Raw genomic sequence first — 57,671 nt, forward strand, 5'->3', positions numbered from 1 at the left:
GCGGCCGCCGCGGGGAGCGCCTCGCCCGGCCGGCGGGACCCGGACGAGGCCGACACCGAGCCCGTGGTGACCGCCGACCCCTACGGCCCGCACCCCTCCGGCGGTCAGGCCGGTTCGGCCGACTCCGCCGGCGAACGGGCCAGGTCGCTCCTCATCCCCGTGAACGACCCCGAGCCCCGCGCTCCCGCGTCGCCCGCCGTCGCACCCGTCCTTCCGGGCCGTCCCGTCGCGGGCCGGCCCCAAGTCCGCGCCCCGGGCCCCGAGTCCGGCCCCGAGGGCGGCCCGCCGTGCCCCTGGTGCGCCACTCCCAACCGCCCCGACCGGCACTTCTGCGGCCGCTGCGCCATGCCGATGGAGGGCGGCCCCGGGACACCGGGCCGGCAGCCGTGGTGGCGCCGGGTGCTGAACCGCGACACGGAGACGCACTGGGCGGGCGACCGGCCCCGCCTGCGCCGCGGCTTCGGACGCGTCATGAACTGGGTCGTGGGCGCCGTCGTACTCGCCCTGATCGTCACCCTCGTCCTCAACATCGGTGCCGGGGTCGACGCGACCCGCGACCACTTCGCCAAGCGCGCCCCGATCGGCCCGACCAGCGTCAAGGCGTCCCGCTCGTACCCCGGCCACAGCCCGCAGCTCGTCTTCGACAAGCTCAGCAACACCTGGTGGGGACCTGGGGTCTCGCAGACCGGGGAGGGCCAGTGGGTGGAGGCCCGGTTCGACCGTCCGACGCGGCTGCTCGACCTGGTCATCACCTCCGGCATGTCGACGAAGGTGGACCAGCTCCAGAAGTCGGCTCTCCCGCAGCGCATCGAGGCGAGGATCACCACCGCCGACGGCAAGAAGACGACCAGGACCATCACCCTCGACCAGAGTGCGGGCGGCCAGCGGCGCAAGTTCCGGGTCGCCGACGTCGTCGCGGTGCGTTTCATCCTGCGCTCGGCCTACGCCGCCGACGCCAAGAAGCAGGTGGCCATCGCCGAGATCGAGTTCTTCGGCCGTTCCAAGAGCAACACCACCTGACGGAACGCCGGGGCGGGCGCCGGTACGACGGCACCGTGCGACCCGGCTCCGGGGCGGGCGCCGATACGGGCGCTTCGCCCCGGCTCGCCCCGCCCGACCTCGCATTCAGGACCTTCGACCCTGGTGACTTATGACCTCCCGCCCCGCATCATGTGCAGGTTGTTGTCTCACGATGCGGTCGGGGTTGACGTGACCATGGGGAAGAGCGGGATACGTGTGGCGGGTGCCGTGGCGAGCGGCGCGCTGCTGCTCGCCGGCTGCGGCGGGCCGGGCGGCGGAGGTGGCGAGGACCACTCCGACGCCGCGCGGCGCGAGCCCGTCACGGTCGCCAAGGCACCCGCCCGGATCCCCGTACCGCTCGGCCGGGGCAGTCGCGTGGACAGCGACTTCAACGGCGACGGACACCGCGACCTCGTGCTCAACGATCTCGTGAAGCGTGACAGCCACGGGGACGACGCCGGGATCGGCATCGTGTACGGGTCCGCCCGTGGACCGGCCCCCGGCGCACGGCAGTTGCTGAGTCCCGACCAGCACGCGGCCGCCACGAAGGGGCAGTTGCCCGCCGTCTTCGACGCCGAGGCGAACTGCGATCTGGACAAGGACGGCTTCACCGACCTCGTCGTCTCGACCGACCCGCCCTACGACGGGCAGGGGCAGCCGCCCGTGCCGCTGCAGATCCTCTTCGGTTCGTCCCGGGGGCTGTCCGGGAAAGCGGTGAAGCTGGCGATCCCCGCGCAGGCACGTTTCGGCAACGACTGGCCGGACCAGCCGGTGTGCGGCGACTTCAACGGCGACAAGGCCGAGGATCTCGTGGTGCACGCCTCCGACGGCCGCCTCAGCTATCTGCGGGGGCCCTTCACCCGCAAGGGCGCCCCGAAGGCGGCCGGGGCCCCGCTCGCCTCACCGGGGAACGTCCCGACTCCCCCGGCCGTGGACGTCGACGGCGACGGCCGCGACGACCTGCTCGTGCGTACCGCGGAGGGTTCCGGCACCTCCGACTCCTCGCTCGTGCCGGGCGGACCGGCCGGTCCCACCGGCACCGCGGTCGCCCTCCCGAACGGTGTCGACGTCACCTTCGGGCGGTTCGGCGGGGGCAAGGGGCTCGACGCGGCGATCGGCACGATGCGCGGCACCGCTCTGCGGTACGACGTGCCCGGCACCCGGCGCGGTGAGCTCCCGGTCGCCGGCACGGTCCTGGACTCCGGGGACTTCGACGGCGACGGACTGAGCGAACTCGTGTCCAGCGGTTCGCAGTTGAGGATCCTGAAGGGCCGCGCGGGCGGACTGTCCGCGACCGGGATGGTGACCGTGCAGCCACCGGCCCCGGGAACCACCCGGGTCCTGGCGGTGGCCGACTTCGACGGCGACAAGCGGGCGGACCTGGTGGTGCGGACCTACCGCGGGGACACCAAGGACACGATCGCCGTGTACCCGGGCGAGAAGAAGGGCCTGATCGCGCGGAAGCCCGCCCTGACCTTCTCCACCTCCGGGGTCCTGGGGGCGGAGCGCTGATGCGGCGCCCTCCGGGCGACCGGGTGCCCCGGTCCGCGACGAGACCCCTGCTGCCGGTAGCCGTGACGCTCCTCGCGGGCGTCTGCCTGCTCGCGGGATGCGGTGACGGTGGCGGTGGCGGCTCACCCGACCGGGCCGCCGCCCAGAAGAAGCCCACCGCCGGAAAGCCGTCCGAGAACCCCGACCCGGGCGACTTCAACGGCGACGGCCACGACGACTTCGCGACCGTCGTCACCTCGACCACCAAGGACGGGAGGCGGACCGTCGAGACCCTGGTCGTGGCCTACGGCTCCCCCGACGGCCTCGCCCCGGCCTCCGCCGGGCGGACCTCACCGGGCGGGGCGGACACGTACTTCACGTCCCTGCTGCGCACCGACCTCGACGGCGACGGCTTCACCGACCTGGTCGCCGGCCGCGGAGAGGGAGACACCCGGCTGGAGACCTACGCCCTCTTCGGCGGCGCCCGGGGCCTCGGCCGCGCCGTCGCACTCGACCTGCCCGACGGCTTCCGGCCGCTCGCCGCCGCCGACTTCGACGGCGACGGCTCCGTCGACCTCATCGACGGCGGACACGGCGGCAGGGGCACCAACTCCGAGACCGGTCCGGGCTCCGCGGGACTGCTCCTCCACGGCCCCTTCGACCGCGCGGGCACCCCGAAGCGCCAAGCCGCGATCGACATCAGCCAGGGCGGCTACGCGACCCCCTCCTCGGCCACCACCGGCGACTTCGACGCCGACGGGAAGGCCGAGGTCGTGTTCACGTACGACTTCGACGCCGAGGAGGACGAGAGCGCGCCCGAGAGCCTGCACACGGTCGGCTACTACGAGGGCGACGAGGACGGACTCGTCCGTGACACCGCGCGCGAGCCCGCCATCGGCGCGGCCGTGGACACCTTCGACGGCCCGCGCACGCCGGCCGTCGGCGACGCGGACGGCGACGGCATCGACGACCTGCTGCTGCCCACCCGGCTCGCGGTGGCCCCCGCCGACATGCCGGCCGAGGGCGGCGCGCTCACCATCCTGTACGGCGCCAAGTCGGGACTGGGCAGCGGGCGTACGAAGTCCGTGATCGAGGGGAAGGACGGCGCGAAGCGGCGGATCGACTTCGGGACCTCGCCCGCCGTGGGCGACGTCAACGGCGACGGGAAACCGGACGTCGTGGTGAACACCCCGAACTTCCGGCGCCACGACGGCAAGGTCACGCTGCTGCCCGGCGGCCCGCGGGGCGTACCGTCCGCGGACGGCGAGCGGACCGTCGACGCCGACACCGACGGACTGCCGGGCACCCCCAACCCGCACCGGTGGAACGAATTCCACTACCAGCCGCCGCTGCTCGACGTGGACGGCGACGACCACGCCGACGCCGTCGTGTTCGGGCCGCTCTACGAGAAACGCAAGGGCGCCTTCCTGGTCCTGCGGGGCGCGGACGACGGTTTCGACGCGAAACGGACGCAGCTCCTCACCCCCGAGGAGCTCGGTGTGCCGCTGCGGCTGAGGTGATCCGGGGGCGGCCGGCGGCGTTCACCTGACGGCCACCGGCACACAACCCTCCGTACGTTCGACGGATCGGCTACCGGACCCGGTGGGGCCGGTCTACAGTTCGGCACGGTCTCCCGCCGGTCGTGAGGCCACGGGCCGGCCGTGGCGGGCCGCGCCCACGCGGCGGAGCCGCACCTGTCACAGCCCCGCACCCCTCAGGGCGCCCTTCACGGGGCAGCCCCAGGCACGTCCCCGTAAGTCGATCTCCTTGTACGAGAGTTGGAGTGGCCCCGTGCGAAGAAAGACCCTCTCCGTCGTTGTGCTGGGCGCGGCCGCCGCGCTCGGCGGCGCCGTCCTGGTGATCCCCTCGGCCACGGCCGCGCCCGTCCACCGGTCCGACTTCAACGGCGACGGGTACGCGGACCTCGCGGTCGGCGTGCCGGGCGGGACGGCCGACGGGCGGGCCAAGGCCGGTTACGTGAGCGTGATCTGGGGCTCGGCGGACGGCCTCGGCGGCCCGGCGGCCAAGGTCAGCCAGGCGAGCTCCGGGATACCCGGCACGGCCGAGGCGGGCGACCAGTTCGGCTTCGCCGTGCAGCCCGCGGACCTGAACGGCGACGGGTACGGGGACCTCGCCGTCACCGCGCCCGGCGAACAGACCGGCTCGGGCACCGCGCACGAGGGCGCCGCCTACGTGCTGTGGGGTTCGGCGGACGGCCTCGGCTCCGGATTCACCGCGGCCAAGGGCACCGGCGACGTGCAGCTCGGCCGCCTGCTGTCGGCCGGCGACTACGACGGCGACGGGAACGCCGACCTCGCCCTGGCGCAGAACGGCGAGGAGGGCGGCGCGACCGTCCTGCGCCCCGGCCCGCTCTCACCGGGCACCTCCACCGGGACCTCCCTCGTCTCCGGGTACGGCTTCGGCAGCGTCCGCGCCCTGACGAGCGGCGACTTCGACGACGACGGCACCGACGACCTCGCGACGGCGTACACCGGCATGGAGATCGGCGGCACGCATGTGATGAGCCTGGCCTCCGGCGCCTGGAAGCGCACCTGGGCCACGTCCGACTCCGGTACGGCGCTCGCCGCCGGGGACTTCGACGGCGACGGCCGCGCCGACCTCGCCATCGGCCGGGTCGAGCCCGGCCCGGAGGCCGACAGCACGTCCTGCGAGGACCGCCTCGGCGGGGCCGTCGCCACGGTGTACGGCGCCGCCGGGAGCACGCTCGGCGGGAAGGTCACCTGCACCACGCAGTCCTCCCCGGCCGTGGCCGGCACCGCCGAGCCCGAGGACAACTTCGGTGCGGCACTGGCGGTCGCCGACCTCGACGGCAGCGGCGCCGACCTGCTGATCGCGGGTGCGAGCCACGAGTCGGTGGGCTCCGCGGCGAACGCGGGCGCGTACTGGGAACTGCGGGCCGGCGACGACGGCGTCCTCACCGGGCCGTTCTTCAGCCAGAACTCCGAGGGGGTCGCGGGTACGGCCGAGGCCGGGGACCTGTTCGGGTCGGCGGTCTCGGCCGGCCGGTACGACGGCACCGCCCACGCGGGCCACGTGATCGGGGCGCCCGGGGAGAACGCGTCTGCCGGGGGCGTCTGGTACCGGGCGTCCACGGGTGACAGTCCGCGCGGACCGGCCGTCTCACTGACGCCCGGGAAGCTCGGGATCGGCGGCGCGGTGGCGTACGGCGGAGTACTGGGCAAGTAGCCCCGCACACCGCACCCTTCCCGTCCTCCCCTCCGGCCCCGGGAACCACCGGACAAAAAAATCCATCTCACGTACAACCCTCGTCACTCCTTGCGGGTCTCCTGATCGCCAACCGCCCGTGAAGCCCGGGGAAACTCCGGGCAAATGCGGGCGGTACGCACCCCATTGACTGCGGGCGCCCGCCGGCGCCCCCGCATGCTGCAGGAGAATCCCGCATGCACAAGCACCTTCGGCTCACCCTCGCGACGGCCACCGCCGCCGCTCTGACGGGCGGCCTCCTCACCTTCGCGGCGTCCGCCGCGACGGCCGCCGACTCCGCCGCCGTGGCCGCCGCGGACGCCGACTTCAACGGCGACGGGCTCGCCGACGTCGCCGTCTCCGCCACCGGCGCGTACGTGGACGGCAAGGCCGCCGCCGGAGCGCTCACGGTCCTGTACGGGGGCGGCGCGCACGCCACCATCACCCAGGACACCGCGGGCGTCCCCGGCACGGCCGAGAAGGACGACTTCTTCGGCACCGACACGGCGTACGGCGACTTCGACGGCGACGGCTACGACGACGTGGCGGTCGGCGCCCAGGGCGAGGACGTCGGCAGCGACGTCGACGGCGGCACCGTCGCCGTCCTGTGGGGCTCCGCCGCGGGCCTCCAGGGCGGCACGACGGTCGCGGACCCCCGCCCCACCAAGCACGACTGGTTCGGCAGTGTGCTGGAGGCCGCCGACTTCGACGGCGACGGCAAGGACGACCTGGCCCTCGGCACGTACACCTCCGCGACCGTCGACATCCACCGGGGCGGCTTCACCCGCGCCGGCGCGACCGGCGGCCACTACACGGTGTCCGTGGCCGTACAGAGCGGCGACGGCTGGGGCATCCGCTTCCTGCAGTCCGGGGACGCCAACGGCGACGGCGTCGAGGACCTGATCGTCAACGGCTACGAGACCGACACCGAGGACGGCTACAACGCCAACTTCTGGTACCCCGGCTCGGCGAACGGCATCCAGTCGCCCGACTACCAGAAGCTGCCCGCGGGCATCATCACGGACGTCGGCGACACCGACAGCGACGGCTACGACGACATCGTGTTCGGGCTCGCCTGGGACGACGAGATAGCCGGCGCGCGACTGGGCGGCGCGGCACTCATCGGCCACGGTTCCGCCTCCGGCCCGGCCCAGGGCGACGTGCAGACCATCGACCAGGAAACCTCGGGCGTCCCGGGCAGCGGTGAGGCGGGCGACCAGTTCGGCTCCGAGCTGGACCTCGGCGACGTCAACGGCGACGGCCGGCTCGACCTCGTCGTCAGCTCGACCGGCGAGGACCTCGCCGGTGTCGTGGACGCCGGCGCGGCGACCGTCCTGTACGGCGCCGCGGACGGCTCCGGCATCACGGGCGCGGGCGCGAAGTTCCTCGACCAGGACACCGCGGGTGTCCCGAACTCCAACGAGGCCGAGGACCGCTTCGGGTCCGACGTGCACGTCGACGACCTGGACGGCGACGGCCGGGGCGACGTGGTCATCGGCGCCTCCGGCGAGAACGGCAACAACGGCGCCGTGTACGCCCTGCGCTCCGGCGCCGACGGCACCCTGTCCGCCGCCGCCGGCATCTACACCTCCACGGTCGGCATCTCCGCCTCGGGCACCCCGGTGCTCGGCGCCAACTTCGCCGACTGACCGGCCCGTTCCGCTCTTCCTTCGACACCGGGCCGGGCCCGCACGCCACAGCGGCGGGCCCGGCTTCCCCCTCTCCCGGAGACCTTCCTTGCGCAAGCGCACCCTCCTCATCGCCACCGCCCTGACCACCGGCCTGCTCGTCGCCCTGCCGGCCTCCGCCTCCGCGGCCCCCTCCGGGCTGCGCGGCGACTTCAACGGCGACGGCTACGGCGACGTCGCCTTCGCCGCGCCCTACGCCAAGGTCGGCGACCAGGGCATGGCCGGCTACGTGGCCGTCGTCTACGGCAGCGCCACCGGGCTGGACCCGGCCAACCGCACGGTGATCGACCAGAGTTCGGCCGGCGTGCCCGGTACCCCGGAGGCCGAGGACACGTTCGGCTCGGCGCTCGCGGTCGCCGACTTCGACGGCGACGGGTACGCGGACCTCGCGGTCGGCGCGTCCGGCGAGGACGTCGACAGCGACGTCGACGGCGGCACGGTGGCCATCCTGTGGGGCGGGTCGGGCGGCGTCGCGGGCGGCACGACCGTGAAGGACCCGGCCGTCTCCGCGCACGACGAGTTCGGGCGCGTCCTGACAGCGGGCGACTTCGACGGCGACGGCCGCGCCGACCTGGCCTCGGGCACCACCGCCTCGCACGCGTACGTCGTCAGGGGCGGCTTCACCCGGTCCGGCACGACGGGCACCGCCCAGCGGATCAACCTGCCCGAGACCTCCCCGTACGGCGTCGACGCGATCAAGGCCGGGGACACCAACGGCGACAAGAAGGACGACCTCGTCCTGACGTTCCGTACCGAGCTCACCGGGGACGGCCCCAACAGCTGGTCCAAGGGAGTCGCCTACCTCGGCACGTCCGGGGGCCTGGAGACCTCCGTGCCCCGCATCCTGAACGGCGGCACGTCCATAGCCATCGGCGACATCGACGGCGACGGCTACGGCGAGATCGCCCTCGGCAACGTGTTCACCGAGGAGGACGACCACAGCGGCAGCCTCGGCGGCAAGGTGACCGTCATCCGCGGCTCGGCGGGCGGCCCGGTCAACGGCGACGCGCCCATGGCCGAACTGACCCAGGACTCCCCCGGCGTACCCGGCGCGGACGAGGCGCACGACGGATTCGGCAGCGCCCTGTCCATCGGCGACGTGAACGGCGACGGCTACGGCGAACTGGCCGTCGGCGTCATCTTCGAGGACATCGAGTCCATCGAGGACACCGGCTCCACGGTCCTCCTCCAGGGCTCGGCGGACGGCGTCTCCGAGACCGGCGGCCGCACCCTCTCCCAGGCCTCCTCCGGCGTCCCCGGCAGCGCCGAGGCGATGGACTACTTCGGCTCCGACGTCCTCCTCGCGGACGTCACGGCCGACGGCAAGGCCGACTACACGGTCTCCGCGGTCTTCGAGGGCGAAGGCGTCGGAGCGGTCACGGCGATGCTCTCCGACGGCACCGGCATCTCCCCGAACGGCGACCGCGGCTTCGGCCCGGGCGCCTTCGAACTGCCCTACACGTACGGGGCGTTCGGCGCCTCCCTGACCAACTGACGGAGCGTCACATGCGTATCCGCACCATGATGACCCTCACCGCCGTCCTGGCGGCGGGGGTCACCCCGCTGACTCTCACCTCTCCGGCCTCCGCGGCCGCCGCCAAGCACTACGACGACTTCAACGGAGACGGATACCGGGACCTGGCCATCGGTGACCGCGGCGCCACCGTGGACGGCAAGAAGAAGGCGGGCGCGGTCATCGTCATCTGGGGTTCGCCGACCGGCCTCGCCCCCGAGAGCCGCACGGTCGTCTCCCAGAACAGCGCGGGCATCCCCGGCGCGGCGGAGGCGAACGACCACTTCGGCACGGACATCACCACCGTGGACCTGAACTCCGACGGCTACGCGGACGTGATCGCCACCGCGCCCGGTGAGAACGACGGTTCCTACAACGGCACGTTCATGGTCCTGTGGGGCTCGAATTCCGGTCTGAACAAGGGAAGTTCGTACCACAACCCCCAGTACAAGGACCGCGGCTTCGCGAACGACATCGCCGTCGGCGACTTCAACGCCGACGGCAAGCAGGACGTCGTCGCGGTCGACGACACCAACATCTGGTACCTGCGCGGCCCGTTCACCAAGTCCGGCTCCCGCGGCACCGCCACCAATTTCGACCCGACCGACGGCGAGAACATCGACCCGGTCGTCGTCGCCTCCGGGAAGGTCACCAAGGACGGTACGGCCGACTTCGCGGTCCTGGGCCGCGACTGGGACACCGACAGCGACCGCGTCTGGTTCTACAAGGGCGGCTCCGGCGGCCCGAAGAAGACCAAGAAGGTGAGTCTGCCCGCGTCGGCCTCCCTCTACGCGGCCGGCGTCACGATCGCCGACTTCGACAAGAACGGGTACGGCGACCTGGCACTCGGCAGCCGCCGCTCGGGCACGGGCGGGGCGGTCTTCGTCCTGCCAGGTACCTCCACCGGCCCCAGCGGCTCGGCGAAGAAGATCACCCAGTCCACGTCCGGTGTCCCCGGCACGCCCGAGTCCGCCGACGACTTCGGCAGTGACGTCTCGGCCGCCGACACCAACGGTGACGGCTACCCCGACCTCGCCGTGGGCGTCCCGGGTGAGGTGATCGGCGACAACTGGTTCCGCATGGGCGGTGTCACCGTCCTGCGCGGCGGTTCGTCCGGCCTCACCGGCGGGAACTCCCGCATGTACGACTACGCCACCGCGGGCGTCGAGGGCGAGCCCGACGAGGACAACGACGCCTGGTTCGGCGACTCGGTACAGCTGCGCGACTTCACCCGCGACGGCCGCCCCGAACTCGTCGCCTCCGCCCCGGAACAGGGCCGCCTCCATATCCTGCCCGGCACCGCGTCGGGCCTGACGGGCCAGGGCTCGTCGATGCTCACGCCCGAGACCCTCGGCCTCCAGTCACTCGCCAAGTTCTGGGCCGAACTGGCCGACTGACCGCGGACCGGTCCCGGACCGGCTCCCCTCCCCCTCACGCACGCCTCTGGAGACCTCCACCCGATGAAGCGCCAGTTGCGCACCACCACCGCCCTCGCCGCCGTCCTGGCCGCGGGCGTGGCCCCACTGACCCTCACCACCCCAGCCTCCGCCGCCGCGGCCAAGTACGCCGACGACTTCAACGGCGACGGGTATCGCGACTACGCCGTCTACTGGAGCGGCGACAGCAAGGGCGGTGGTGTGGAGGTCACCTTCGGCACGGCGAACGGCCCCGGTACGCAGACGCAGCTCGTCGACCAGGCGAGCCCCGGTGTGCCCGGCGCCGACGAGGCGGACGACTGGTTCGGCGAGGTCCGCACGGCCGCCGACTTCGACAAGGACGGATACGGCGACCTCGCCGTGGCCGCCACCGGCGAGGACGTCGACGGCCGCGAGGACCAGGGCGCGGTCACGATCCTGTGGGGAGGCCCGAACGGCCTCTCCGGAGGCACGTCCGTCCCCGACAAGGCGCCCAAGGACTCCCTCAACCGGATGGGTTCCGACCTCGCCACCGGCGACTTCAACGGCGACGGCAAGACCGACCTCGCCCTCGTCAACGACGCGAAGACGTACGTCTACCGCGGCTCCATCAACCGCTCCGGCGTCCACGGCTCCGTCACGACCCTCGACAAGACGACGTCCTTCTACTCCACCGCCCTCATCGCCGGAAAGGTGAACGGCGACGGCAAGACCGACCTCGTCGTCATCGGTGACGTCGTCACCGACTCGTACATCGCCTCCGACGCCTGGTTCGTCAAGGGCGGCTCCACCCTGACGTCCGGCAAGACCCTGCGCCTGGAGTCCCTGTCGGGCAACGGCGGAAGCTCGGACCGCGGCGGCGACGGTGTCATCGCCGACTTCGACAAGGACGGCTACGGCGACATCGCGGTCGGCACATCCGTGTACTCCAAGGCCAAGGGCCGGGTCTCCGTCTGGTACGGCTCGTCGTCCGGCCCCTCCACGAGCACTCGTATCACCCAGGCGACGAGTGGGGTGGCGGGCTCCCCGGAGACGTACGACGAGTTCGGCTGGTCCGTCTCCGCCGGTGACGCCAACGGGGACGGCTACAAGGACCTGGCGGTCGGCGTGCCCGGCGAGGCCGTCAACGGCAAGGAGTACGCGGGTGGCGTCCACGTGCTGTACGGCCGCGCGTCGGGCCTGTCGGGCACGCGCTCGCAGTGGTTCGCCCGCAACTCGGCAGGCGTACCGGGTGCGTTGGAGGAGGGCGAGTCCTTCGGCTACGGGGTCCGCCTCCGCGACACGAACGCCGACGGCCACGCCGACCTGTACGTACGCGGCAGTGTGAACACGCTGCGCCTGCCCGGGTCCCCGACGGGTGTCGCCACGACGGGCGCGGCGTCCGCGGAGGGAAAGCTCATCGAGGGCACGCTCCAGTAGCACGCGCGGACACCCTCGGGGAGTCATCAAGTTTGATTACCCGAGGGAATCCGCATGGCCAACGAGGTAGCCATCCCACGGCTGCCCTGCCGGTCGATCGACGAGATCACCGAGTCCTACGGCGCGTTGGGCTTCACCACGACCTACCGGCAGACCCGCCCGAACCCCTGCGTCTACATCCAACGCAAGGGCCTCCAACCGCACTTGACCAAGGCCATGGAGAACGCAGTCGTCCTCGGCGACTCCAAGAACGACACCCGCCAGGCCGCCCGCATCCTGGACACGCCCCGGGCCCGCAGCCTGCGGATCGTGACCGCGTACGCCGACGACTGGGGCTGGTTCCAGGTCAACGGCACGGCGGGCAAGTACGTATGGTGCGAACTCGGCACGAAAACCGAATAGAGCGAGGAACACGCACGCCGCCACAACCCCGCGCATCCTTCAGGTGTCACACAGGTGAACCGCAAGGATCCGGCCAACTCCTGGAGTCCCCGTGCAGATACGGACGTACGTCCTCGCCACCACCGTCGCCGCCACCGCGGCCGCCACGGCCCTGGCCCTCGCCCCCACCGCGGCCGCCGCTCCACTCTCCCCCTCCACCAGCGACTTCAACGGCGACGGCTACCCGGACCTGGCCGTCGGAGTGCCCGACGGCACGGTCGGCGGCAAGGCGAAGGCCGGGTACGTCAACATCGTGTGGGGCGGCCCGAAGGGCGTCGGCACCCGCGGCAGCATCCGGATCTCCCAGTCCACCGCGGAGCTCCCCGGCACCCCGGAGACGGGCGACCGGTTCGGCGCCTCCGTGGTCCTGGAGGACCTCAACGGCGACGGCATCGCGGAGCTGCTCGTCGGCGTCCCCGGGGAGGACGTCACCGGCCGCGGCACGGACGCCGGCCTGGTCTCCGTCGTGGGCGGCGCGAGAGGCGGCCCCGGCCCCGGCTCGAACGTCGTCACCGGCCCCGCGCCCTCGGCGGCGTACGGGCTGTCGGTCGCCGCGGCCGACCTGACCGGCGACGGCAGCCGGGACACCGTGACCGGCGGCAGGGACAAGGTCGTCCTGCGCACCGCCGACGGCCTCGCCGCCACCGTCGTCACCGCCCCCATGGGCGGCCGCGCCCCGATCCTGACCACCGGTGACTTCTCCGGCGACGGCACGGCGGACCTGGCGGTGGGCTACTGGACGAACGACCCGTTCACCCAGTCGCACGTACGGATCTGGGCCTGGGAGAAGACGGAGAACGCCCTGGCCAACGTGTGGAACACCGACAACGCCGGTGTCTCCGCCCTCGCCTCCGGCGACTTCGACGGCGACGGCCACGACGACCTGGTCCTCGGCGAGTGCCGGGAGATCGCCGACGAGAACATCGACGACCCGTGCGGCCCCGAGGCACTGGCGAAGGGCGGCGGCCTGCACATCCACTACGGCGCCGGCCCGAACGGCTCCTTCGGGTTCCGCAAGCAGACCCTCAACCAGGACACGGTCGGCGTACCGGGCGTCGCCGAGAGCGGCGACCGCTTCGGTGCCGCCCTCGCCGTCGCCGACGTCAACGGGGACGGCCGCGACGACGTGATCGCGGGCGCCCCCGGCGAGGCGATCGGCACCCGGGCCGGCGCGGGTGCCGCGACCCTGCTCTTCGGCACGAAGGACGGCCTGGTCGACGCGTTCGGCGAGGGCCACGGAGTCGGGTACCAGCAGGACACCCCGCGCGTCCCGGGCGTCGCGGAGGCGGGCGACGCCTTCGGTGCCGCCGTCGCGACCGGCGACTACGACCACGACGGCACACCGGACACGGCGGTCGGCTCCCCCGGCGAGAACGCCAGGTCCGGCGGTGTGTGGGTCCTCCCGCACACGAGCGTCAACGGCTCCTACACCGTCACCCCCGCCAAGCTGGGTCTGCCCTCCCCGTCGAGCGCGCTCACCTACGGCAAAACCCTGAGCAGCCGCTGAGAAACGCGTGACAGGCCCCTTAGGGGATGTCACAGGTCGGCAGCAAAGCCGGGTCCGATGCCCGGGCCCGGCACGTCACTCAGCGGGACCAGGTACGTTCGATTACGTGGCTGGATTCAGGATCGGACGCGGCCGGGACAACCGCACGCAGCAGGCGCCTCCGCAACAACACCCGCGGCAGCAGCCGTACGGACAGCAGGCCCCCCAGGGCGGCCCGTCGTACGGCTATCCGCCCGCGCCGGGGCCCTACCCGCAGCAGCCCCAGTACGGCGGGGGCAACGGACCGCAGCAGTGGCCCCAGGGGAACGGACACGGTGAGCCGGAGTACTTCGGCGACCCCGGTCAGCACCCCCAGGGCCCTGACCCGTACGCGGCGAACCAACCGGGGCACACGGCGGCGTTCTCCGTCGGCGAGGATCCGTACAACCAGGGCGGGACCTACCGCGCAGGCCAGACACCCCCGCCGCCGGTGGGTCCGCGGCTGCACTGGAAGGAACTGCTGAGCGGCGTCGTCATGCGCCCGAACCAGACCTTCCTGCAGATGCGCGACTACACGATGTGGGGCCCGGCCCTCGTCGTGACGTTCCTCTACGGCCTGCTGGCCGTCTTCGGCTTCGACGGCGCCCGCTCGGACGCCATAAACGCGACGCTGTCCAACGCGGTCCCCATCGTCCTGACGACGGCGGCCGCGATCGTGATCAGCGCCTTCATCCTGGGCGTGGTCACCCACACCCTCGCCCGCCAGCTCGGCGGCGACGGTGCCTGGCAGCCCACGGTCGGCCTCTCCATGCTGATCATGTCGCTCACGGACGCGCCCCGGCTCGTCGTGGCGATGTTCGCGGGCGGCGACGCGCCGTTCGTGCAGATCCTCGGCTGGGCGACCTGGGTGGCGGCCGGCGTGCTGTTCACCCTGATGGTCCACAAGTCGCACGACCTGCCGTGGCCGAAGGCCCTGGGAGCGTCTGCGATCCAGCTCGCCGCACTGCTGTCGATCATCAAGCTCGGCACGTTCTAGTCGGCACGAAGCCCTGGTCCGCACGCCGACCAGGGCTTCGGGCCGACCGGCCAGGGCTCCGGGCCCGGCCGGTCAGGGCTTCGGCTCGATGTTCTGGTTGGCGTGGAAGAGGTTGCGCGGGTCGTAGGTCCGCTTGACCGCCGCGAGCCGGTCGTAGTGATCGCGGTAGGTGGCCCTGACCCGCTCCTGCCCCTCGCCCTCCCCGATGAAGTTCACGTACGAACCGCCCATCGAGTGCGGCTGCAGCTCCTCCCAGTAGTCGACGCACCACTGCTTGATGAGCCCCGCGTTGTCGGGATCCGGGTCGACGCCGCCGACGACACCCGACCAGACGGCGTCGCGGTGGCTCCACGCCGTGTCGTCGTGGCCGACCCGGGCGGCGGCGCCGTCGACCGGGTAGAGGTGCATGGTCGACAGGTCGGTGGGCAGGTTCTCGCCGTACTTGAGGTGGACGTCGGCGGCCCCGTCGGTGATCCGGTCGAAGAAGGCACCCCGCCAGTACCACTGCATGCCCTTGGGGATCAGCCCGTCGAACATGCCCTGCAGCGCGGGATACGGCATCGGGGTCGTGAAGTGGAAGGCGGGCCGCCCGGCGTCGTTCACCACCGCCAGCGTCTCGTCCAGCAGGGCCAGATCGCCGGTCCAGCACCAGACGACGGCGCACATCCGGTGCCCGTGCAGGTCCTCAGGGAACGGCGGGCCGGGCGGCACGGCGAGCACGGCGAAGAAGCCGTTCAGGTCCTCGGGCGCCTGCGGCAGGAAGTCCCGGTACCAGCGCAGCACCTCACGGGTGTGGTCGACCGGCCACACCGTGATGCCGACGCCCACCGAGTGCACCGGGTGCAGCCGGTAGGTGAGGGACGTGACGACGCCGAAGTTCCCGCCCCCGCCGCGCAGCGCCCAGAACAGGTCCGGGAACTCGGTCTCGCTCGCGGTGACGAACCCGCCGTCGGCGAGGACGACGTCCGCGGAGAGCAGGCTGTCGATCGTGAGCCCGTACTTGCGGGTGAGGTGGCCGTGTCCGCCGCCGAGCGTCAGACCGCCGAGGCCCGTCGTCGACATGATCCCGGTGGGAGTGGCGAGACCGAAGGCGTGCCCCGCGTGATCGAGGTCGCCGAGCGTGCAACCGCCGCCGACCTGCGCGGTCCTCGCCACGGGATCGACCCGTACGCCCCGCATCGGCGACAGGTCGAGGGTGACTCCGTCGTCGACCAGACACAGTCCGGGACCGCTGTGCCCGCCGCCACGCACGGCGAGTTCGAGCCCGTGGTCGCGGACGAAGTCGACCGCGTCCATGACGTCCCCGGCATCGGCACACCGGACGATCGCGGCGGGCCGCCGGTCGATCATCGCGTTGTAGACCGAGCGGGCCCCGTCGTACTCCGCACTCTCGGGCGTGATGACCGGACCGCGCAGTGCGCTCCGCATCGCCTCCCGGGTCGTGGCGTCCATGTTGCCGCTGCCGTTGCCGCTGCCGCTGCCGTCCATGGTGATCGCTCTCCTAGCGAGACGTACACGCCCAGGATCCCGCCACTCGCGAGGACCGGCAATCGCGGACAGAACGGGCAGGTGCCCGGACCGCCCGGCGGGAGCACCATGGGAGCCATGGACAGACGCGACTCCGCGGACGAACGCGACTCCGCGGACGGACCCGGCGCCACGGCCGGATCCAGTGCCACGGACGGACCGGGCGCCACGGACAGACGCGACAGTGCCTCGGCGGGCCCGCTTCCGGGGCGGCCGTCCGCCGCCGTCAGCGCACCCGCACGCGTGGCCGCCCCCGCCGAGGGGATCAGCCACGAGGAACTCGCCCTCGCGGCCCGCAACCCTGGCCTCCCCCTGGAAGCCCTGCGCTACGACGTGACCCCGCCCGGCCTGCACTACGTCCTCGTCCACTACGACATCCCGGCCACCGACGCCGGCACCTGGACCCTCGCGGTGCACGGCCGCGTCCGTACGCCCCTGACCCTCGACCTGGCCGCCCTGCACGCCCTCCCGCAGGTCACCCACCGCGTGACGATGGAGTGCGCGGGCAACGGCCGGGCCCGGCTCACCCCCCGCCCCGTCAGCCAGCCCTGGCTGGTCGAGGCGGTCGGCACGGCGGACTGGACCGGCGTACCCCTGCGGCTGCTGCTCGCCGAGGCCGGAGTGGAGCCGGACGCCGTCGAGGCGGTCTTCACGGGAGCCGACCACGGCGTGGAACGCGGCGTCGAGCAGGACTACCGGCGCAGCCTGCCCCTCGCGGACGCGACCGCCGCCGACCCGGAGGTCCTGGTGGCGTACGAGATGAACGGCGCCCCGCTGCCACCGCAGCACGGCCACCCGCTGCGTCTGGTGGTCCCCGGCTGGTACGGCATGGCCCATGTGAAGTGGCTGCACGACATCACGCTCACCGACACCCCCTTCACCGGCTTCCAGCAGGCGGTGGCGTACCGCTTTCGCCAGTCCCCCGACGAACCCGGCGACCCGGTCACCCGTATCGCCCCGCGCGCGCTGATGATCCCGCCCGGCTTCCCGGACTTCATGTCCCGCACCCGAGTCGTACGCCCCGGTCCCGTGCGTCTGGAGGGCCGTGCCTGGTCGGGCCGCGCCCCGGTCACAAAGGTCGAGGTCAGCACGGACGACGGCGCCTCGTGGGAGGCCGCCGAACTCGCCCCGCCGGACGGGGGTCCGTGGGCCTGGCGCCACTGGCACGCGCCCTGGACGGCGGCCCCCGGCCAGCACGTCCTGACGGCCCGCGCCACGGACGCCGAGGGCTCGGCCCAGCCCCTCACCCAGCCCTGGAACCGCGGCGGCTTCGGCAACAACGAGGTCCAGCGCATTCCGGTGGTCTGCCTGGTCGGCTCCCCGTAGGACGCCCGACCGCCCACCCACCGGACTGGGTCACCGGACTGGGTCACCGGGCCGGGTTACCGGGCCGGGTTACCGGAGCAGGCCACCGGTCTGGGCCGCCCGTCCTCCGGGTCAGCCGGCCATTCGGCCGGAGGCGTGACGGGTCGTCAGCCATACGCTCGCCCCCGGCGCGACGCGGACCTCGCGCGGCCGCCGGAACCCGAGGGGCCGCAACTGGTCCCCGTGGCGGGCGGACAGCATGATCGCGACGGCCGCGGCGCCCTGGTCGTCGACGGTCCGCAGCCCCGGGGCCAGCAGGTCGGCGACCACCGTGCGGTCCCAGGCCTCCGTGTCGTCCGGCGCGCACACGGTGAGCAACGTCCAGTGCGGCTCGTCGGGCCCGGCCCCCCTCAGCACCGACGGCAGGACGGCGTGGTCCGGCAGGCAGGTGTCGAGCTCACGGGAGAGCAGACTCCTGAGGTGCGGGCCGGGCAGCTCGGTACCGGATCCGGGCGGCAGCCAGATGCCGGCCGCCAGAAGCATGCCGTCGTCCCGCTCGGCCACCCACACCTGCCCCTCCTCCAGGGCGTGGTGGGCCAGCATCAGCCGCATGGCGCGCTGCGCCTGTTCCCAGTCCATCGAGGGACCGTCCGCGCCCGGGGCGGGGGCGGGGAACGGGCTCTGAGCCTGGTCCTGGGGCTGGGTGATCAGCCGCACCACGGCGGGCACGTCCACCAGCCCCGCCGCGCGCACGGTCGCCCGGACGGGAATCCGAAGAGTGGTCATGGTCATGGTCGTGTACTCCGTCTCACAGGGCCCGGCTCATGCCGGGAAGGTCGGTCGGGACCGCTCCGCCCCGCCCGGAGGCGGGCGGCGCGGAGCTGAAAAGGGCGGCGGGCCGCAGCCCCGGCACGACGCCCGCCTTCGTCGGCGCCGGCACGCCGTGCGGTACGCGGGACCGGGCGACGGACCCGCCGAGGCCCGGGCCGGAACCGAAGCCGGAGCCACGGCCGGGACCGACGCCGGGACCGGCGAGGGCGCGGCCTTGGTGCAGCGGAGCGGGACCGCGGTCGTCGTGGGGCAGGGGCCGGGGCCGGCTGAGCAGGATCACTCCGTGGACGGCCGCCACGGCACCGGCGAGGGCCAGCAGGGCACCCGTACCCCCGTACTGGCCGCCCTCCCCGAGCAGGGTGACGCCGATGGCGGACGCGGCGACGGGGTTGACGAGGGTGAGCAGGGCGAGGGGCCCGCCGAGACCGCTGCGGTAGGCCTTCTGCGAGAGCAGCACTCCGGCCACGGCGAACGCCACGGTCAGGGCCGCCGTCACGGCCGCACTCCAGGTCGGTTCGGGCCCGAGGGCGAGCTTCTGCGCCAGCGTGGAACCGGCCCCGGAGGCGATACCGGAGGCCGCCGCGAGAGCGAGGCCCCCGCCCGGGGCGGCGGAGCGGCCCGAGGCGAAACGGACGAGCACCGCGACGACGGCCGCGGCGGCGAACGCCACCACCAGGACCTCACCGGTCCCCAGCGTGTCGGCCGGTGCGCCGCCCGACGCGGTGGCGGTCAGCAGCGCGGTCAGCCCGACGAGGGTGAACGCCGTCCCGCGCCACTGGGTGCCCGAGGTCCTTCGGCGGGTGACCAGCGAGCCCAGGGGCACCGCCACCACGAGGCTCAGCGCGCCGAGCGGCTGCACGAGGGTCAGCGGCCCGTACCGCAGAGCGACCACGTGCAGCAGCGCACCTGCGCCGTTGAGAGCGACGGACCCCCACCAGGAGCCGCGGACCAGCGTGCCCCGCAGGCTCGCGGTGTCCGCGGCGGTCCGCTCCTGGACCACGGCGGCCGAGGCGTAGCAGACCGCGGAGACGAGGGAGAGGACGACGGCCAGAACCACCGGGGAGACGCTCATCGATCCGGACTCCCCTCGACCATCGATACGAAACGGTTTCGTACAGGTACGCTACGAGGGCCCGGAACGAAACGCAAGCGTTTCTTTAATCCGGTACGAGACCCGGCCCGCCCGGCCCGTCTCCGACCCGGCCCGTCTCCGACCCGGTCCGCCCCGTCTCCGACCCGACAGAACCGGGCAGCAGATGTCGGGTCCGGCACAGTACGACTTCCTAACGTGGAGGACGCAAAGGAAGGAGACCGAGTTGCTGGAGCGACTGAACGAGGCCCTGGAGCACATCGAGTCCCGCCTCGACCAGCGGATCGAGGTCACCGAGCTGGCACGGATCGCGATGACGTCGGAGTACCACTTCCGACGGCTGTTCTCCGCCCTGGCGGGGCTCCCGCTGTCGGAGTACATCCGGCGCAGACGGCTCACCGTGGCGGGCGCGGAGGTGCTCGCCGGCGAGCGGACGCTGCTGGAGATCGCGGTGCGGTACGGCTACGGCTCGGGCGAGGCGTTCGCGCGGGCGTTCCGCACCGTGCACGGTGTGGGCCCCGGCGAGGCCCGGCGGACCGGAGCCTCACTGAGCTCGCAGCCCCGGCTCTCCTTCCGACTCGTCGTCGAAGGGAACAGCAGCATGCGATACCGGATCGTGGAGAAGGAACAGTTCCAGGTGGCCGGCAGGAAGGTCCGTGTCCCTCTCGTCCACGAGGGGATGAACCCGGCGATCGTGGAGTTCATCCGTGGCCTCGGCCAGGACACGCTGGGCCGCATCGGCGCACTCTCCGACCAGGAGCCGGCGGGAATCGTGGGGGTGAGCGACAACCTCGACCCGAGCCGGGCGGAGGGAACCGAACTCGACTACTACCACGGTGTGGTGACCCGGGCCGCCGTCCCGGAGGACCTGGACGCGCTCGTCGTCCCGGCGGGGGTGTGGGCCGTCTTCGAGAGCTCCGGCCCGTTCCCGCTGGCGCTGCAGCACATGTGGCGGGACGTGTTCACACAGTGGTTCCCGTCCAACCCCTACCAGAGCAGGCCGGGCCCCGAGATCCTGCGCACCCGCCTCTCCCCGGACGCCGCAACGGCGGACGCGGAGCTGTGGCTCCCAGTGGAACGAACAGCAACCTGAACGCCTCGGCGCCCCAAAGGGGCGCGGGGAACTGCGCGCCCAGCCACAACGGCCCCGCAGCCGAAGCACCAGCCCCCCAGCGGAGCGCCTAGGCGTCGAGTACCTGCCCGACCCTCTTCACGACAGGCGGTTCAACACTCCACGGGAAGTTGATCCACTCGTCGGTGCGCTTCCACACGTACTCGCACTTCACCAGCGACTGCGACTTCTCGTAGATCACGGCGCTGCGGACCTCGGCGACGGCGCCGACGCAGAAGTCGTGCACCAGCTTCAGCGTCTTGCCGGTGTCGGCCACGTCGTCCGTGATCAGCACCTTCTTGTCGGAGAAGTCGATGGTGTCGGGTACGGGCGCCAGCATGACCGGCATGTCGAGCGTGGTCCCGACCCCGGTGTAGAACTCGACGTTCACGAGGTGGATGTTCTTGCAGTCGAGGGCGTAGGCGAGCCCGCCCGCGACGAAGACACCCCCGCGGGCGATGCTGAGCACGATGTCGGGCTCGTACCCGTCGTCGGCGATGGTCTGGGCGAGCTCACGGACGGCGGTGCCGAACCGCTCGTAGGTGAGGTTCTCGCGTACGTCACTCATGTCGCCGCCGCTCACGTCCGCGCCGCTCACACCTGGGTCCGGTGGAAGTTGAGGAAGGACCGCGAGGCCGTCGGCCCGCGCTGGCCCTGGTACCGGGACCCGTACCGGTCGCTGCCGTACGGGAACTCGGCCGACGAGCTGAGCTGGAACATGCACAGCTGCCCGATCTTCATGCCCGGCCAGAGCTTGATCGGGAGGGTCGCGAGGTTGGACAGCTCAAGGGTCACGTGCCCGGAGAACCCGGGGTCGATGAACCCGGCGGTGGAGTGGGTGACGAGCCCGAGCCGCCCGAGCGAGCTCTTGCCCTCGAGCCGGGACGCCAGGTCGTCGGGCAGGCTGATGACCTCGTACGTACTGGCGAGGACGAACTCCCCCGGGTGCAGGATGAACGGCTCGTCACCCTCGGGCTCGACGAGCCGCGTCAGATCCGCCTGCTCGACGGACGGATCGATGTGCGGGTAACGGTGGTTCTCGAACACCCGGAAGTAGCGGTCGAGCCGCACGTCGATGCTCGAGGGCTGCACCATGGATTCGTCGTAGGGATCGATCCGTACACGCCCGGCGTCGATCTCGGCCCGGATGTCCTTGTCAGAGAGAAGCACGCCCCGAGGATACGCAGAGCGCGCGGGCCCGCCACAATCCGGTGATCGTGGCGGGCTCGCAGGGTGTGAAGGTGATTGGTACCGCGTGACTGCTGGTTGGTGCGAGGGGGTGCCGGCTGCCCGGCACCCAACGGCTAGCGCTTCTCGGACAACTCCACCGGTACGACGTTGCGAAGCCGTGCGCAACGGGGGCAACGGATGAGCCGTCCCGGACCGAGCCGCTCGGCCTGCTGCATCGGAAGCGATGCGGTGCTGAACACGTGCCCTTCGGCACAGCGAACGACGGTGTTGCGTTCCATCAAGTCCTCAGAGTCCCTTCCCCAAGAGCCGCGTCTGACTGACGAGGAAGCCACATTACGGGATGAAAGGGACGGCCTTCCAGGCGGCACTCCGATCCCGCCAGACCCCTCTCCAGCTCCTCCACCGTACGCCCCAACTCCCGCCGCCCACAGCCCGGTCCACCCCCCGAAACGACCACAGGCCCCACGGCTTCAGCACCGGGGGCCTGGCATGAGGTATGGTGAATTCGCGTTTCCGACACCGGTACGAACAGCACATCTCCGGCGTCTTACGCGGGTGTAGTTTAGTGGTAGAACATCAGCTTCCCAAGCTGAGAGTGCGAGTTCGATTCTCGTCACCCGCTCTTCTTGAAGCCCCAGGTCAGCGACCTGGGGCTTTTTCGTTGACAAGTCGTTTCCCGCCGGTCGAGGGTGAGAGTCGCGTCGGTGTCGTAGTCGGCGGCGAGCGCCACGTTCACCGCGTCGGCGAGGTCCAGGTCGAGCGCGCCGTAGCGGGCTCGGACGGACTGCGCGGCACCCAAGTGGTCCTGCGTGATCTCGGGCAGGACGATCCGACCCCGGCTCATCCACCGCCGCAGATCATCGATGGCGCTTACGGCGGCTGCGCGCCCCAGCTCACGCGTGGCCACGTGATCGAGTTCCGCCAGCAGGAGTGGGGACATCACCAGGAGACCGGCCGCCATGACCTCCTCGTCCTCCGTCACCGCCCGGCACGCGCCCGCCTGGGCAATCAGCCCTCGGCCTCCACAGGGAAGCGAACCAGGGGTACCGGCATCAGGCAGAGCGCGAAGGCCACCTGGGCCAGGACCGGGACGAAGAGGAGTGCCGCGGAGTTCTGGAGGAGCAGGAACCATGCGGGCAGGAGGAGGAGCCCCGCCAGACGGATACGGAATGCCGCCCCCTTGCGCTCGTTGAGCAGCCCGAACAACAGGATGACCAGCAGCGAGGGGATGCCCACCATGAGCCCCACCGAGGCGATGGATCCGTCCCACAGGTAGTGGGCGGTGTCCTCCCAGTACGAGTGGGTGCGCGGCAGGTGGGACACCAGCTCGTGCCGGCGGGGAGCTGTCAGGGCGTGGACGAGCCAGGCCGCCACCCAGATCAGCAGGTAGCGACCAACGGCATCGGCGACGCACAAGCCGACACGGCCGAGTCGGCGCCAAGGAGGGGTGACCACGAAGGGCATAGCGCATAGTGGCACCTTTTTTGAACGCGTTCAAGAAAGGCGGGAGTGGGCCAGGAGTGACTGGCAGTCCGGCCGGCGGTACAGCAGCGGGGTGCCGCGCACATGACCCTGCCCGGGGCAGCGTCAAAGCCACCCCGAGCAGGGTCATGTGCGCGGCAGGCGCCTACTTGGTCGTCAGGTAGGCGCGTTCGATCGTCTGGACCAGGATGTTGCCCTTGCGGTCGGTCAGTTTGGCTCGTAGTGAGACGGAGCCCGGCTTCGTCGGGTGCGTCAGCGACAGGTGTGTGCCGCCGGCGGCCTTGGTGGGCCGCCAGGTGGTGCCCTCGTCGTACGAGACCTCGAAGGTGAGCTTCTCGGGCCGTTGTCCGGCGGCCGCGCCCTCGATGGTGAAGGGCACCTCGAACCGTTTGCCTGCCTTCGCCGTGCTGGAGAGGGTCAGCGCCGGGGTGAAGCGGATCACCGACAGTGGCAGTGCGGTCGGCTCGTTCTCGGGGGTCTTGCCGGAGCGGAAGGTCCACTCCGCCCTGACGTGGGTGCTGACCGGGTAGACCGCGGGGTCACGGGAGTTGTCCAGGGTCAGGTGGTAGGTGCTGTCCTGGGCGGGAACGGTGTACTCGGTGAGGCCGTCGGTCGGCAGGACGTCGAGGTCGTCGGCAATCTCCTTGCCGTTGGCCTTGAGTGAGCTCTCCACCGAGGTGTGCACGCTGGTGCCCCAGTGTCCGGCGCCGTCGCCGAAGAGCGGCAGATGGGCCCTGATGACGTTGCCGTGCCGTTCGGCGCCCGGGCGGTCCGTGCCCGGTCCCGCTCCGGCGTCCGCGGCGCCGCCCAGGGCCGGGCCGAAGACACCGACGTTGAACCGCTCGGTGTAGCTCCGGCCTGCCTGCCAGGTCCTGGGGAACTGCATGAGGAAGGACTCGAAGCGTTTGTCGTCGTCCTCGCCGATGGTCTGCCACATGCGGAAGGACCACTTGACGCCGTTGCCGAGGACGTAGTCGGTGGTGCGCAGGGGGAGGTCCCCCCTCGTGTCCTTGTCGCTGGGGACCAGGCCTCCGGCGGGCGCGTCGGGAGCGACCTCGACCTGGACCTTCCTGTCCGCGGCGGTGGCGCCCGCCTGGAAGTCGACCTTGGCGAGCTGCTTCCGCTTCACCTCGGCGGCGAAGCCGCCCAGTCGGCTGCCGCGGTCCCAGGCGAGGTGGTAGGTGACCGGCCTGCCCTCGTCGTCCTTGCTCGTCCAGTCGCCGGAGTACAGGGCGGACACCTCGCCGGCGGCCGGCTCGGGGCCGAGCCGGCCGAACCGCGCACCCTGGAAGGTCGGGAGAATGAAGTGGCGCGTACCTGCGACGAGTCCCTCGCCCCGGTCGACGCCGATCGTGACCGTGCCCTCGGTGTTCTCGGCCGCCGTGTCGGGCACGGTGATGTCCACCGGCTGTGCCTGCCGGGCGTCGACGTCGACGACGGTGTCCTTGTCCAGCCGCAGCTTCGGCTGCACCAGTACGGCCAGGTCGGACGGGGAGTCGGGGTGGATCGAACCGTTCAGGGTGTAGTCGCCCTTGGGCAGTCGTACCGTGACCTCGCCGTCCTCGTCACTGGGGTGGTAGGAGTTGGTGCCGTCGTAGCCCTGCAAGGCGGTGGCGGCGTCGCCGGTCGGCCTGCCGTTCTCGTCGATGTGCCGCAGCGTCAGGTCGTACGCCTCGGCCTCGCGCTCCACCCCGACGGCGGACCGCACCTGGATCCTGCCGTCCGCGGAGGCGGCCTGCACCGAGCCACCGATGGTGCCGTAGCTGCTGCCGGTGCGGGTGTCCGCGGTCACGTCGGCGCTCGCCTCGCCGCCCGCCGGGACCGTGAGCCGCTGCGGCGAGACGGTGAAGACGCCCTCCGCGGCGGGCTTGCCGTCGGCGGTGAACGCGTCGACGGACAGTTCCAGGGTGACCGGCTCGGTACCGAGGTTGCGGTAGGTGAGCTGCTTGGTCACCGGCTTGTCGTCGTCGTGCGGCCACTGCTGCATGCCGAAGCCGATCGGCCCCTGCTCGGTCACGACGCTCTGGCCCGTCGCCCGCACCACGTCGGTGCGGCCGGTGCCCTGCTGGAAGGAACTGTACGAGCCGGGCTTCGCGGAGCCGGTCAGAGCCGCCTTGATGCGCTCTCCGCTCCAGTCGGGGTGCTGCTGGGCGAGGACGGCGGCGGCGCCCGCCACGTGCGGGGTCGCCATCGAGGTGCCGTCAAGGGTGAGGTAGCCGGGTGTGTCGGAGGGGTACTCGCCCTCGAAGACGCTGCCGGCTGCCGCGGCGGCCGTGATGGCGGCTCCGGGCGCGGTCAGGTCGGGCTTGACCCCGCCGTCGCCGACGCGCGGGCCGCGGCTGGAGAAGTCGGCGAGCCGGTCGGCCTTGTCGACCGCGCCGACGGTGAGCGCGGCCTCGGCACTGCCCGGCGAGGCGACCGTCCGCTCGCCGAACTCGCCGTCGTTGCCGGCCGCGACGACGAACAGCGTGTCGGTCTCGGCGGAGAGGCGGTTGACGGCCTCCTCCATCGGGTCGATGCCGGGGCCGTCCGTGTCGCCGAGGCTGAGGTTGACGACGTCGGCGCCCTCGGCCACCGCCCATTCCATGCCCGCGATGACACCGGAGTCCGAGCCGGAGCCCTCGTCGTTCAGGACCCTGCCGTTCAGGATCTTCGCGCCCGGTGCGACACCTTTGTACGTGCCGCCGGACCCGGCGGGAGAGGCAGCACCCGTGCCGGCCGCGGTGGACGCCACGTGGGTGCCGTGGCCCTGCCCGTCCCCGGTGCCGGGCGAGTCGGAGAAGTTCTTCTCCGCGACGACCTTGCCCGCGAGATCGGGGTGGGTCGTGTCGATTCCGCTGTCCAGTACGGCGATCTTGATGCCGGTGCCGTCGTAACCGGCGGCCCAGGCCGTCGGTGCGCCGATCTGCGGCACGCTCCTGTCGAGGGTGGCCCGGCGTCTGCCGTCCAGCCACACCTTCTCCACCGCCGTCGAAGCGGTGAACTCCGCCGTTCCCACCACATCGCGATCAGTGCCGGTGCCGGTGCCGGTGCCGGTGCCGGTCACGGCGTCCCAGAACGAGGCGCCACGCTTGTGCGCGGAACGCATCGCCTTGCCGTTGACGACCGGCAGCGCTCGGCCGATCTCGGTCCCCGCCCCGGTGAACGGGCTCATCGCGGGCGCCTTCTTGCCCCGGAAGGTGACGATCAGCGGCAGGTCGGCGCGGCCCGTGTCGTCGTAGCCGTCCGCCACCAACTGGGTCACATCGAACAGCCGCGGGTCCAGCTTGCCCCGCGCGAGCAGCAACTCCGCGTCCCCAGGCACCACATGGGTGTTCCCGGCGACCGTCCGGACCGAGAACGGTATCCGTTCCCGGCCCTTCGCCCGCTCCACTCCGGTGACCCGGCCGGTGCCGTCCAGCAGGACCCGGTCGCCGGTGACGAGTGTCACGGTCCTCACCACCTGGGCGGTACCGGTGCCGCCGGTCGGCTGGGCCCCCGCCCCGGAACGCCCGTCGGCCGACTCGCCGGACTGGGTGGCCTCAGCCACCCCGCCCAGCAGAAGTGCCGTGGAGGCCACCCCTGCCGCCACGACCGCACGCCTTGGTCTCGCGCGTAACCCCACCTGAACTCCAGACACTTCGACATCGGACAGGAGCCTTCCTGCGGCCCCGGAAACCCCGGAGCCTCACCCGTACGCCGGAGGCTCGCCCCAGAGACGAACGGGGGCGTCATCGGGTTGGAAAAACATCCCGCTTCTTTCTGACGATCCGTCAGCCGGGCGGATGGCTCGTCGGGACGGCTGGGGCGAGTGGCTGGTCCGGGTGGCTGGGGCGAGCGGCTGGTCCGGATGCCTCTCCGGAAGCAGCCCAGAAGGCGGTGGGCGGGCACGCCAACTCGCCCCGTGTGCACACACTTTGGCGATGTACGCCGCCACGGCCCGTTCGGTCAGCTTCTGGGCGCGGTCGGAGTCGGCAGTCCGGATGCCTCGGACATCGAGCCGACGACCGAAGGTGAAGGAGTGAGCGCGGCCATCTCGGGCTGCGGTTCCCGCTGTCGCACGGGTGTGGCCGTCGGCTCCCACAGTCGGGTGGTCCGCACGTAGCCGTAGATCACTGAGGCCATCGCCAGAAGGAGAAGTGGCCCGAACGTCCACGGATGTTCGGCCATCTCCATCGGCAGATAGCGGTACGACACCAGGAGCGTGGCGAAGACCGCGGTGCCGTAGGCGACCAGCTGGATTCCGGGCCGGTCCCAGCCACGGTCGTGCGAGCGCAGCGCCGCCTCGATCGTGAGCACGAACACCACGCCGGCGATGAGATCCACGCCGTAGTGGTAGCCGAATCCCAGCGTCGCGGTGAGGGTGGCCACCAGCCAGAACGTGCCCGCGAACCGAAGAATCCGTGGGGCCCTGCGGGTGTGGATGAAGATCGCGGTGGCCCACGCCGTGTGCAGGCTGGGCATGCAGTTGCGGGGGGTGATCTCGTCGTACGACATCGCGTGCGGGGCGCTGATCGGCGGCGGCGTGTCCGGCCACAGGTTGGCCAGCGCCCAGTGCACGCCGCCGGTGCCGGAGGCGCCCGGGCCGTAGGCGAAGACCGGTCCGACCACGGGGAAGATCATGTAGATGCCCGGCCCGAGAAGGCCGATCAACAGGAAGGTGCGCACCAGGTGGTGGCGCGGGAAGCGGCGCTCGGCCGCCACGTTGCGCAGCTGGTGGATCGCGACGGCTATCGCGGCCACGGCGAGCTGCGCGTAGACCAGGTGGAGAACGCTGTTGCCGATCGGGCCGGCGGCCTCGACCATCCGGCCCACGAGCCACGACGGGTTCCCCAGCGCCTGGTCGGCGGTCGCCAGGTACGGGTCGAGCACCGCCGGGCGGGTCTTCGAGGTGATGAGCAGCCAGGTGTCGCCCGTCTTGCGGCCGGCCACCAGGAGCAGGCCCAGGCCGACGCCCTTCAGCAGGAGGACGCGTTCCGGGCCGGTGCGGCGCGTGAGGGCGATGACCCCGCAGCCCAGCATCACCCACAACGCGCCGTTGCCGAAGAGGTTGCCGTCGGTCATCTCGGCGTCGACGGCCCACCGCACCAGCAGGAAGACGGCGTCGATGCCGATCGCGGCGCCGGCCGCGACGAACCGTTGCCGCCAGGTGAGCACCACCATCATCAACGCCAGACCGCAGTACAGCGGCCCCGGTCTCGGGGCGAAGACCAGGGCCCTCACCTGGTTGGTGATCGGCCCCGGTTGACCGTATCGGCGTGCGGCGATCTCCAGCGCGACGAGGAACCCAAGAGCCACCACACCCGCCGCGGCCCACAGCATCACGCGCCAATGACGCCATGCGATTGATGAAGAAATGCCGCTTATTCGCGAAATCACCCGTGATGCTCTTCCTGTCTGTTTTGGCTGATCCATCCGAATGGCTAGGCGAACGAAAAGCGACGAGGTGTCCATCGCGAGCTCGAACATGTTATCGGATCGGTGCGAAGCTGCGGCTTCGGCGGCCGGTGGGCCACCCGCTCTGAGAGATGCCCGGAGAGGCATACGGGTTGCCACGCGGCACCGTGCCGACCGACATCGACGAGGCACAGGTCGACAATCTGCGAGCCCGCGCGTGACTACGTGAGTGCTCAGCGCGCTCAGGACCCTCAGGACCCTCAGGACGCAACGGGCCAGGGACGCTTGCGTCCAGGTGATCTCTCTTTCGGGGTCTGGGAGCGGCGGCGAATAGTGGGTCCTGCCACCGGGCGTCACACCCCGAACTTCCCTCACAGCTGCACCTGCAGGGCAGCTGTCCAGGGCAGGAGTGTGTCTCGTCCGCTCGACTTCCATGCCGCAGGAGAGACTCATGAAGCTGAGCAACGCCGTCCGCCGTACCTCCGCCGCCCTCGCCGTCGGGGCGATGTCCCTCGGGCTGGTCACCGTGACCGGCGGAGCCGCGCAGGCCGTCGCCTCGTGCTCCGGTGACGTGTCGATCTACGGCACGCTGTCGGACGGCCGGCTGACGTACACGCAGGTCGCGCCGAACACCGGGAACCGCGTCAAGACGCTCATCGGCCCGGATCTCGGATTCACGCCCAAGACGATGGCGACCCTCAACTTCAACACGATCCTGGTCACTTCGACGGCCGGCGACCTCTACCGCGTCGACGTCCAGACCAACGGCACCGCCCTCACCCTGGCGAAGGTCGTCAAGATCTGGGACGGCGGCTGGACCTTCGACAAGCTGGTCTACGACGGGGCCGGTCACCTCTACGGCACGGTCGACGGACAGCTCCACCAGTACCTGGTGTCGCAGGACAAGCCCTCGGGGTCGGCCCACATAGGCCAGCACGTCGTGATCGACACCGGCTTCGTCCTCAAGACCCTGGCCGCCGCGGGCGACGACCGCCTGGTCGCCACGACCTCGGACGGCCGTCTGCTCAGCTACAAGATCAACGGCGTGAACGACTGGGACCGCTCGGTCCTGAAGTCGAGCGGCTGGTCCGCGGTGGACTCGCTCTCCTCGCCGGGCGGCGGCCTCTACTACGGCCGCACCAGCGGCGGCATGTACTGGTACCACGACTCGGACCCGACCGACGGTGACGGCAGCGACATCGCGTACCACCCCAACGACCCGGTGGACGCGTCCGGTTGGAGCCAGAGCCTGCTGTCGGCGTACGCGGACAACTGCGCCTACGTGGCCCCGGCCCCCGCGAAGTCCGTACAGGGCGGGACGATCCATCGCGGCGAGGTCATCACCCGGGCGAAGGACTGGTACAGCCGCAACGTCCAGTACAGCCAGAGCGCGTACGCCTCCGACATCGAGGGCGACGACACCTACCGCACCGACTGCTCCGGCTTCGTCTCCATGGCCTGGCACCTCACCACCTCGAAGACCACCGTGTCCCTCCCCGACGTGAGCACGCAGATCTCGAAGGCCGACCTCCGGCCCGGGGACGCCCTCAACGACAGCGGCACCCACGTGGTGCTCTTCGCGGGCTGGAAGGACCAGGACGCGGGCACCTTCTACTACTACTCCGAGGGCAGCCCGTCCTCGGACATGAACTACTCGACCGCGAACGTCTACAGCGGCACCATCGACAGCCACCCGGCCTCCTCGTACGTCGCCCTGCGCTACGACAAGATCGCCTGACGCGTCCGCCGTCACCTCCTGTGCCCCGAAGGCCCCGCCGATCCCCGGCGGGGCCTTCGGGCGTGCCTGGGTGCCGGTGGCTGCCGGGCTCCGGCAGCCCAACAAGGAAGGGCGGCGCCCCCTCCGTCCGAGGGGGCGCCGCCCTTGCCGAGCGCGCTGGGATGCAGTGCCGAGCGAGTGCGCGAGCAGGTGGACCGGGATCAGTTCCGAGGGGGCTACTGCCAGCCTGCGTCCGCCGGGGCGGCCTGCCAGCCGGCGTCGGCGAGGACGGCGGAGGACGCAGCCGCGTCCGCCTCGGACAGGAACGCGACGGCCGGCGCGGCGAGGGATGCCGCGAGGGCGAGCGAGACGACCGCGGCGGCCTTGGCGATGCGAGTGCGGAGCATGGCTGATTCCGTTCCTGCCGGGGGTGAACTGCGGTGTCCGGCCTGCCCTCGCGTCCCGCGGTGACGCTCGGTCCGGCCGGTGATCCATAGCTTCGTCGCGGCTCAGGACCGGGAGAAGGGTTAAGGGATGGACGGAACGGGCCTTGGACTCATGCGTCCACACGGGCCGCTTCAGTCCACCGGCTGCGGCGCGAAGGCCAACGGCATCAGCGGCACCCCGGCCCCCGTCAGCCGCGCCGCAGCCAACTGCGGTACGTCACGCAGCAGTCGGGCACCGACCTGGACCGCCCTGCCCTCCGCCTCCTCGATCCCGTCGGCCAGCAGATAGAAGCCGAGCGTGAGCCGGGTCGGGGAACGGGGATGTACGGCGACGTGCTCGACCCGGTCGCCCGCGGTGATCGCTGAGCGCACCACGGCCCGCATGTTCGTGGGCAGTTGTTCACCTGGAGGCACTTCCAGGTGCGCGTGGACGAGGTACATGCCCTCCAGCGTCCCAGCGGATGACGTCGGCCCGGCCCTCTCGCGGCTGGACGGTTGCGGCCGGGGCCCGTTCCGTCCTTCTCTGGTGACGATCCCTCACCCTCTGCGAAGATCCTGTTCGAAACAGGGGATGTTCGGTGCAGGAAGACCGTGCAGGAACACTGGGGGACCACATGCTGACCGCACTCGGCCTCGACTCCGTCGCGGAGACGGTGTACCGCGCCATGCTCAGACATCCGGCTACGGGTGTCGCGGGCCTGGCCGATTCCGTGGGACTGTCCGAGGAGGAGGCGCGGGACGCCCTCGACACGCTCAGCGAACTGGCGCTGGTGCGCCCCGCCGCCGGGGACGCGGGCCGGCTCCGGGCGGTCTCCCCCGACATCGGGATGGAGATCCTGATGGCCCGGCAACAGGCCCAACTCGCCGCCCACCAGCAGCGTTTGGAAGCCTCTCGGGCGGCCGCGGCCCAGCTCATCTCGGAGTACGCCGAACTCCGTCCGGCCGCCAGCCATCCCGGCGTGGAGCAGCTGGTCGGCCTCGACCAGATACGCGACCGGCTGGCCGTGCTCACCCGTGAGGTGAGCGAGGAGTTCCTGGCGTTCGCGCCGGGCGGGCCCCAGACCGCGGAGAACATGGCCGCGTCACGGCCGCTCAACCAGGATCTGCTCGGCCGCGGGGTGCGGATGCGCACGATCTACCTCGACAGCGTCCGTTCGAACCGGCCCACCGTCGAACACGCCGACTGGCTGGCCCGGTTGGGCGGCCAGGTCCGTACGGTGCCGTCGCTGCCGACCCGGATGATCCTGATGGACCGGCGGATCGCCATGATCCCCGTCAGCAGTGACGACACCGCCGCGGGTGCGGTCCTCCTGACCGGGCAGGGCACGCTCACCGCGCTGTGCGCGCTGTTCGAGGCCACCTGGGGTGCCGCCCAGCCGCTCGGCCAGGTCGTCCCCGTCGACCCGAACGGGCTCACCGGTCAACAGGCCACCGCCCTGCGCCTGCTGGCCGAGGGGCACACCGACGAGGCGATCGCCAAGCGGCTGGGGGTGTCGCACCGCACGGCCCGGCGGATCGCCTCCGAGCTGATGGACCGTCTCAACGCGCGCAGCCGCTTCGAGGCCGGCGCGCGCGCCGTGCAGCAGGGCTGGCTCCCGGCCCGCCCCTGACGCGCCTGCGGCCCGGGACCGCCAGGGGCTGGGCACCCCTGCGGCCCGGGCCCGAGCGCTTCAGGCCGTCGCCCGGGCCTCCGCGGGCGCCGGGGCCTGCGCGGGCGCCGGGGCCTGCTCGGGTGCCGCGGCCGGCTGCCGCGTGACGGGGCGGCGCCGGGACGGCATCCCGAGCGTCGGGTTGGCGACGGCCCAGGCCGCGCCCTTGCAGATCAGCTCCTTGTAGAGGGCGGCGACCCGGCCGGTCAGGGCCGCCCGGACGGAGCGGTCGTCGGCGGTGACGTACTGGATCAGGCCGTCCTTGCGGCCGAGCGAGATGCACTGGTTGAAGTAGCGGACCGGGACGTTCGGGACCTTCCCGCCGGTCAGGCGTCCCGCGATGGCGTCGGCGGCCTGCCACGCGGTGGGGACGCCCGAGGCGCAGGACATCCGCAGCGGCTTGTCGCCCGGGCCCGCCACCAGGGCCGCGTCGCCGATGGCGTACACGTCCGGGTGCGAGACCGAGCGCATGGTCCCGTCGACCACGATCTGGCCGGTGTCACCGACCTCCAGGGTGGTGGCCCTCGCGATCGGGTGGACGGCGAAGCCGGTGGTCCACACGGTGACCGCGGCCGGGAGGGACGTGCCGTCCGCGGTGGTGACGCGGTCGGCTTCGACGGCGGTGACCGCGGCGTGCTCGTGTGCGGTGATGCCGAGATCGCCGAAGACCTTGCGCAGGTGCCGGCGGCCCTTGTCGGAGAGCCAGTCGCCGAGTGCGCCGCGGGCGGCGAGGGCGACGTCCAGGTCCGGGCGGGCCTCGGCGATCTCGGTCGCGGCCTCCACTCCGGTCAGGCCGCCGCCGACCACGACCACGGACTGTCCGGCGGCCAGGCGGGCCAGGTCCTCGCGCAGCCGGAGCGCTCCGGCGCGGCCGGCGATCTCGTGGGCGTGCTCGGCGGTGCCGGGGACGCCCTGGTCGTTCCAGCCGCTGCCGAGGGCGTAGACGAGGCTGTCGTACTCCAGTTCCTCGGCGCCGTCCGCGTCGACGACGGCGACGGTCCTGCGGTCGACGTCGACGCCGGTGACCTTCGCGAGCCTCAGTTCGACGCCGGTGCCCGCGAACATCTCGCTGAAGGGGCGGGGTGCGAGGGGGCGGCCGACCGCGAGCTCGTGCATGCGGACGCGCTCGACGAAGTCGGGCTCGGCGTTGACCAGAGTGATGGCGACGTCTTCGCGGCGCAGCCGCTTGGCGAGGCGCCCGGCGGCGATGGCTCCGGTGTATCCGGCCCCGAGGACGATGATGCGGTGCTGCATGGCCGTACTCCTGTCTTCAGCGGATTCGCCCCTTGAACCGGGCGGCCCGCCGTTTCCTGACAGGAACCCGGTGTGAAGCACCTCACACCGGGCTCGTACCGTGGCCGGACCGGGGTCAGAAGGCCTTGAACAGGCCTTCTCCGTGGTCCGTGGCCGCCCACAGCCGGTTCGCGCGTTCGAGCTTGTCGGGGTTGACCTGGTTGCGGAACGCGGCGATGCCCTCGGCCGTGATCTCCACGCACATGACGCCGACGACCGTGCCGTCGACTACCGCGACGACCGCGGGGCCGCCGTTGGCGGTCGTGACGTGGATGTCCGGTGAGCCGCCGACCAGGGCGCGCTTGGCCTTGCTGGGCTTGAACAGGCCCCGCATGAACTTCGCGACCGCGAGAGCGCCCTCGAACGCCCTGGCGCGGGCCGGGACCTTCCCGCCGCCGTCACCGATCGAGACGGCGTCCTCGGTGAGCAGCCGCACGAGCGGCTCGGTCCGGCCGCTGGTGGCCGCCGCGAGGAACTCGTCGATGATCCGCCGGGCGGTGGCCTCGTCGACCTCGGTGCGGGCCTTGCCGTCCGCGACGTGCTTCTTGGCGCGGTGGTAGACCTGCTGGCAGGCGGCCTCGGTGATGTCGAGGATCTCGGCGATCTCCTGGTGCGGGTAGCCGAAGGCCTCCCGCAGCACGTACACCGCCCGTTCGTTGGGGGAGAGCCGCTCCAGCAGGGCGAGCACCGCGTACGAGACCGATTCGCGCTGCTCGGCGGTGTCGGCCGGGCCGAGCATCGGGTCTCCGCCGAGCAGCGGCTCGGGCAGCCACTGGCCGACGTAGGTCTCGCGCCGCGCCCGGGCCGAGGTGAGCTGGTTGAGGCACAGGTTGGTGAGCACCTTGGTCAGCCAGGCCACGGGGACCTCGATGCGGCCGATGTCGGCGGCCTGCCAGCGCAGGTACGTCTCCTGTACGGCGTCCTCGGCCTCGCTCGCCGAACCGAGCAGGCGGTAGGCGATGGCCTCCAGGCGGGGCCTCGACGCCTCGAACCGGTCCACGTCGCTCATGGTCAGGGCCATGGCACGGATCCTAACGCGCGCCCCGCGGGCCCCGGGGCCGCGTCCCCTCAGTCCTGCCCGGGCCTGGGCAGGACTGGGCAGGACTGGGCAGGTCCGCTCAGACCGGCTCCAGCAGCGGTTCCGGGCGTCGTACCGGCGCGGGCTTCGGGTCCCATGCCCTGGTGGTGCGTATGTAGCCGTGGATCACCGAGGCCGTCGCCAGGAGCAGCAGCGGTCCGAAGACCCACGGACGTGCGGCCATGTCCGTCGACAGATAGCGGTACGACAGCAGGAGCACGGTGAAGACCGCCGTGCCGTGGGCGACCAGTCGGGTCGCCGACCGGTCCCAGCCGCGTGCGTGCGAGCGCAGCGCCGCCTCGACCGTGACGGCGAACACCACGCCGACGAGGAGATCCGCGCCGTAGTGGTAGCCGAATGCCAGCGTCGCGCTGAGCGTGGCGACGAGCCAGAACGTGCCCGCGAAGCGCAGGAACCGCGGGGCCCTGCGGGAGTGCATGAAGATCACGGTGGCCCACGCCGTGTGCAGACTGGGCATGCAGTTGCGGGGCGTGAGCCCGTCGTACAGCATCGGCTGCGGGTTGCTCCTCGACGGCAGTACGTCCGGCCACACGTTGGCCAGCGCCCAGTGCTCGCCGCCGGTGCCGAAGGCGCCGGTGCCATACGCGAAGACCGGCCCGACCACGGGGAAGATCATGTATATGGCGGGCCCGAGGACGCCGACCGCCAGGAAGGTGCGCACCAGGTGGTGGCGCGGGAAGCGGCGCTCGGTCGCCACGTGGCGCAGCTGGTACAGCGCGAAGACGACCGCGGCCACGGCGAGCTGCGCGTAGACCCAGTCGAGGACGTGGGCCGGGGCCGGGCCGGCGGCCTCGATGACCCGGCCGGCCAGCCACGACGGGTCGCCCAGCGCGTGGTCGGCGGTCGCCACGTACTGGTCGAGCACCACCGGGCGGGTCTTCGAGGTGATGAGCAGCCAGGTGTCGCCCGTCTTGCGGCCGGCCACCAGCAGCAGACCGAGCCCGACGCCCTTCAGGAGAAGGACGCGTTCCGGGCCGGTGCGGCGCGTGAGGGCCATGACCCCGCAGCCCAGGATCACCCAGAGGGCACCGTTGCCGAAGGGGTGTCCCTCGGCCGCCTCGACGCCGGCCGCCCACCGCACCAGTACGAAGACGATGTCGATGCCGATCGCGGCGCCGGCCGCGATGAACCGCTCCCGCCAGGTGAGCACCACCATCATCAGCGCCATGCTCGCGTACAGCAGGGGGCCCGACTTGGGGGCGAGCACCACTTCCTGCGCCTGGGTGGTGATCGGCCCCGGCAGGCCGTAGTGACGTGCGGCAATCTCCAGCGCGACGAGGAATCCGAGGCCCGCCAGACCCACCACGGCCCAGAGTCCCGCCCGCGGCTGACGCCATGGGGAGAACGTCGTCCTGCCGGGTATTCGCGAAAGGAGCTGCAACGGCATTTATCTTGGTTTCTAGGCGATTTGCCAGGTTCTGGCCGGAAAACTGCTGATGAAGACGAGTAGTGGTTCAGGTGATGGACGGATGACCGGGTAATTCTCGCTGGTCGTCCGTCCGGTAGACAGACTCCCGCCGTAGGAAGACGGAAGGATCACAGTCCGGGTTCCGGGCAGGGGAGGGCCGGCGCGGGCCCCCGCCCGCGCGGAGCCGTGCGGAACCGGACCGTAAGAGGGCCGTCAGAGGGCCGTCAGAGGGCCGTCGGTCCCGCCTGTACCAGGCCCGTCTGGTAGGCGATGACGACCAGTTGGGCGCGGTCGCGGGCGCCCAGTTTCGTCATGGCCCGGTGGATGTGGGTGCGCACGGTCAGCGGGCTCACCGTGAGGTCCTCGGCGATCTCGGTGTTGGACTTGCCCTCCGCCGCCAGGGCCATGACCTCGCGCTCGCGGACCGTGAGCTCGTTCAGCCGTTCCGGGGAGGCCAGTTGGGCCCCGGGGGCGGGCGCCGTGAGGAACCGGGTGATGAGGGTGCGGGTCGCGCCGGGCGAGAGCAGGGCCTCTCCCGAGGCCACGGTGCGCAGGCCGGCCAGCAGGGTGTCGGCCGTGACGTCCTTGCCGAGGAAACCGCTGGCGCCCGCGCGCAGCGCCTGGGCCACGTAGTCCTCGGTCTCGAAGGTGGTCAGGATGAGGACGCGGGTCGTGGACAGCCCCGGGTCGGCGCAGATGGCGGACGTGGCGGCGAGGCCGTCCACGCCCGGCATACGGATGTCCATGAGAACGATGTCGGGGTGGTGGGCCCTGGTCAGGTCCACCGCTTCCGCGCCGTCGGACGCCTCCCCGACCACCGTCATGTCCTCGCAGGAGTCGATCAGGATCCGGAAGGTCGCCCGCAGCAGGGCCTGGTCGTCGACGAGCAGCACCCTGATGCTCATGGCTTGTCTCCTTCTACGGGATCCACGGAATCCACGGGATCCACCGGGTTCACTTGCTGTGATGGATGTACTGGATGTACTGGATGTGCTGGTGCCGCCGGTGCCGCGGGCCCGGAGGTTTCTGCCGCCCCCGGCGCCGAAGGCTGGAGCGGCAGTGCGGTGGTGACCTCGAAACCGCCTTCCGGGCGGGGGCCCGCGCACAGTTCGCCGCCCACGGAGTGGGCGCGTTCCCGCATGCCCATGACGCCGAAGCCCTTGCGCTGCTCGACCGCCGCGGCCGAAGGGGCGGCGGGGCCGTCGTTGCTGACCGTGATCTCCAGGCGGGAGTCGGCGTAGGCGAGCCGCACGTGGGCGGTCTCGGCGGCGGCGTGCTTGGTCACGTTGGTCAGCGCCTCCTGCACGATCCGGTACGCCGTCAGGTCCACGCCCGGCGAGAGCGGCCGGGGTGCGCCCTCCGTGGTCACGGTGACGGTGACGCCCGCGGTCGCGCACGCCGTCACCAGATCGGGCAGGCAGTCGAGGCCGGGCGCCGGTTCCAGCGAGGGGGAGGCGGGGTCGTCGCTCTGGCGCAGCAGCCCCAGCGTGGCCTTCAGTTCGCGCAGCGCGGAGGACGTGGTCCCGGTCAGGTCGGTGAGGATCTTCTTTGTCTGCGGCGGATCGGCGAGCGCGAGGTGGGCGGCGGTGCCCGCCTGGGCGTTGGCCAGGGCCAGGTGGTGGGCGACGACGTCGTGCAGCTCGCGGGCGATGCGCATGCGTTCCTCGGTGACGCGCAGCCGTGCCTCCTCCTCGCGGGTGCGTTCGGCGTGTTCGGCGCGGGCCTGCACGGACTGGAGATAGGCGCGTCGCAGCTGGGTCATACGGCCGGCGGCGAGGGGCAGCAGCAGCCAGAAGAAGGGGCCGATCACCCTGAGCACCAGGGAGAGACCGTCCATCGAGTCGGAGAACGTGGCCGCCAGCATCAGGGCCACCGTGGCGGTCACGCCCCAGGTACGTGTGGTCTTCCTGTCGCTGACGGTGGCGAGCCAGTAGAGCGCCGCCATGATGGGGGCCAGCAGCAGGGGGGTCAGCAGGTACCCCAGACCGACCGCGATCACCGTGCAGACCGCGGTCACGGCGAGGGAGGTGCGCGGGTGTTCGCGGTGCCTCAGCAGTGCGAGGCAGGACACACCCATGAGGATGACGGCGGCCTTGTCCTGGTCGGGCGGTTCGGCGCCCGGCATGGTGAGCGCGCTGCCGAAGGTCGCGCAGCCCATCAGCGCCAGGACCACGATCACGTCGAGAGCGCGGGGATGGCGGTCCGCGTAATACTCGACGCGGTCCGTGTAGCGCTCCAGGTTGGCACTCATCTGTTCTCCGGTGGGTGGGCTGGGTCCATCCTGTCCGCCGTCGGGGGCGAACGGCCGACAGGGCCGCCCGTGTCCTCGGCACGGGCGGCTCCTGTCGGGGGAGGCGGGCGGTCGGGTCAGGTGCGCACCGCTTCCAGGTCGGACGGGTCGGACGGGCCGGCCGGGGCCGGGACCGTCTCGGGGCGGCGGCTCAGCGCCTCGCCCTCCACGTCGACGCGGGGCAGCAGCCGGTCCAGCCATCCCGGCAGCCACCAGGCCTTGTGGCCGAGCAGGGCGAGGACGGCGGGCACGATCGCCATCCGTACGACGAACGCGTCGAGGAGGACGGCGAAGGCCAGCCCGAAGCCGATCATCTTGATCATGGAGTCGCTCTCGCCGATGAACCCGGAGAAGACCGCGATCATGATCAGTGCGGCGGCCACGACGACCCTGGCGCTGTGCCGGAATCCGCTGGTGACCGCCTCGTCGGGCGATTCGCCGTGGACGTACGCCTCGCGCATCCGGGAGACGAGGAAGACCTCGTAGTCCATGGCCAGTCCGAAGACGATGCCCACCAGGAAGATCGGCATCAGGCTCATGATCGGACCGGTCTGTTCGACGCCCAGGAGTTCGGCGCCGTGGCCCTGCTGGAAGACCAGGACGACCACGCCGAGGGAGGCCAGTACCGACAGGAGGAAACCGAGGGCCGCCTTCAGCGGGACGAGCAGGGACCGGAAGACCACCAGGAGGAGCACGATCGCCAGGCCGACCACGACGACCAGGTACGGGACCAGCGCGGCCTGGACCTTCTCGGAGATGTCGATGTTCAGGGCGGTGGTGCCGGTGACCTCGAAGGTCGCCCCGGTCTCGGACTCGGCCCCGGGGCGTTCGCCCCGGATGGTCTTCACGAGGTCCTTGGTCTTCTCGTCGGTCGGCGCGGTGGAGGGCACGACCGCGAAGACGGCGGTGTCACCGGCTTCGTTGAAGCGGGCCGGGGAGACGGACACGACGCCCTTCGTGGCGCCGATCTCCTTGGCGATCGCGTCCGCGGCGCCCTTCGGGTCGGAGTCGCCCTTGGCGTCCACGACCACGGTCAGCGGACCGTTGAAGCCCGGCCCGAAGCCCTCGGCGAGCGCGTCGTAGGCCCGGCGCTCGGTGGTGGAGGTCGCCTTCGCCTCGTCGCCGGGCATGCCCAGCTGCAGGTCGGTCATCGGCACCGCGAGAGCACCGAGGCCCACCACACCGAGGAGCAGCACGGGCACGGGGCGGCGCAGTACGAACCGGGCCCAGCGGGTGCCCCCGTTGGTCTCGGCGCTCTTCTCGACCCGGCCGCTCCCGCGGTCCCGCCGGGTCAGCACGGCGTTCGGCCAGAAGCCGAGGAGTGCCGGGACGAGCGTCAGCGCGATCAGTACGGCCACGACGACCGCGCCCGCCGCGGCCAGCCCCATCTTGGTGAGCATCGGGATGCCGACCACCGCGAGCCCGGCCAGCGCGATGACGACGGTGAGTCCCGCGAAGACGACCGCGGACCCGGCGGTGCCGGCCGCGAGCCCGGCCGCCTCCTGCGGCGTACGGCCCCGGGCGCGTTCCTCACGGAAGCGGGAGACCACGAAGAGGGCGTAGTCGATGCCGACCGCGAGGCCGAGCATCATCGCGAGGGTGCCGGTCGTCGTGGACAGGCCGAGCGCGTCCGACAGGGCCAGGATCGTGGCCATGCTCACCCCGACGCCGATGACGGCGGTCAGCAGGGGCAGTCCGGCCGCGGCGAGGGAGCCGAAGGTGATCAGCAGGACGACCGCGGCGACCGCGATGCCGATGACCTCGGCGATGCCGCCCGCTCCGCCGCCTTCCTCCATCGCGGTGCCGCCCGCCTCGACGGTCAGCCCGGAGTCCCGCGCCTCGTGGAGGGTCTCCTCCAGGTGGGTCTTGCTGGCGTCGGTGAGGTCGGTGGCCGTGACCTTGTAGGTGACGGTCGCGTACGCGGTCGTGCCGTCCTTGCTGACCGCCTTCGCCTGGAAGGGGTCTGCGGCACTGGCGACCTGCGTGCCGTCGCCGAGCTCGGTGACGGCCTTCTCGACGGCCTGCCTGTTCTCGGCGGCGGTGACCTTCTCGCCGTTGGGTGCGACGAAGACGACCCGGGCGGTCGCGCCGTCGGCCGACGCTCCGGGGAAGCGCTGCTCCAGCAGGTCGAACGCCTTCTGCGACTCGATGCCCGGCATGGAGAACTCCTCGTCGGAGGCTCCCGGGGCCTTGAGGGCGCCCAGGCCGACGGCGGCCAGGACGGCCGCCCAGACCAGGACGACGTACCAGCGACGCCGGAAGGCCAGACGGCCCATGCGATAGAGGAAAGTAGCCACGGCAGGAGGTCTCCACATCTGGTGCCGAATGTCCGTCCAGGCTGTCCGGTGGGGTGCCGTCCTGTCGTCGTGCGCCTGCCGACACTCTCCGCTACTCAGATCGCAGTACGAGCGGGCCGGCAGGTCAGCCTCGGGTACGACAGGCGCGCCCCCGGGTCATCCCCTCGTGCGGATCGCCCGCAGTACGGCCTGCGCCATGCCGCGCTCGCCGCGCTCGTTGGGATGCACGGACGCGGCGGGGGCCTGTGGGACGAGCGGCTCCACCCAGCGGGTGTCCGGCCCGGCGCACGCGTCGCGCCCGACGGAGGGGGTGTACGTGTCGACGTAGGTCGCCCCTGCCGCCTCCGCCCGCTGCCGCAGCATGGCGTTGAGCTGCTGTTCCTTCTCGTGGAGGTAGTGCGCGTCGCCCTTCGCGAGGCTCATCCGGCGGGCGCAGCCGGTGCCGTCGGCGGGCAGGATCGCCGGATAGCCGACGACGTACACGCGGGCTTTCGGCGCGCGGTGTTCGATCTCGTCGAGGGCGCCGGTGAGCCGCTTCCCCGTCGCGCGGATCTTCACCCCGACCTCGTCGGTTTCGCCGGAGAAGTACGTCGCCCGGCAGGGGGCGTCGTCCGCGCCGGGTTCGTCGCCGTCCACCAGGAGGTGACGGGCGCCCGCCACCACGCAGGAGGTGACGGTCGAGGCGAAGCCGATGTCGTTGCCGCCGATGCCCAGGGTGACCAGCCCGGTCCGGGACGACAGGGCCGACAGCTGGGCGGCGTTGACCCCGTCGTCGGTGGACTGGGGTGCGGAGAGGTCGCCGATGGTGGCTCCGCCGCAGCTCACGTCACGGAAGTCGGCCTTCCGCAGGCCCAGTTCACCGGCGACGACCGCCGGGTAGTTGCGGTCGGACCGGTCGCACCCGGGGGGTTTCCCTGCCCGGTCCGGTATCCCCGGCCCCGCGGTGTAGGAGTCGCCCAGAGCCACGTACGGCCCCTTCGGCTGCTCCACCGCCATCGAGGCTCCGCCGTCGCCGCCCTGCCCGACGGTGACCGCGGCGACCAGCACCCCGCACGCCGCCACCCCCGCCAGTCCGACCCGTAGGTACATCCCCATCCGCGCGTCCGCCTTCCGGCTCAGGGGCCCGTACGGGGAAACGCGCGCGAGCGGCTCCCGCCCGCACCGGCGGCACGCGAGCCGCTCCAGGACACGCGTGAGACGCCCTCGGCTCCGCGCCGGACGCCCGACGACGGCCGGCGTTGCGGCGCCCCAACACACCCCGGGCACCTGACCGCCGGCCTCTGTCCTTGCCCAGGCTTCCCGGTCGGGCACGGCCCGTCGTCGTGCCCGTGCAGACAATCCGGCTACTGAGACCGCAGTACGCGCTGCCGGACACGTCCTCCTGACGCAGGCCCCCGGAGCCCCGGCCGGGACTGCGCCGGTGTGCCGCGGGGCACGGCCCGGCGGTGACTGCCCGGCACCGTTATTAGACAGCCTGTCAAATTACCGAACCGTAACCTTCCGCCTGCTACCACGAGTAACTTACTCACAGGTAAGTTCCAGGCGAACTACTTCCCGGCGGCACGGCCGGACCCGCGGGACGCGTGTGCGGCACCGTGCCACCGCCCCTGTGCACCTCTCTGCCGGCCGCATCACAGGAGGTTCGCCATGCCCGCACGCAGAAGGCTTCTCGCCGTGGCAGTCACCGCCGCCGCCTGCCTCGGCACCCAGGTCCTCACGAGCACCGCCGCCACCGCGGCGGACGAGGTCGTGTCCCGAGGCGTCACGATCCCCGCGTTCTACAACCCGCCCGCCGCCCTGCCCGCCGCCGACGGCACGCTCGTCCGCAGCGAGCCCCTCCCCCTCGCCCTGAGCCTGCCCACCCTCCACGGCCCGCTGCCGGGCAGCGCGACCCGGCTGATGTACAAGTCCACCGACTCGAACGGGAAGCCCGTCGCCGTCACCGGGGCGTACATCGAACCGACGGCCCGCTGGAAGGGCGACGGCCCACGGCCCCTGGTCGCGGTCGCCCCCGGCACCATGGGGCAGGGCGACCAGTGCGCCGCGTCCATGGGCCTCGAACACCCGCTGACGTTCAACGGGCAGACGGTGTCCGTCGGTTACGAGGACCTGGCGATCTACCGCCTCCTCGCGAAGGGCGCCGCCGTGGTCGTCACCGACTACGCCGGCCTGGGCGCCACCGACCGGCTGCACACCTACGTCAACCGGGTCGACGAGGCACACGCGGTCCTCGACGCCGTCCGCGCGGCCCGCTCGGTCGACGGGGCCTCGGTCACCGCCGGCTCCCCGGTCGGCCTGTTCGGCTACAGCCAGGGCGGCGGAGCGACCGCCGCGGCCGCCGAACTCCAGTCCTCCTACGCCCCCGACGTCACCCTCGCCGGCACCTACTCCGGCGCACCGCCCGCCGACCTGACCTCCGTCACCAGGGCCATCGACGGCAGCGAACTGGCCGGCGCGCTGGGCTGGTCCCTCAACGGGTTCCTCCAGTCCGACCCCGCCCTGAAACCGATCGCCGAGGCGCACCTGAACACGGCGGGAAAGGCGGCCCTCGCCGACCTGTCCACCATGTGCGTCGGTGACGCGCTCTTCGGCTACGGCAACGCCAAGAGCACCAAGTGGACGACCGACGGCCGCTCCATGAGCGACATCATCGCCGCCACGCCCGCGCTCCAGGCGTTCCTGGACAGCCAGCGCATCGGCAGGCTGAAGCCGTCCGGTCCCGTCCGGCTCGCGACGGGTATCAGCGACAACCTCGTCCCGCACGGCCAGTCCCGGGACCTCGCCGCCGACTGGTGCCGCAAGGGTGCCGACGTCACGTACAAGGCCGTCCTCCTGCCGAACGTCGGCAGCGCGCTGCTCAACCACTTCGCACCGCTGCTGACCGACCAGGGCGACGCCGTCGACTGGCTGTCCGACCGGCTGGCCGGCAAGCCGGCCGCCTCCAACTGCCGGACCATGCCTCTGCAGCCCTGACCTGGTTCCGCTGGTTCCCAAGGGCCGCGTCCACCGGACGCGGCCCTTCCGCTCCCGGCCGCTCATCGGCAGAAACCATGCGTCCCCAGCGCGCCAATATCTGTGCCGACGAGGTGAGAATTGAGCGCGACGCGCGATGAACATTACTTACCCGACAGGCGGAACGGATTTCCTCACCGCACATGGCAGATCGCACCGTGCTACTCTCGATCTCAGTTGCAGTTGTGGTTCCCGAAATCTTGCAGGTGTCCCCACCAGTTCATTCGGGTGGGGATCCTTTATGACTCCGGTTGTTTCCGGCGGGGTGATCATCACGGCGACACGGAGTTCGCGCACTGTGAACTCCGAAACCGCCCCGAAGGAGAATGACATGGCTTCCGGTACCGTGAAGTGGTTCAACGCAGAAAAGGGCTTCGGCTTCATCGAGCAGGACGGTGGCGGCGCTGACGTCTTCGCCCACTACTCGAACATCGCCGCCCAGGGCTTCCGTGAGCTGAACGAGGGCCAGAAGGTCACGTTCGACATCGCGCAGGGTCAGAAGGGCCCGACGGCCGAGAACATCGTTCCCGCCTGACGTCGGCACGCACTTCGCAGCTGGGGCCCGCACCTTGGGGTGCGGGCCCCAGCTCGCTGCATTTCAGGGGATTCGCGACCCGCTCCCCGGGACCCTCCGTCCGCGCTCCGGCCGAAAACTCTTCGGAGCCTCCCGCACGGAATGACCGGCAATGCCGCCGGATTCGCACACCGCACCCCGGCGAAGCATCCCGCGACCACTCCCCGCCATTCGGATTCCCTATCCGATTCGGCTCCCATTTACTTCGGCTCGTTCTTGCAATTCTCTGCGCTGCTCGTTCCCCGCGGGAATTCCTTGATACGTGCCATGTCAAGGAAGGTTCCCCGTGAACCGCATGCGTACGAACGACCGCTACTCCCGCACCCGCTCCGGAAATTCGGGCTCCAGTTCGGGCTCCAGCTGGGGCGGCAACCGCTCCGGTGCCCCGCGCCGTTCCGAAGGCGGTTACAGCCGTCGACAGAGCGGCCCCCAGGGCGAGTTCGCCCCGCCGAAGACCATCACCCCGGCGCTGCCGGCCGTCGAGGCGTTCGCCGATCTCGGCATGCCGGAGCCGCTGCTCGCCGCGCTCGGCCACGAGGGCGTGACCGTGCCCTTCCCGATCCAGGCGGCGACGCTGCCGAATTCCCTCGCCGGCCGTGACGTACTCGGCCGCGGCCGCACCGGTTCGGGCAAGACCCTCGCCTTCGGCCTGGCGCTCCTCGCCCGTACGGCCGGCCGGCGCGCCGAGCCGCGCCAGCCGCTCGCCCTCGTCCTCGTCCCCACCCGCGAGCTGGCCCAGCAGGTCACCGACGCGCTCACCCCGTACGCCCGCTCCGTGCGGCTGCGGCTGACCACCGTGGTCGGCGGGATGTCGATCGGCAGGCAGGCCGGTGCGCTGCGCGCCGGCGCCGAGGTCGTCGTCGCGACGCCGGGCCGCCTCAAGGACCTCATCGACCGTGGCGACTGCCGCCTGGGCGAGGTCGACATCACCGTGCTCGACGAGGCCGACCAGATGACCGACATGGGCTTCATGCCCCAGGTCACCGAGTTGCTGGACCAGGTGCGTCCCGGGGGCCAGCGGATGCTGTTCTCCGCCACGCTGGACCGCAACGTCGATCTGCTGGTCCGCCGCTACCTGACCGACCCCGTGGTCCACTCCGTCGACCCGTCCGCGGGCGCGGTGACCACCATGGAGCACCACGTGCTCCACGTGCACGGTGCCGACAAGAACCGGACCACCACCGAGATCGCGGCCCGCGACGGCCGCGTGATCATGTTCCTGGACACCAAGCACGCGGTGGACCGCCTGACCGAGCACCTGCTGAGCAGCGGTGTCCGGGCCGCGGCCCTGCACGGCGGCAAGTCCCAGCCGCAGCGCACGCGGACCCTGTCCCGGTTCAAGACGGGGCACGTGACGGTCCTGGTGGCCACGAACGTCGCCGCCCGCGGGATCCACGTCGACAACCTCGACCTGGTCGTGAACGTCGACCCGCCCACCGACCACAAGGACTACCTGCACCGGGGCGGCCGCACGGCCCGCGCCGGCGAGTCCGGGAGCGTCGTCACGCTGGTGACCCCCAACCAGCGCCGCGACATGAGCCGCCTGATGGCCGCCGCCGGCATCACCCCGCAGACCACCCAGGTGCGCTCGGGCGAAGCGGAGCTGAACCGCATCACCGGCGCCCAGACGCCCTCGGGCATCCCGGTCGTCATCACCGCGCCGGCCACGGAACGCCCCCGGCGCAGCAGCTCCTCGACGTCCTCCGCGCCCCGTGGCCGTCGCAGCCGCGGTGGCCGGGGCCGCCCCACCGGCGACGGCGCCCGCCGCCCGGCGCAGCGCTCGTCCGCGGTCGACTCGGCCGCCTAGGCCCCTCGCGCGACCGCGGCGGTCTCCGGGCGCCGGCCACCCGACAGGGTGCCGGCGGTCCGGCGCCCCGTCCGCCGCCGTCGGGGAGCACCGCCCCGCCGCGGGCGCTCTCGGCCTGTCACACTGATTCACCCCGCCCCGCCCCGGGATCAGCCCGGTCCCTCTTCTTCCTTCACTGTGAGGCATCATGCGCTGCGTCATCGCCCGGTTCCCGTTCGACCTCACCAAGAGCGGTGTGCTGGACTCGATGAAGGGCATCAAGCCCGAGACCATCACGGGTGAGTCGGTGCTCATCGGCCGCCGCCACTACCCCGTCAAGCAGGTCGGCGAGGTCATCACCCGGCAGGACCGCCGCGACTTCACCAGCGGCGAGGTCACCCGGGCCATGACCCGGCTGGGCTTCACCTGCCGGAACAACCAGGAGATCGCGCCCGTCCCGCAGGCCGCCACACCGATGGAGACCGCGTCCGCAATGCTCGGCAGCCCCAGCCCCAGCCCTCTGGGACTGTGACGACACGTACCGGAAGCCGACCCCACAGGGCGGCGTCCGGTACCGGTACGACGACAGCGACGAAGGGCCCCGCCGACATGTGTCGGCGGGGCCCTTCGTCGCTGTCGTGGTCCGGTCGGCCGGCGCCCTCCGTCCGTGTTCCGTCAGGGTGCCGGGTACGGCGTCTCAGTGGTCGGAGTAGCTGAAGTCGCCCACGGTCCAGGCGCTTACGTCCTTGATCGCGACGCGGTACATCCCGCCGGTCTCGGGGATTCCGACGTTGCCCTGCAGGATCCGGGCGAGATGGAAGTGGAGGTGCGTGGGCGCCTCGCCACGGTCGGCGCGGTCCTGCGGCGGGTCCGCGTTGAAGACGCCCGAGAACGTACCGAGATGGTCCGAGTCCTTGAGCACCTCCGACACCCGCTCCCTCCACACGGCTTCGGGAGCGAGTCGGCCGGTGATGACAGCACCGCCGGCGACCACGGTCAGCGACATCCGATTGCTCTGCCCGGCCTCCACCATGGCGGAGATGCCGACGAGCAGTTCGTCAGGGTTCGACATGAGGCCCGATTCTATCCAGCGCGCCGCGCCCGCTCCCCCACCCCTGGAGATGACGCCAGGATTCCTGGGACTCCTGCCGAGCAAAATCTATGTTTGCCAGGGTAGACATTGGCCGAGCCTGTGGTTAGTGTTTCTCTCGTAGATGAGATCGAGCGAGACCCGACAGACACGAACTGGCGGGTAGAAGTACCTGAAGTGCGCAGGTCAGGGCGGTTGTGGAGTTCCGAAGCCAGTCGTTCGCAGGACGGTGACGGGACTGACGACCGCGCTGGGTGGCTCGCGGTTCGAGGAGCCACCGAAAGCACCACCACAGATACCGAGGAAGGACGGAAGGAGCAGACGCCATCAGGATCGCCCGGCCGAGAGCGTTCGGACCGGGTACCGCAAGACCCCGGATTGGAAGGTGGTCCCCGGTCACGCAACCGCGATCCCCGCACACCGCGCCCTCTCCCGGGCCGGTCGGCGGAAACAGAAGGTCGGCGAGACAGTAACGCCGACGGATGGTGTTCAATTTCCTTCGGGGCCCTGGTGCCGTACGGCACCAGGGCCCCTCGACGCGTTGCAGAACGAGGTGACATGACAGCAGACAGTCCGTTGAGCGATCGTCTGGAAGACGACGACTATCCCGCCTACACGATGGGGCGCGCCGCCGAGATGCTCGGCACCACCCCGGGTTTCCTCCGGGCCATCGGTGAGGCCCGGCTCATCACTCCGCTCCGCTCCGAAGGCGGACACCGGCGCTACTCGCGCTATCAGCTCCGGATCGCCGCCCGCGCCCGCGAGCTGGTCGACAGGGGTACCCCGGTCGATGCCGCCTGCCGGATCGTCATCCTCGAGGACCAGCTCGAAGAGGCACAGCGCATCAACGCCGAGTACCGCCGCGGGGCGCACCAGCCGTCGGACGGTGCCGGTTCCGCCTGAGCACGTCCGCCGAACCGGCCGGCCCGCCCCGCGCGATCACCGGCCCGGATCGCTCGTCACGCTCCGCGCGAGGGCGGCCGTCGCCGGGGCCCCGCACCCCCGGATCCCGCGGAGAACACCGGGGTCCAGGGGCACAGGAGCACAAGCACCGCCTACGGGGCGTCGATCAGCTCGTGCGGCGGCACGGTCACCGTGCGGGCACCCGGCTCACCGGCCAGGACGACCTTGCGCAGCGCGACGTTGTTCTTGTGGTCGGTCTCCTGCAGCCGGTTCTCGGGGTTGGCGATCACCTGGATGTAGTACGTGCCGTTCGGCAGGTCGGTGACGTCGAAGGACTGGCCGGGACGGTACTGGGTGTACGTGTCGCCCGATCCGACGTCGAGGACCTCACGGACCGAGATCGAGTTCTGCTGGCCGCAGGCCGTCGACAGGTCGGTGTTCTCCGGGTGCCAGTTGGCGTTCTTCACCGTGTAGTCGACGGCGTCGGTGTTGGCCAGGCAGAACGCCTCCTTGCCGCTGCGCACCTCCTTGGTCTGGTCCTCGCTCAGCAGCCGGTAGCTGGCGAAGTCCGTGAAGTGCCAGTGCTCGTGGCCCTCGCGCGGGTCCCACTCCATGGTGCCGGTGGGTGTGTACCCGACCTGCTTGCCGTCGGCGTCGTAGAAGTACTGGTACGCGTCCATCAGGTCCTTGCCCGGGGCGCGGAAGCCGTCCACGACGAGCGGGGCGGGTCCCGCGTTCCAGACGTTCGCGCTGAAGGCGAGGTAGTCCTTGCCCGCTACGTCACCGTCCTCGCCGTCGGTGATGGCGATGTCCCAGGCGGGCAGCGAACGCAGGTCGGGCTTGGGCACGTTCGCCGGGGCGCCCGCCCGGCCGGTGGGCCGCTTGGCAGCCGGCTTCAGCGCGGGCGCGATGCGCGAGCCGTCGGTGTGGCCGGGTCCGTCGCCCAGGTGGTGGGCCCTTCCGCGGTCCTCGAGCGCGTGCGAGAGGGCGGGCGGGGTGGGGGCGTCGGCGCCGCGCGGACCGTAGTGGTGGGCGGCGTCGGCGGAGGGCGCCCCGTGCCCGGCGCCGTGGCCCGCTCCGTGGTGGGCGGAGGAGGAGCGCGAGGAGGCCGCGCCCTGTCCGCTCCCGTCGCCGACGTCCCGGACCGTCACCTTGACGGTCGGCCGGTCGTCGGGGATGTCGAACAGATCGCGGTACTTCTCGGCGACCGAGACCCTGGCCGTGTACTCGCCGGCCGGCAGGTCGACGGGCTTGTCGTAGTCGATCATGCTGGAGTTGGACGCCCAGCCCTTCTCGACGCCCCACACCGAGCCCAGCGTGAACGGGTTGGTGGGACAGCTCTCCGGATAGTGCGAGGTCGCGGGGGCGTCCGGGCGCAGCCGCCCGGAGGCGTTGTTGGGGCAGAACGTGCCCGCGCTCGACGCCACCTCCTGCCCCGCCGCGTTCTCGACCGTCACGTCGAGGAAGCCGGGCAGTCCTGAGAAGTCCTTCACCAGCCCGGCCGGCAGCTTCTTCGTCTTCGTGCTTCTGCCGTCGCGGAGGATCTGCTGGGCGACGACCGGGTCCTTGTACGACTTCCGGGTCACCTTGAACTCCAGCGGCGCGTCGTCGACCGTGACGTACGTACCGAGGTCCAGGAAGACGCCGCCCTCCCCCTTCCAGCGGTCCAGCGTCACGGAGTTCGACGCGGCGATCAGTTTGAGCTTCGGCTTCCCCGCCGTGCTCGCCGGGGCCGCCCCGGCTCCGGGAGCGGCCCCGGCCCCCGTGACGACAACAGTGAGAGCGGCCAACCCGGCCAGCGTCGAACGCCTCAGGCGACTGCGGTGTTTCTGAGTGGTCATCGGTTCCTCGTCTGCGAGTGCCGTGGTCAGGCGGCATCGGACTGGACAGCTCAGGACCGGCCGGCGGCCGAACGCGCCCCCCTGCGCGCCGGCGCACCACGGCCGGAATCCATGAGCAGCCTGTGAGAGGGGCAAAAGCCGTGCCGGGGTTGCCTGTTGAGGAGGAAACGAACGGCCCGCGCAACGCGACGACCAGTCCGAAAGCTCCGCACGGCCGCCGGCGGACCGGCATCCGGGGACCAATATCCGTTCACACGAAGGAGTGACGGGTGTGACAGGGGTGTCGTTACTGCGCGTGACGTAATGGCCCCCAGCACTCGGTGGTACCCCTGCCGCGCAGGGGTACGAGTTCGGCCGGTCGGATCCTCTTATGCAGGAGCCTTGCGAATAGCTGAACAGGTTAAGCGCTTCATCGACATATGGTCAGCGAATAATCTGCACACAAGCCGTGCGGAAACCTTTTGTTCCGGCTGCCGAGAACATCCGCGCGACTAACCCACGCAAGAAATCCACGGCTTTTTCACCTTGTTGATTCCCCCGGTTTTCCGGAGTCCACACTTCACCGGTCTCTCGAAAACCGATTCGCCCGTCGAACCGGCACACACGGGGCCGGCCCGGCCCCGCGCACCCGGCACCGCCGACCCGAGAATCGGAACCACGCAGGAAGGAGGCCGGAAAGACACCGCGGGCGCCCCACCGAAGGGCGGTACCCGACAGCGGGCTCCGCTCCGGACGGTTGCCCCGTGCGAGTGATGTTCGACCCAACCGCAAGCCTGCCGCGCCGGGAGGAAGTAGAAAGCTACGTGAGGCGCATCACGGGGGGCGAGCTCACGGACCGGCCTTACCCATAGAACCGGTGAGGCAAAATCCTTCCCGGCGGGGTATCACCGGTAGCTCGCCTCCTGTCGATGGTGTTTACTAGTGAGCGGTCTGAGCCTTGGCGGGTCCAGGCCCTTTCAGGGAGGCCCCGCGGATGGTTACCGCGGGGCCTCCCGCATCTTCCCGCACACCTTCCGGCAATGCATTCGGAAGACAATCCACCAGTTGCCCGTGCAACGAATTCTGGATTTGCTTGCGATATCCGGCGGCGAATTTCCTTAATCCACGCCTTTCGATCGATGGAAATCCTGTTCCGCTTCCGTGCGCCACTCGCACGACCTTCACCACAGTTGATCTTGGGGCCTTCGGGCATGAAGAAGCCCCGCCCCCAGGGATTTGCAGCAACCCTTCTCGGGGGGTTTTACCGACGCGCCGGGGAGAGCCTCCAGAGGCTGTGTGCGCCAAGTGGGCGAGGGCGGTACGGTTCTGCTTGCAACGTCCTTGTAAGCCTCAGTCGCCCGGTCTCACCAGCCGGTCGCGCCATGTGGTGGAGAGGGCACTGGACCCGCCAACTCCTGTTCCTCGACCCGAAGGAGCTCAGACCCTCATGGCAACCGCCGTCGAGCGCGGCGTAGTTGTGCCGACCGCCCGGCCCGCCCCGGCATCGGACGACTCTGCCCCTCAGCGACCCGCTTTCCGCCCCTCACCCTGCGTGACGCCGGCGCTTCCCGCCGCCGACGCCCGTACCCGGGAGCCCGGGCGCGGGCCCACACCCGTGCCCACGTCCCGGCTGTGGGGGTGAGGACCGTGGCATCCCCGGCCCCCGACACCCAGGCCTTCAACACCATCGAGGTCCTGCACGGCCGCCAGCCCATGCCGAGGGGCAGCTTCCTCGACCATCTCCCGGCCGCCAAGTGGGCGCTGTTCGTGGCGATATGGGGCTCCGACGCCCGTACGTACCTCAAGGGCGCGGAACTTCCGCTGCGCCCGAAGGACACGAACATGTACATCGTGCTCGGCGGCTGCGTCGTCCAGGAGCGGTTCCCCTTCGGCACGAAGATCGCCCGGTTCCGCGGGGTCGGGCAGGTCCTCGGCGAGGCCAAGCTGATAGAGCCGCGTTCGTCGGTGCGGACGGTGTGCCTCGCCACCACCTGGGTGCTGCCCTGCGACACCCGGCGCGTGAACCTGCTGCTCGCCCAGGACCACGAGGCGGAGCGGGCACTGCTGCGCAGCCTCGAGGACCGCAACCGGAGCGACGAGAGGATCTACGCCACCACGAGCCGGTCACCACTGGCCCGGGTGAGCGCCCTGCTCCACCACCTCGCCACGATCGCCGGCACCAGGGACCCCGCCGACCCCACCGGGCCCACGACGATCGTCGGTCCGCGCCAGCGGGATCTCGCGGAGGCACTGCTGCTCGGCCAGTCCACCGTCGAGAGCGCCGTCGCCACCCTGCGGCGGAAACAGCTCATCGACAGCAGGTACCGCCAGCTCGTCGTCAGCGATCTGGCCGCACTCAGGGCCCTGGTCACGTCCCAGTCCTGACGGCGGGACGCGACCAGGGTCCACGGCAGCACACGGGCCACCTCACACGTCTTTCACCCGGGCACGGCACGGCTCTCCCACGACCGGCCGGGTCCCGGTTCCGAGAACGGAAAACCACAGACATGTCCCCCTTGACGACGTCGCTCGCGCAGCAGGTCAACACGGTCTGGACGTCATGGCAGGTGATCGTCTCCGGGCTGGTCGGGGCCACCCTGGTGGTCCTCGCCATCCTGACCTACCGCCTGTCCAAGCGCGTCGCCGAACGCAACCGCCGCCACCACGCGGACGATCCCGACCTCGACCGGCTCGCGGGGTATCTCGACGAAACCCTCAAGGTCGCCTGCCGGTTCGCGCAGCACCCCGCCACCGAGCTCGACTTCGAGCCGCTGCGCGAGCAGCGTCATCTGCTGGAGAGCGACGACCGCGGCCGGCCGCTCCACGACGAGCTGGAGGAGGTCGTACGGCGTATCGACTTCTACGTCGACAAGGCACTGCCGGCGTTCGAGGAGACGGCGATCCCCGACGGCTGGAAGGCCACGACGCTGCTGACGCGTGCCATGCAGCAGCAACAGGCCCTCGCCCAGCTCAAGTCGGCCGTCAAGGCGGCCCAGCAGGAGATCCACAGCCTGCGCAGCCGGTAGGGGGCCGTCCCCACGCCCTGTGGTCCGGGGCCGGACCACAGGGCCCCGGACCACAGGGCGTGGGATGTCGGCGGCCGGGGCTGGGCTCCCGGGCGGGGCGGGGGCGCGATGTCCGGATGCGCACGGCATGCGCGTGAGCCCACGGCTGAATCCGTGCAGGAGCGTCACACAGGCTGCACACAGTGGCTCGAAAGCCTCGTTAGCGTTGCTGGCCGTTCGACCCCACGTACGACCGTGACCAGGCAGCGGCCCGGCGGGTCGACGACTGTCAACCCAGGAAGACGCTGATGGACTACTGCTCCTCGTGTCGTCGGCATCTCAACGGCGCTCTCGTGTGTCCCGGGTGCGGTGCCTACGCCCCGGACATCGCCCCCGGCACCGCCCATGCCACCGCCGGCCGCCCCACCGTCCAGCCCCGGGTCACCATGGCCGCCGGCAGCGCGGCGGCGGACGCCGTCGCGGCGTGGGAGCCCGCCGCCTTCGTCCCGTGGCAGGACGGCCGTCCCCCTGAGGGGACGACAGCCGGGCCGGACTTCGACGACGCCCCCGAGGCGGACCCGTACGGCGGCTTCGAGGGTGCGACGCCCGCGCCGCAGGGACGGGCGGCACGACGTCGCCAGCGCATCCGCTGGAAGAAGAACCAGCGCCGGGCCGTGGTCGCGACCGCCGTCGCGCTCGTCGGAGGCGGTCTGAGCTTCGCCGCGCTGGACCGGCACTCGCCCGACCACGCGGAGGCCGCCACGGCGCCTCAGACCCCCGGCACGGGCTCCGCGGCGGAAGAGGCCACGCAGTACACCCGCCCGACATCGACGCGGCCCGACCGCCGGTCCTCGTCCGCTCCCGCCACGCAGTCGCCCGCGAAGGACCGGCCGCACCGGCGGGCCGCCGCCGACCCGACCTCCCTCGCCCCGGACGGCGCCCGCTCGGACGCCGTCCCGTCCGCGCCCACGACGCCGGCGTCCGACCCGCTGTCGCGGACCTCGTCCCCGTCCTCCGACGACACCGCCGACAACGCCGCACAGCAGCCCTCCGCACCCGCCACCGACGGCACGGGCGGATCGGGCAGCGGCACGGACGGGACGGGCGGCACCAGCGGTACGGGCGGGGCGAGCGGCTCGGGCGGCACGGACTCGGGCGCCGCGCAGGCGAGCCCCGCGCCGACGGCGACCTCGCCGTCGCAGCTCTGCCTGCTCGTGGTGTGCATCGGCTGACGGGCGCGGTGCGCCCGGTACGCGGGCGGTACGACCGGTACGCGGGCGGTACGACCGGTACGCGGGCGGTACGACCGGTACGCGGGCGGTGGTCCGCCCGAGCCCGTCGGCGACCACCGGCCGGCCGTCGTACGACCGGCGTCCGACGGGCCGGTGGTCGCCGTCCGGCCCGTGATCGTGCCCCGCAGCGCCGGGTCGCACGGGCCCCGGTGACGGAGTAGACATGGTGGCATGAGCGAGAGTGATGCGCCTGGTGGGAGAGCGAGCCCGGGCATCGAGAACGCCATCGACTTCGCGGAGGTCTTCCAGGCGCTGCCCAGCCCCGTGCTGCTGCTCGCCCCCGACCTGACGATGGTCTGCGCGAACCGCGCCTACTCGAAGGTCACCGGGCGTCCCCTCGAGGACCTCGTCGGCCGCTCCCTGTTCGACGTGTTTCCCGACAGCCCCGCCGACGGGGCCACCGGTGCCCGGACCCTGCGGGCGTCGCTGGAGCGGGTGCTGGCCACCGGCGAGCGGGACACCATGGCCCTCCAGAAGTACGACGTGGAGATCCCCGGCAGGGCGGGCGTGTTCGAGGAGCGCTACTGGAGCCCGGTCAACATCCCGGTCCTCGACGCCGACGGCCGGGTGTCGCTCCTCGTCCACCGCGTCGAGGAGGTCACGGCCCTGGTCCACGCCCGGCAGGCCGCCACGAAGGCACCGGGCGGACCGACGGCACCGGGCGGCACCCTCAGCCACGAGGACGCCATGACCGCCGACCTGCTGACCCGCTCCCAGGAACTGCAGGAACTCAACGAGCGGTTGCGCGAGGCCCACGCCCGCTCGCACGAGGTCGCCGTCACCCTCCAACGGGCGATGCTGCCCGGCACCACGCTGCCGCCGCGCTCCTTCGCCGCCGTGCGCTACCGGCCGGCGGCCAGTTTCCTGAACGTGTGCGGCGACTGGTACGACCTGATCGACCTGGACACCGACCGGCTGGCCGCCGCGGTCGGGGACGTCGTCGGGCACGGCCTGGAGGCGGCCGGCGTCATGGGGCAGCTGCGCGGCGCCCTCAGTACCGCGATCCGCGCCACCGGCCGGCCCGCCGCCGCGCTCACGACGCTCGCCCAGCACGCGCACACCGTCGAGGGCGCGCTCGCCACGACCGCCGTCCAGGCCGTCATCGACCGGGCCGGGCACACCGTCACCTACAGCTGCGCAGGTCATCCGCCGCCGCTCGTCGCGCACACCGACGGGACCGTCGAGGCCCTCGACGCGGCCACCGACCCGCCGCTGGGGGCGGGCGACGACGACGCGCCCAGGGGCCAGGCGACCGTCGAGTACGCGCCCGGCGCCACGCTCGTCCTCTACACCGACGGGCTGATCGAACGCCGCGGCGAGGACATCGACCAGGGCCTGCGCCGCCTGGGCGACAGCCTCAGGCGCCATCACGCCCTCGACCCCGAGCCCCTCGCCGACGCCGTCCTGGCCGACCTGCTCCCGGCTTCGAGAAGCGGCCCGGACGACGACACGGCACTTGTGGTGATCCGGCTGCAGTGAGCTCCGGCGCCTGCCGGCGGCGCCGCTCCGCACGCGCGTGAGCGTACCGACGACGCGCTCCCCACGTGGTGGAAGGGCATGCGGCGATGCCGACGCCCCGTTTACCCCGGCGGCTCCGGCTGTGATGATGCCGGTCCGGGGACACCCGTCCCACGGCCGGGGGAGGCCCGTATGGCAGAGGTGTACTTGCGCAGACTGTCCCGGTGGCAGGCCGAGCAGCAGCGGGACGCCGTCGCGGACGTGCACGTCACGGCATACCGGGGCGTGGCGGGGGAGGAATACCGTGACCGCCAGGGCTTTCTGCACCGGTTCGAGCAGCATGTGCAGCACACCGGCTTCGACATGGTGGTCGCAGACACGGCGGGGCTGGTCGGCTGCGCCTACGGGTTCCGGGTGCCCCGTACCGGCGAGTGGTGGTCGGACTTCCGCGGAGGGCTGCCCGCGGACATCGAGGAACTCACCGCCTCGGGCCGTGCCTTCCTGCTCGCCGAGCTGATGGTGCTGCCCGCCCACCGTCGCCTCGGCGTCGCCACGCGCATGGTCGAGTGGCTGCTGACGCGGCTCGACGCCGATCTGGTGGTCGCGGTCTCCAGCCGCTCCGGCGACGACGGCGACCGTGACGGCGGCGGCCCGGGGGGCGCGGTGGAAGCGGCCTTCCGTGCCTGGGGGTGGTCGAGGCTCGGGATCCTCGGTCCTCGCGCCGTCTCGGACGTCGGTTCCGGTGCCGGCACGGGCGCCGGTCCGTACGCGGTGGCGCACGAGGCATGGATCCGCAGGCCCCCGCGGTGAACCGGCGGCGCCCGAGGGCCCCCGTGCGAGCGGGTCGGGCTACACGGTGGCCACCGGCGCCGACGCGGCCGCCATCAGCGGCTCCGCGTCCACCGCGTCGATCTCCGGAGGTACGACCAGCAGGTCCCAGCGGCCCCGGCCGGGGCCGAGCAGGCGGATGGTGTGCCTGCTGTGCGTCACCGAGGACCGGTTCAGGCGTACGACGTGATTGGCCACGAGCATCCGGCCGGGCGACGTCGACCACATCGCCGTGTTCACGGTGACGCCGTCGATCTGACCCCACGTACGGGGCAACGCGCCTATCAGCAGCGGGAGTTCGGACAGCAGGTCGCGCGAGTGGGGCCACCACGCCCCGTCGATACGCCGCGGCAGGGTGCTGTGCGGGGCCAGACGCAGACGAACGAGGGGCTGGGAGGCCGGAGGTCCGAGGTCCGGGACGGTGGTCATGGGGCGCTCCTGTCTGGGGGCACGCGTGCGTGGTGCCGGTGGGTCGCCCGCGACGGGCCGCGGAACGGAACAGCTTGCTTCTGTGACGGCTCGCGCGGGCAGGGTCTCGTGCCGCTTCAGGCGCGCGTGCGGAACCGGCGGAACGTGGAACGGTTTCGGCCCTCAGGGGGGCGGGCCCTGCCACAGGCACTGAACGGCCCGGCGTCGGCATGCGCCAAGGACGAGACCGGCTTGATCACCGGTGTACGACATGCCCTCGGTTCCCCCACCGTACCTCGGCCCGCGGGCAAGGAGACTTCCGTGACCGACGGCTCGTGGGGCGGCGGTCCACGTCAACCTCCTCGTGGATCTCTCGGTTTCGGCTCCGGACAGTCCGGATTCGGTCACTCACCAGCAGAGTCGGAACGATTCGAGCACTCCCTCCGCGAATACCGGGACGGCACGGCGGGCGGACCCTCCCTGCACTAGGCTCGCCGTACGGCAGCCCGTGCCCCCGGCCCTCTCCGTGAAGTCCCGTTCCGCGCAACAGAGGCCCTGCGCAGGTCGAAGCACCGGAGAGCTCCCCCGTGGCGCTGCTCCACAGTCGGAGGAGATGGGGCGCATGGGCCCGTATCCAAGCCTGTTCGAC

At 71.7% G+C, this 57,671-nt stretch carries 46 protein-coding genes, 1 tRNA gene and 1 pseudogene (1 of these 48 running past the window's edge); 27 read left to right on the top strand and 21 right to left on the bottom strand.

All coding sequences use genetic code 11. The annotated features are described in order from the left end of the window. The 11 genes from KUF83_RS09810 to KUF83_RS09860 form a co-directional block, all read left to right on the top strand. Positions 1–1,020: zinc ribbon domain-containing protein (locus KUF83_RS09810; RefSeq protein WP_254643620.1), on the top strand; the 1,020-nt coding region annotated here is incomplete at its 5' end. A 195-nt stretch (positions 1,021–1,215) separates the two neighbouring features. Next, the gene (locus tag KUF83_RS09815; protein ID WP_217454270.1) at positions 1,216–2,532 is read left to right on the top strand and encodes a VCBS repeat-containing protein; all 1,317 of its coding nucleotides are present in this window, start codon (positions 1,216–1,218) and stop codon (positions 2,530–2,532) included. Next, positions 2,532–4,031 (top strand): FG-GAP and VCBS repeat-containing protein, encoded by a 1,500-nt coding sequence (locus KUF83_RS09820; RefSeq protein WP_217454220.1) that lies wholly within the window; start codon positions 2,532–2,534, stop codon positions 4,029–4,031. The genes KUF83_RS09815 and KUF83_RS09820 overlap by 1 nt, the downstream gene beginning before the upstream one ends. 271 nt (positions 4,032–4,302) lie before the next feature. Further along, positions 4,303–5,718 carry an FG-GAP-like repeat-containing protein gene (locus KUF83_RS09825; protein WP_217454221.1) on the top strand — a complete coding sequence of 472 codons (1,416 nt, stop codon included), beginning with the start codon at positions 4,303–4,305 and terminating at the stop codon, positions 5,716–5,718. A 215-nt stretch (positions 5,719–5,933) separates the two neighbouring features. After that, complete coding sequence (locus KUF83_RS09830; RefSeq protein WP_217454222.1) at positions 5,934–7,385, top strand: VCBS repeat-containing protein; 1,452 nt, start codon at positions 5,934–5,936, stop codon at positions 7,383–7,385. A gap of 88 nt (positions 7,386–7,473) precedes the next feature. After that, positions 7,474–8,919, top strand: coding sequence for an FG-GAP-like repeat-containing protein (locus tag KUF83_RS09835; protein ID WP_217454223.1), 1,446 nt, complete (start codon positions 7,474–7,476; stop codon positions 8,917–8,919). 11 nt (positions 8,920–8,930) lie between these two features. Continuing rightward, entirely contained in the window at positions 8,931–10,334 is a 1,404-nt protein-coding gene (locus KUF83_RS09840; RefSeq protein ID WP_217454224.1) for an FG-GAP and VCBS repeat-containing protein, read from the top strand. A gap of 63 nt (positions 10,335–10,397) precedes the next feature. Beyond that, complete coding sequence (locus KUF83_RS09845) at positions 10,398–11,771, top strand: FG-GAP and VCBS repeat-containing protein (protein ID WP_217454225.1); 1,374 nt, start codon at positions 10,398–10,400, stop codon at positions 11,769–11,771. A 54-nt stretch (positions 11,772–11,825) separates the two neighbouring features. After that, entirely contained in the window at positions 11,826–12,173 is a 348-nt protein-coding gene (locus KUF83_RS09850) for a hypothetical protein (protein WP_217454226.1), read from the top strand. Positions 12,174–12,264: 91 nt separating this feature from the next. Continuing rightward, complete coding sequence (locus tag KUF83_RS09855; RefSeq protein WP_217454227.1) at positions 12,265–13,719, top strand: FG-GAP and VCBS repeat-containing protein; 1,455 nt, start codon at positions 12,265–12,267, stop codon at positions 13,717–13,719. Between the two features lie 106 nt (positions 13,720–13,825). Continuing rightward, a complete protein-coding gene (locus KUF83_RS09860; protein ID WP_217454228.1) occupies positions 13,826–14,734 on the top strand; it encodes a Yip1 family protein in 909 nt (302 codons plus the stop codon). Positions 14,735–14,806: 72 nt separating this feature from the next. On the opposite strand, the gene KUF83_RS09865 is transcribed toward KUF83_RS09860, so the two are convergent. After that, the gene (locus KUF83_RS09865) at positions 14,807–16,186 is read right to left on the bottom strand and encodes an FAD-binding oxidoreductase (protein ID WP_217454271.1); all 1,380 of its coding nucleotides are present in this window, start codon (positions 16,184–16,186) and stop codon (positions 14,807–14,809) included. A gap of 153 nt (positions 16,187–16,339) precedes the next feature. Here KUF83_RS09865 and KUF83_RS09870 point away from each other — a divergent pair, with 153 nt between their 5' ends. Next, complete coding sequence (locus KUF83_RS09870; RefSeq protein WP_217454229.1) at positions 16,340–17,587, top strand: sulfite oxidase; 1,248 nt, start codon at positions 16,340–16,342, stop codon at positions 17,585–17,587. A 111-nt stretch (positions 17,588–17,698) separates the two neighbouring features. On the opposite strand, the gene KUF83_RS09875 is transcribed toward KUF83_RS09870, so the two are convergent. Further along, positions 17,699–18,358: a hypothetical protein gene (locus KUF83_RS09875; RefSeq protein WP_217454230.1), complete on the bottom strand. Its 660-nt coding sequence runs from the start codon at positions 18,356–18,358 to the stop codon at positions 17,699–17,701. 16 nt (positions 18,359–18,374) lie between these two features. Then, on the bottom strand, positions 18,375–19,469 hold the full coding sequence (locus tag KUF83_RS09880) for a hypothetical protein (RefSeq protein ID WP_217454231.1): 1,095 nt from the start codon (positions 19,467–19,469) through the stop codon (positions 18,375–18,377). A 244-nt stretch (positions 19,470–19,713) separates the two neighbouring features. On the opposite strand from KUF83_RS09880, the gene KUF83_RS09885 reads away from it, so the two are divergent. After that, positions 19,714–20,580, top strand: coding sequence for an AraC family transcriptional regulator (locus KUF83_RS09885; protein WP_217454232.1), 867 nt, complete (start codon positions 19,714–19,716; stop codon positions 20,578–20,580). 88 nt (positions 20,581–20,668) lie between these two features. Here the strand turns inward: KUF83_RS09885 and KUF83_RS09890 are convergent, their stop codons facing one another. Continuing rightward, positions 20,669–21,166, bottom strand: coding sequence for a phosphoribosyltransferase (locus KUF83_RS09890; RefSeq protein ID WP_217454272.1), 498 nt, complete (start codon positions 21,164–21,166; stop codon positions 20,669–20,671). A gap of 26 nt (positions 21,167–21,192) precedes the next feature. Then, complete coding sequence (dcd, locus tag KUF83_RS09895; protein ID WP_217454233.1) at positions 21,193–21,768, bottom strand: dCTP deaminase; 576 nt, start codon at positions 21,766–21,768, stop codon at positions 21,193–21,195. Positions 21,769–22,340: 572 nt separating this feature from the next. Between dcd and KUF83_RS09900 the strand changes: the two genes are divergently transcribed. Continuing rightward, a tRNA-Gly gene (locus tag KUF83_RS09900) sits at positions 22,341–22,411 on the top strand. Positions 22,412–22,462: 51 nt separating this feature from the next. On the opposite strand, the pseudogene KUF83_RS09905 reads toward KUF83_RS09900, so the two are convergent. The 4 genes and pseudogenes from KUF83_RS09905 to KUF83_RS09920 form a co-directional block, all read right to left on the bottom strand. Beyond that, positions 22,463–22,750: pseudogene (locus KUF83_RS09905) on the bottom strand (PIN domain-containing protein); the annotation flags it as partial. 47 nt (positions 22,751–22,797) lie between these two features. Continuing rightward, positions 22,798–23,253, bottom strand: coding sequence for a hypothetical protein (locus KUF83_RS09910; protein ID WP_217454235.1), 456 nt, complete (start codon positions 23,251–23,253; stop codon positions 22,798–22,800). Between the two features lie 163 nt (positions 23,254–23,416). Then, positions 23,417–26,842 (bottom strand): S8 family serine peptidase, encoded by a 3,426-nt coding sequence (locus KUF83_RS09915; protein WP_308402955.1) that lies wholly within the window; start codon positions 26,840–26,842, stop codon positions 23,417–23,419. A gap of 356 nt (positions 26,843–27,198) precedes the next feature. Then, positions 27,199–28,572, bottom strand: a complete 1,374-nt coding sequence (locus KUF83_RS09920; protein WP_254643627.1) for a phosphatase PAP2 family protein — start codon at positions 28,570–28,572, stop codon at positions 27,199–27,201. A 526-nt stretch (positions 28,573–29,098) separates the two neighbouring features. Here KUF83_RS09920 and KUF83_RS09925 point away from each other — a divergent pair. After that, positions 29,099–30,385 (top strand): tachylectin-related carbohydrate-binding protein, encoded by a 1,287-nt coding sequence (locus tag KUF83_RS09925; protein WP_217454238.1) that lies wholly within the window; start codon positions 29,099–29,101, stop codon positions 30,383–30,385. Between the two features lie 215 nt (positions 30,386–30,600). Here the strand turns inward: KUF83_RS09925 and KUF83_RS09930 are convergent, their stop codons facing one another. Beyond that, positions 30,601–30,771, bottom strand: a complete 171-nt coding sequence (locus KUF83_RS09930) for a hypothetical protein (protein ID WP_217454239.1) — start codon at positions 30,769–30,771, stop codon at positions 30,601–30,603. A 171-nt stretch (positions 30,772–30,942) separates the two neighbouring features. Then, the gene (locus KUF83_RS09935) at positions 30,943–31,251 is read right to left on the bottom strand and encodes a hypothetical protein (protein ID WP_217454240.1); all 309 of its coding nucleotides are present in this window, start codon (positions 31,249–31,251) and stop codon (positions 30,943–30,945) included. A 173-nt stretch (positions 31,252–31,424) separates the two neighbouring features. Between KUF83_RS09935 and KUF83_RS09940 the strand changes: the two genes are divergently transcribed. Continuing rightward, positions 31,425–32,420: a helix-turn-helix transcriptional regulator gene (locus tag KUF83_RS09940; RefSeq protein WP_217454241.1), complete on the top strand. Its 996-nt coding sequence runs from the start codon at positions 31,425–31,427 to the stop codon at positions 32,418–32,420. A 60-nt stretch (positions 32,421–32,480) separates the two neighbouring features. On the opposite strand, the gene KUF83_RS09945 is transcribed toward KUF83_RS09940, so the two are convergent. From KUF83_RS09945 to KUF83_RS09975, 7 genes are all read right to left on the bottom strand, one after another. Further along, positions 32,481–33,713 (bottom strand): NAD(P)/FAD-dependent oxidoreductase, encoded by a 1,233-nt coding sequence (locus KUF83_RS09945; RefSeq protein ID WP_217454242.1) that lies wholly within the window; start codon positions 33,711–33,713, stop codon positions 32,481–32,483. 115 nt (positions 33,714–33,828) lie between these two features. Next, positions 33,829–34,773 (bottom strand): RNA polymerase sigma-70 factor, encoded by a 945-nt coding sequence (locus KUF83_RS09950; protein WP_217454243.1) that lies wholly within the window; start codon positions 34,771–34,773, stop codon positions 33,829–33,831. Positions 34,774–34,870: 97 nt separating this feature from the next. Beyond that, positions 34,871–36,157 carry a phosphatase PAP2 family protein gene (locus tag KUF83_RS09955; RefSeq protein WP_308402956.1) on the bottom strand — a complete coding sequence of 429 codons (1,287 nt, stop codon included), beginning with the start codon at positions 36,155–36,157 and terminating at the stop codon, positions 34,871–34,873. Between the two features lie 326 nt (positions 36,158–36,483). After that, the gene (locus tag KUF83_RS09960) at positions 36,484–37,164 is read right to left on the bottom strand and encodes a response regulator transcription factor (RefSeq protein WP_217454245.1); all 681 of its coding nucleotides are present in this window, start codon (positions 37,162–37,164) and stop codon (positions 36,484–36,486) included. After that, a complete protein-coding gene (locus KUF83_RS09965; RefSeq protein WP_217454246.1) occupies positions 37,161–38,510 on the bottom strand; it encodes a sensor histidine kinase in 1,350 nt (449 codons plus the stop codon). The genes KUF83_RS09960 and KUF83_RS09965 overlap by 4 nt, the downstream gene beginning before the upstream one ends. Before the next feature lie 116 nt (positions 38,511–38,626). Further along, positions 38,627–40,846, bottom strand: a complete 2,220-nt coding sequence (locus tag KUF83_RS09970; protein ID WP_217454247.1) for an MMPL family transporter — start codon at positions 40,844–40,846, stop codon at positions 38,627–38,629. Positions 40,847–41,002: 156 nt separating this feature from the next. Beyond that, positions 41,003–41,941, bottom strand: a complete 939-nt coding sequence (locus tag KUF83_RS09975) for an SGNH/GDSL hydrolase family protein (RefSeq protein WP_217454248.1) — start codon at positions 41,939–41,941, stop codon at positions 41,003–41,005. Positions 41,942–42,493: 552 nt separating this feature from the next. On the opposite strand from KUF83_RS09975, the gene KUF83_RS09980 reads away from it, so the two are divergent. From KUF83_RS09980 to KUF83_RS09995, 4 genes are all read left to right on the top strand, one after another. After that, positions 42,494–43,819, top strand: coding sequence for a lipase family protein (locus KUF83_RS09980; RefSeq protein WP_217454249.1), 1,326 nt, complete (start codon positions 42,494–42,496; stop codon positions 43,817–43,819). 370 nt (positions 43,820–44,189) lie between these two features. After that, positions 44,190–44,393 (top strand): cold-shock protein, encoded by a 204-nt coding sequence (locus tag KUF83_RS09985; RefSeq protein WP_107017975.1) that lies wholly within the window; start codon positions 44,190–44,192, stop codon positions 44,391–44,393. Between the two features lie 325 nt (positions 44,394–44,718). Then, positions 44,719–46,239, top strand: a complete 1,521-nt coding sequence (locus KUF83_RS09990; RefSeq protein WP_217454250.1) for a DEAD/DEAH box helicase — start codon at positions 44,719–44,721, stop codon at positions 46,237–46,239. Between the two features lie 187 nt (positions 46,240–46,426). Beyond that, positions 46,427–46,750 (top strand): SCO5918 family protein, encoded by a 324-nt coding sequence (locus tag KUF83_RS09995; protein WP_217454251.1) that lies wholly within the window; start codon positions 46,427–46,429, stop codon positions 46,748–46,750. A gap of 165 nt (positions 46,751–46,915) precedes the next feature. On the opposite strand, the gene KUF83_RS10000 is transcribed toward KUF83_RS09995, so the two are convergent. Then, positions 46,916–47,290, bottom strand: coding sequence for a hypothetical protein (locus KUF83_RS10000; RefSeq protein ID WP_217454252.1), 375 nt, complete (start codon positions 47,288–47,290; stop codon positions 46,916–46,918). A 576-nt stretch (positions 47,291–47,866) separates the two neighbouring features. Between KUF83_RS10000 and KUF83_RS10005 the strand changes: the two genes are divergently transcribed. Beyond that, positions 47,867–48,211: a MerR family transcriptional regulator gene (locus KUF83_RS10005; RefSeq protein ID WP_217454253.1), complete on the top strand. Its 345-nt coding sequence runs from the start codon at positions 47,867–47,869 to the stop codon at positions 48,209–48,211. Between the two features lie 152 nt (positions 48,212–48,363). Here KUF83_RS10005 and KUF83_RS10010 read toward each other — a convergent pair whose 3' ends face one another. Further along, on the bottom strand, positions 48,364–50,052 hold the full coding sequence (locus tag KUF83_RS10010; RefSeq protein ID WP_217454254.1) for a lysyl oxidase family protein: 1,689 nt from the start codon (positions 50,050–50,052) through the stop codon (positions 48,364–48,366). Positions 50,053–51,678: 1,626 nt separating this feature from the next. Here KUF83_RS10010 and KUF83_RS10015 point away from each other — a divergent pair. The 5 genes from KUF83_RS10015 (at position 51,679) to KUF83_RS10035 (ending at position 56,596) form a co-directional block, all read left to right on the top strand. Further along, complete coding sequence (locus tag KUF83_RS10015; RefSeq protein WP_308402957.1) at positions 51,679–52,416, top strand: helix-turn-helix domain-containing protein; 738 nt, start codon at positions 51,679–51,681, stop codon at positions 52,414–52,416. 122 nt (positions 52,417–52,538) lie between these two features. After that, a complete protein-coding gene (locus KUF83_RS10020) occupies positions 52,539–53,057 on the top strand; it encodes a hypothetical protein (RefSeq protein WP_217454255.1) in 519 nt (172 codons plus the stop codon). A 287-nt stretch (positions 53,058–53,344) separates the two neighbouring features. Beyond that, complete coding sequence (locus tag KUF83_RS10025; RefSeq protein WP_217454256.1) at positions 53,345–54,268, top strand: hypothetical protein; 924 nt, start codon at positions 53,345–53,347, stop codon at positions 54,266–54,268. A 231-nt stretch (positions 54,269–54,499) separates the two neighbouring features. Then, positions 54,500–55,807: a PP2C family protein-serine/threonine phosphatase gene (locus tag KUF83_RS10030; RefSeq protein ID WP_217454257.1), complete on the top strand. Its 1,308-nt coding sequence runs from the start codon at positions 54,500–54,502 to the stop codon at positions 55,805–55,807. A 171-nt stretch (positions 55,808–55,978) separates the two neighbouring features. Further along, positions 55,979–56,596: a GNAT family N-acetyltransferase gene (locus tag KUF83_RS10035; protein WP_254643622.1), complete on the top strand. Its 618-nt coding sequence runs from the start codon at positions 55,979–55,981 to the stop codon at positions 56,594–56,596. Positions 56,597–56,635: 39 nt separating this feature from the next. Here KUF83_RS10035 and KUF83_RS10040 read toward each other — a convergent pair whose 3' ends face one another. Next, positions 56,636–57,043 carry a DUF5994 family protein gene (locus KUF83_RS10040; RefSeq protein ID WP_217454258.1) on the bottom strand — a complete coding sequence of 136 codons (408 nt, stop codon included), beginning with the start codon at positions 57,041–57,043 and terminating at the stop codon, positions 56,636–56,638. Positions 57,044–57,644: 601 nt separating this feature from the next. Here KUF83_RS10040 and KUF83_RS10045 point away from each other — a divergent pair. Then, positions 57,645–57,671, top strand: the beginning of a protein-coding gene (locus KUF83_RS10045) for an STAS domain-containing protein (protein ID WP_217454259.1). Its footprint extends 357 nt past the window's final position; 27 of the gene's 384 nt are visible here — the first part of the coding sequence; its start codon is at positions 57,645–57,647; its stop codon lies off the right edge, out of view.

This window comes from Streptomyces sp. BV286 (assembly GCF_019090165.1).
Classification (GTDB): Bacteria; Actinomycetota; Actinomycetes; order Streptomycetales; family Streptomycetaceae; genus Streptomyces.

Excerpts from the sequence above, each read along its gene's own strand:
- KUF83_RS09815 (WP_217454270.1), top strand. The coding sequence starts at position 1,216 with ATGGGGAAGAGCGGGATACGTGTGGCGGGTGCCGTGGCGAGCGGCGCG.
- KUF83_RS09820 (WP_217454220.1), top strand. The coding sequence starts at position 2,532 with ATGCGGCGCCCTCCGGGCGACCGGGTGCCCCGGTCCGCGACGAGACCC.
- KUF83_RS09830 (WP_217454222.1), top strand. The coding sequence starts at position 5,934 with ATGCACAAGCACCTTCGGCTCACCCTCGCGACGGCCACCGCCGCCGCT.
- KUF83_RS09840 (WP_217454224.1), top strand. The coding sequence starts at position 8,931 with ATGCGTATCCGCACCATGATGACCCTCACCGCCGTCCTGGCGGCGGGG.
- KUF83_RS09845 (WP_217454225.1), top strand. The coding sequence starts at position 10,398 with ATGAAGCGCCAGTTGCGCACCACCACCGCCCTCGCCGCCGTCCTGGCC.
- KUF83_RS09850 (WP_217454226.1), top strand. The coding sequence starts at position 11,826 with ATGGCCAACGAGGTAGCCATCCCACGGCTGCCCTGCCGGTCGATCGAC.
- KUF83_RS09865 (WP_217454271.1), bottom strand. The coding sequence starts at position 16,186 with ATGGACGCCACGACCCGGGAGGCGATGCGGAGCGCACTGCGCGGTCCG.
- KUF83_RS09870 (WP_217454229.1), top strand. The coding sequence starts at position 16,340 with ATGGACAGACGCGACTCCGCGGACGAACGCGACTCCGCGGACGGACCC.
- KUF83_RS09875 (WP_217454230.1), bottom strand. The coding sequence starts at position 18,358 with ATGACCATGACCACTCTTCGGATTCCCGTCCGGGCGACCGTGCGCGCG.
- KUF83_RS09880 (WP_217454231.1), bottom strand. The coding sequence starts at position 19,469 with ATGAGCGTCTCCCCGGTGGTTCTGGCCGTCGTCCTCTCCCTCGTCTCC.
- KUF83_RS09890 (WP_217454272.1), bottom strand. The coding sequence starts at position 21,166 with ATGAGTGACGTACGCGAGAACCTCACCTACGAGCGGTTCGGCACCGCC.
- KUF83_RS09910 (WP_217454235.1), bottom strand. The coding sequence starts at position 23,253 with ATGCCCTTCGTGGTCACCCCTCCTTGGCGCCGACTCGGCCGTGTCGGC.
- KUF83_RS09920 (WP_254643627.1), bottom strand. The coding sequence starts at position 28,572 with ATGCTGTGGGCCGCGGCGGGTGTGGTGGCTCTTGGGTTCCTCGTCGCG.
- KUF83_RS09925 (WP_217454238.1), top strand. The coding sequence starts at position 29,099 with ATGAAGCTGAGCAACGCCGTCCGCCGTACCTCCGCCGCCCTCGCCGTC.
- KUF83_RS09930 (WP_217454239.1), bottom strand. The coding sequence starts at position 30,771 with ATGCTCCGCACTCGCATCGCCAAGGCCGCCGCGGTCGTCTCGCTCGCC.
- KUF83_RS09935 (WP_217454240.1), bottom strand. The coding sequence starts at position 31,251 with ATGTACCTCGTCCACGCGCACCTGGAAGTGCCTCCAGGTGAACAACTG.
- KUF83_RS09940 (WP_217454241.1), top strand. The coding sequence starts at position 31,425 with ATGCTGACCGCACTCGGCCTCGACTCCGTCGCGGAGACGGTGTACCGC.
- KUF83_RS09945 (WP_217454242.1), bottom strand. The coding sequence starts at position 33,713 with ATGCAGCACCGCATCATCGTCCTCGGGGCCGGATACACCGGAGCCATC.
- KUF83_RS09950 (WP_217454243.1), bottom strand. The coding sequence starts at position 34,773 with ATGGCCCTGACCATGAGCGACGTGGACCGGTTCGAGGCGTCGAGGCCC.
- KUF83_RS09960 (WP_217454245.1), bottom strand. The coding sequence starts at position 37,164 with ATGAGCATCAGGGTGCTGCTCGTCGACGACCAGGCCCTGCTGCGGGCG.
- KUF83_RS09965 (WP_217454246.1), bottom strand. The coding sequence starts at position 38,510 with ATGAGTGCCAACCTGGAGCGCTACACGGACCGCGTCGAGTATTACGCG.
- KUF83_RS09975 (WP_217454248.1), bottom strand. The coding sequence starts at position 41,941 with ATGGGGATGTACCTACGGGTCGGACTGGCGGGGGTGGCGGCGTGCGGG.
- KUF83_RS09980 (WP_217454249.1), top strand. The coding sequence starts at position 42,494 with ATGCCCGCACGCAGAAGGCTTCTCGCCGTGGCAGTCACCGCCGCCGCC.
- KUF83_RS09985 (WP_107017975.1), top strand. The coding sequence starts at position 44,190 with ATGGCTTCCGGTACCGTGAAGTGGTTCAACGCAGAAAAGGGCTTCGGC.
- KUF83_RS09995 (WP_217454251.1), top strand. The coding sequence starts at position 46,427 with ATGCGCTGCGTCATCGCCCGGTTCCCGTTCGACCTCACCAAGAGCGGT.
- KUF83_RS10000 (WP_217454252.1), bottom strand. The coding sequence starts at position 47,290 with ATGTCGAACCCTGACGAACTGCTCGTCGGCATCTCCGCCATGGTGGAG.
- KUF83_RS10005 (WP_217454253.1), top strand. The coding sequence starts at position 47,867 with ATGACAGCAGACAGTCCGTTGAGCGATCGTCTGGAAGACGACGACTAT.
- KUF83_RS10010 (WP_217454254.1), bottom strand. The coding sequence starts at position 50,052 with ATGACCACTCAGAAACACCGCAGTCGCCTGAGGCGTTCGACGCTGGCC.
- KUF83_RS10020 (WP_217454255.1), top strand. The coding sequence starts at position 52,539 with ATGTCCCCCTTGACGACGTCGCTCGCGCAGCAGGTCAACACGGTCTGG.
- KUF83_RS10025 (WP_217454256.1), top strand. The coding sequence starts at position 53,345 with ATGGACTACTGCTCCTCGTGTCGTCGGCATCTCAACGGCGCTCTCGTG.
- KUF83_RS10030 (WP_217454257.1), top strand. The coding sequence starts at position 54,500 with ATGAGCGAGAGTGATGCGCCTGGTGGGAGAGCGAGCCCGGGCATCGAG.
- KUF83_RS10035 (WP_254643622.1), top strand. The coding sequence starts at position 55,979 with ATGGCAGAGGTGTACTTGCGCAGACTGTCCCGGTGGCAGGCCGAGCAG.
- KUF83_RS10040 (WP_217454258.1), bottom strand. The coding sequence starts at position 57,043 with ATGACCACCGTCCCGGACCTCGGACCTCCGGCCTCCCAGCCCCTCGTT.